This window comes from Jezberella montanilacus (assembly GCF_003003055.1).
GTDB lineage: Bacteria > Pseudomonadota > Gammaproteobacteria > Burkholderiales > Burkholderiaceae_B > Zwartia > Zwartia montanilacus.
The window spans coordinates 1-57,671 of sequence record NZ_PVTV01000014.1; the positions used below are offsets into that span (position 1 = coordinate 1).

57 protein-coding genes (1 of these 57 running past the window's edge) are annotated in these 57,671 nt (G+C 52.0%); 24 read left to right on the forward strand and 33 right to left on the reverse strand.

Features of this window, described 5'->3' with window-relative positions; all coding sequences use genetic code 11:
* Window positions 1-183: 183 nt before the first annotated feature.
* From BCM14_RS09335 to ribA, 11 genes are all read right to left on the reverse strand, one after another.
* Window positions 184-1,266: a TauD/TfdA family dioxygenase gene (locus BCM14_RS09335; protein WP_106227764.1), complete on the reverse strand. Its 1,083-nt coding sequence runs from the start codon at window positions 1,264-1,266 to the stop codon at window positions 184-186.
* Between the two features lie 34 nt (window positions 1,267-1,300).
* Complete coding sequence (locus tag BCM14_RS09340) at window positions 1,301-2,218, reverse strand: isocitrate lyase/PEP mutase family protein (RefSeq protein ID WP_106227765.1); 918 nt, start codon at window positions 2,216-2,218, stop codon at window positions 1,301-1,303.
* 30 nt (window positions 2,219-2,248) lie between these two features.
* Window positions 2,249-3,238 (reverse strand): tripartite tricarboxylate transporter substrate binding protein, encoded by a 990-nt coding sequence (locus BCM14_RS09345; RefSeq protein ID WP_106227766.1) that lies wholly within the window; start codon window positions 3,236-3,238, stop codon window positions 2,249-2,251.
* A gap of 10 nt (window positions 3,239-3,248) precedes the next feature.
* Window positions 3,249-4,226, reverse strand: a complete 978-nt coding sequence (locus tag BCM14_RS09350) for a branched-chain amino acid ABC transporter permease (protein WP_106227767.1) — start codon at window positions 4,224-4,226, stop codon at window positions 3,249-3,251.
* A gap of 6 nt (window positions 4,227-4,232) precedes the next feature.
* Window positions 4,233-5,114 carry a branched-chain amino acid ABC transporter permease gene (locus tag BCM14_RS09355; protein WP_106227768.1) on the reverse strand — a complete coding sequence of 294 codons (882 nt, stop codon included), beginning with the start codon at window positions 5,112-5,114 and terminating at the stop codon, window positions 4,233-4,235.
* Window positions 5,114-5,827 (reverse strand): ABC transporter ATP-binding protein, encoded by a 714-nt coding sequence (locus tag BCM14_RS09360; protein WP_106227769.1) that lies wholly within the window; start codon window positions 5,825-5,827, stop codon window positions 5,114-5,116. The genes BCM14_RS09355 and BCM14_RS09360 overlap by 1 nt, the downstream gene beginning before the upstream one ends.
* Entirely contained in the window at window positions 5,824-6,573 is a 750-nt protein-coding gene (locus BCM14_RS09365) for an ABC transporter ATP-binding protein (RefSeq protein ID WP_311042728.1), read from the reverse strand. The genes BCM14_RS09360 and BCM14_RS09365 overlap by 4 nt, the downstream gene beginning before the upstream one ends.
* 8 nt (window positions 6,574-6,581) lie before the next feature.
* Window positions 6,582-7,487 carry an NAD(P)-dependent oxidoreductase gene (locus BCM14_RS09370; protein WP_106227771.1) on the reverse strand — a complete coding sequence of 302 codons (906 nt, stop codon included), beginning with the start codon at window positions 7,485-7,487 and terminating at the stop codon, window positions 6,582-6,584.
* 36 nt (window positions 7,488-7,523) lie between these two features.
* On the reverse strand, window positions 7,524-8,777 hold the full coding sequence (locus BCM14_RS09375; RefSeq protein WP_106227772.1) for an ABC transporter substrate-binding protein: 1,254 nt from the start codon (window positions 8,775-8,777) through the stop codon (window positions 7,524-7,526).
* A 112-nt stretch (window positions 8,778-8,889) separates the two neighbouring features.
* Complete coding sequence (locus BCM14_RS09380; protein ID WP_106227773.1) at window positions 8,890-10,071, reverse strand: alpha/beta hydrolase; 1,182 nt, start codon at window positions 10,069-10,071, stop codon at window positions 8,890-8,892.
* A gap of 20 nt (window positions 10,072-10,091) precedes the next feature.
* Window positions 10,092-11,189 carry a GTP cyclohydrolase II gene (ribA, locus tag BCM14_RS09385; RefSeq protein WP_259673529.1) on the reverse strand — a complete coding sequence of 366 codons (1,098 nt, stop codon included), beginning with the start codon at window positions 11,187-11,189 and terminating at the stop codon, window positions 10,092-10,094.
* A 46-nt stretch (window positions 11,190-11,235) separates the two neighbouring features.
* On the opposite strand from ribA, the gene BCM14_RS09390 reads away from it, so the two are divergent.
* The gene (locus BCM14_RS09390) at window positions 11,236-11,994 is read left to right on the forward strand and encodes a RibD family protein (protein ID WP_106227774.1); all 759 of its coding nucleotides are present in this window, start codon (window positions 11,236-11,238) and stop codon (window positions 11,992-11,994) included.
* Between the two features lie 3 nt (window positions 11,995-11,997).
* Here the strand turns inward: BCM14_RS09390 and BCM14_RS09395 are convergent, their stop codons facing one another.
* From BCM14_RS09395 to BCM14_RS15310, 4 genes are read right to left on the reverse strand one after another with little or no spacing between them, the layout of a single operon-like run.
* Window positions 11,998-13,053 carry a glycosyltransferase family 4 protein gene (locus BCM14_RS09395; protein ID WP_259673530.1) on the reverse strand — a complete coding sequence of 352 codons (1,056 nt, stop codon included), beginning with the start codon at window positions 13,051-13,053 and terminating at the stop codon, window positions 11,998-12,000.
* Entirely contained in the window at window positions 13,050-13,448 is a 399-nt protein-coding gene (locus BCM14_RS09400) for a 6-pyruvoyl trahydropterin synthase family protein (protein WP_106227776.1), read from the reverse strand. Before BCM14_RS09400 ends, BCM14_RS09395 begins: the two co-directional genes overlap by 4 nt.
* Window positions 13,449-13,467: 19 nt before the next feature.
* Window positions 13,468-14,433: a zinc-dependent alcohol dehydrogenase gene (locus BCM14_RS09405; protein ID WP_106227777.1), complete on the reverse strand. Its 966-nt coding sequence runs from the start codon at window positions 14,431-14,433 to the stop codon at window positions 13,468-13,470.
* A 56-nt stretch (window positions 14,434-14,489) separates the two neighbouring features.
* On the reverse strand, window positions 14,490-14,645 hold the full coding sequence (locus BCM14_RS15310; RefSeq protein WP_259673556.1) for a hypothetical protein: 156 nt from the start codon (window positions 14,643-14,645) through the stop codon (window positions 14,490-14,492).
* On the opposite strand from BCM14_RS15310, the gene mdoH reads away from it, so the two are divergent.
* From mdoH to BCM14_RS09425, 4 genes are read left to right on the forward strand one after another with little or no spacing between them, the layout of a single operon-like run.
* The gene (mdoH, locus tag BCM14_RS09410) at window positions 14,623-16,320 is read left to right on the forward strand and encodes a glucans biosynthesis glucosyltransferase MdoH (protein ID WP_106227778.1); all 1,698 of its coding nucleotides are present in this window, start codon (window positions 14,623-14,625) and stop codon (window positions 16,318-16,320) included. The two genes, BCM14_RS15310 and mdoH, sit on opposite strands and share 23 nt — an antisense overlap.
* A gap of 8 nt (window positions 16,321-16,328) precedes the next feature.
* Window positions 16,329-18,110: a glucan ABC transporter ATP-binding protein/ permease gene (locus tag BCM14_RS09415; RefSeq protein WP_106227779.1), complete on the forward strand. Its 1,782-nt coding sequence runs from the start codon at window positions 16,329-16,331 to the stop codon at window positions 18,108-18,110.
* A complete protein-coding gene (locus BCM14_RS09420; RefSeq protein ID WP_106227780.1) occupies window positions 18,107-18,976 on the forward strand; it encodes a methyltransferase domain-containing protein in 870 nt (289 codons plus the stop codon). The genes BCM14_RS09415 and BCM14_RS09420 overlap by 4 nt, the downstream gene beginning before the upstream one ends.
* Window positions 18,969-19,898, forward strand: a complete 930-nt coding sequence (locus BCM14_RS09425) for a sugar kinase (RefSeq protein ID WP_311042729.1) — start codon at window positions 18,969-18,971, stop codon at window positions 19,896-19,898. The genes BCM14_RS09420 and BCM14_RS09425 overlap by 8 nt, the downstream gene beginning before the upstream one ends.
* On the opposite strand, the gene eda is transcribed toward BCM14_RS09425, so the two are convergent.
* The 3 genes from eda to BCM14_RS09440 are packed head-to-tail and all read right to left on the reverse strand — an operon-like array spanning window position 19,851 to window position 21,953.
* A complete protein-coding gene (gene eda, locus BCM14_RS09430) occupies window positions 19,851-20,498 on the reverse strand; it encodes a bifunctional 4-hydroxy-2-oxoglutarate aldolase/2-dehydro-3-deoxy-phosphogluconate aldolase (RefSeq protein ID WP_106227782.1) in 648 nt (215 codons plus the stop codon). The genes BCM14_RS09425 and eda overlap by 48 nt on opposite strands.
* A 4-nt stretch (window positions 20,499-20,502) precedes the next feature.
* Window positions 20,503-21,477, reverse strand: coding sequence for a 4-hydroxy-3-methylbut-2-enyl diphosphate reductase (gene ispH, locus BCM14_RS09435; RefSeq protein ID WP_106227783.1), 975 nt, complete (start codon window positions 21,475-21,477; stop codon window positions 20,503-20,505).
* Window positions 21,477-21,953: an FKBP-type peptidyl-prolyl cis-trans isomerase gene (locus tag BCM14_RS09440; protein WP_106227784.1), complete on the reverse strand. Its 477-nt coding sequence runs from the start codon at window positions 21,951-21,953 to the stop codon at window positions 21,477-21,479. The genes ispH and BCM14_RS09440 overlap by 1 nt, the downstream gene beginning before the upstream one ends.
* On the opposite strand from BCM14_RS09440, the gene radC reads away from it, so the two are divergent.
* Window positions 21,944-22,681, forward strand: coding sequence for a RadC family protein (radC, locus tag BCM14_RS09445; protein ID WP_311042730.1), 738 nt, complete (start codon window positions 21,944-21,946; stop codon window positions 22,679-22,681). The two genes, BCM14_RS09440 and radC, sit on opposite strands and share 10 nt — an antisense overlap.
* A gap of 9 nt (window positions 22,682-22,690) precedes the next feature.
* Here radC and BCM14_RS09450 read toward each other — a convergent pair whose 3' ends face one another.
* Window positions 22,691-23,872 (reverse strand): acetyl-CoA C-acyltransferase family protein, encoded by a 1,182-nt coding sequence (locus BCM14_RS09450; RefSeq protein WP_106227786.1) that lies wholly within the window; start codon window positions 23,870-23,872, stop codon window positions 22,691-22,693.
* A gap of 101 nt (window positions 23,873-23,973) precedes the next feature.
* Here BCM14_RS09450 and BCM14_RS09455 point away from each other — a divergent pair, with 101 nt between their 5' ends.
* Window positions 23,974-24,999: an LLM class flavin-dependent oxidoreductase gene (locus BCM14_RS09455; RefSeq protein WP_106227787.1), complete on the forward strand. Its 1,026-nt coding sequence runs from the start codon at window positions 23,974-23,976 to the stop codon at window positions 24,997-24,999.
* A 21-nt stretch (window positions 25,000-25,020) separates the two neighbouring features.
* On the opposite strand, the gene BCM14_RS09460 is transcribed toward BCM14_RS09455, so the two are convergent.
* Window positions 25,021-26,274 carry a class I SAM-dependent methyltransferase gene (locus tag BCM14_RS09460; RefSeq protein WP_106228008.1) on the reverse strand — a complete coding sequence of 418 codons (1,254 nt, stop codon included), beginning with the start codon at window positions 26,272-26,274 and terminating at the stop codon, window positions 25,021-25,023.
* A 173-nt stretch (window positions 26,275-26,447) separates the two neighbouring features.
* Between BCM14_RS09460 and BCM14_RS09465 the strand changes: the two genes are divergently transcribed.
* The 15 genes from BCM14_RS09465 (at window position 26,448) to BCM14_RS09535 (ending at window position 41,088) form a co-directional block, all read left to right on the forward strand.
* Window positions 26,448-27,638 (forward strand): multidrug effflux MFS transporter, encoded by a 1,191-nt coding sequence (locus BCM14_RS09465; protein ID WP_445972073.1) that lies wholly within the window; start codon window positions 26,448-26,450, stop codon window positions 27,636-27,638.
* A 56-nt stretch (window positions 27,639-27,694) separates the two neighbouring features.
* The gene (gene rpmB, locus BCM14_RS09470; protein ID WP_106227788.1) at window positions 27,695-27,931 is read left to right on the forward strand and encodes a 50S ribosomal protein L28; all 237 of its coding nucleotides are present in this window, start codon (window positions 27,695-27,697) and stop codon (window positions 27,929-27,931) included.
* Window positions 27,932-27,942: 11 nt separating this feature from the next.
* Window positions 27,943-28,110, forward strand: coding sequence for a 50S ribosomal protein L33 (rpmG, locus tag BCM14_RS09475; protein WP_003810296.1), 168 nt, complete (start codon window positions 27,943-27,945; stop codon window positions 28,108-28,110).
* 98 nt (window positions 28,111-28,208) lie between these two features.
* Complete coding sequence (leuS, locus tag BCM14_RS09480; protein WP_106227789.1) at window positions 28,209-30,869, forward strand: leucine--tRNA ligase; 2,661 nt, start codon at window positions 28,209-28,211, stop codon at window positions 30,867-30,869.
* 32 nt (window positions 30,870-30,901) lie between these two features.
* Window positions 30,902-31,576 carry an LPS-assembly lipoprotein LptE gene (locus BCM14_RS09485; RefSeq protein ID WP_106227790.1) on the forward strand — a complete coding sequence of 225 codons (675 nt, stop codon included), beginning with the start codon at window positions 30,902-30,904 and terminating at the stop codon, window positions 31,574-31,576.
* Between the two features lie 7 nt (window positions 31,577-31,583).
* Window positions 31,584-32,627, forward strand: a complete 1,044-nt coding sequence (gene holA / locus BCM14_RS09490; RefSeq protein ID WP_106227791.1) for a DNA polymerase III subunit delta — start codon at window positions 31,584-31,586, stop codon at window positions 32,625-32,627.
* A gap of 3 nt (window positions 32,628-32,630) precedes the next feature.
* A complete protein-coding gene (locus BCM14_RS09495) occupies window positions 32,631-33,890 on the forward strand; it encodes a glutamate-5-semialdehyde dehydrogenase (RefSeq protein ID WP_106227792.1) in 1,260 nt (419 codons plus the stop codon).
* Between the two features lie 30 nt (window positions 33,891-33,920).
* On the forward strand, window positions 33,921-34,346 hold the full coding sequence (locus tag BCM14_RS09500; RefSeq protein ID WP_106227793.1) for a CopD family protein: 426 nt from the start codon (window positions 33,921-33,923) through the stop codon (window positions 34,344-34,346).
* 16 nt (window positions 34,347-34,362) lie between these two features.
* Window positions 34,363-35,856 carry a THUMP domain-containing class I SAM-dependent RNA methyltransferase gene (locus BCM14_RS09505; RefSeq protein ID WP_106227794.1) on the forward strand — a complete coding sequence of 498 codons (1,494 nt, stop codon included), beginning with the start codon at window positions 34,363-34,365 and terminating at the stop codon, window positions 35,854-35,856.
* 104 nt (window positions 35,857-35,960) lie between these two features.
* A complete protein-coding gene (locus BCM14_RS09510) occupies window positions 35,961-36,146 on the forward strand; it encodes a hypothetical protein (protein ID WP_106227795.1) in 186 nt (61 codons plus the stop codon).
* A gap of 61 nt (window positions 36,147-36,207) precedes the next feature.
* Window positions 36,208-36,726, forward strand: a complete 519-nt coding sequence (locus tag BCM14_RS09515; RefSeq protein WP_106227796.1) for an RDD family protein — start codon at window positions 36,208-36,210, stop codon at window positions 36,724-36,726.
* A 107-nt stretch (window positions 36,727-36,833) separates the two neighbouring features.
* Window positions 36,834-38,522, forward strand: coding sequence for an acetate--CoA ligase (locus BCM14_RS09520; protein ID WP_106227797.1), 1,689 nt, complete (start codon window positions 36,834-36,836; stop codon window positions 38,520-38,522).
* 87 nt (window positions 38,523-38,609) lie between these two features.
* Window positions 38,610-39,131, forward strand: a complete 522-nt coding sequence (locus tag BCM14_RS09525; protein ID WP_106227798.1) for a gamma carbonic anhydrase family protein — start codon at window positions 38,610-38,612, stop codon at window positions 39,129-39,131.
* Window positions 39,132-39,139: 8 nt separating this feature from the next.
* Window positions 39,140-40,051: an Hsp33 family molecular chaperone HslO gene (gene hslO / locus BCM14_RS09530; protein ID WP_106227799.1), complete on the forward strand. Its 912-nt coding sequence runs from the start codon at window positions 39,140-39,142 to the stop codon at window positions 40,049-40,051.
* A gap of 65 nt (window positions 40,052-40,116) precedes the next feature.
* Window positions 40,117-41,088 carry a Bug family tripartite tricarboxylate transporter substrate binding protein gene (locus BCM14_RS09535; protein WP_106227800.1) on the forward strand — a complete coding sequence of 324 codons (972 nt, stop codon included), beginning with the start codon at window positions 40,117-40,119 and terminating at the stop codon, window positions 41,086-41,088.
* Here BCM14_RS09535 and BCM14_RS09540 read toward each other — a convergent pair whose 3' ends face one another.
* Window positions 41,089-42,540, reverse strand: a complete 1,452-nt coding sequence (locus tag BCM14_RS09540) for an N-acyl-D-amino-acid deacylase family protein (RefSeq protein WP_106227801.1) — start codon at window positions 42,538-42,540, stop codon at window positions 41,089-41,091.
* A gap of 127 nt (window positions 42,541-42,667) precedes the next feature.
* Between BCM14_RS09540 and BCM14_RS09545 the strand changes: the two genes are divergently transcribed.
* Window positions 42,668-43,384: a TadE/TadG family type IV pilus assembly protein gene (locus BCM14_RS09545; protein ID WP_106227802.1), complete on the forward strand. Its 717-nt coding sequence runs from the start codon at window positions 42,668-42,670 to the stop codon at window positions 43,382-43,384.
* A 23-nt stretch (window positions 43,385-43,407) separates the two neighbouring features.
* On the opposite strand, the gene ftsB is transcribed toward BCM14_RS09545, so the two are convergent.
* The 10 genes from ftsB to BCM14_RS09595 all read right to left on the reverse strand — a co-directional run bounded on the left by ftsB (window position 43,408) and on the right by BCM14_RS09595 (window position 54,102).
* Window positions 43,408-43,752, reverse strand: coding sequence for a cell division protein FtsB (gene ftsB, locus BCM14_RS09550; protein ID WP_106227803.1), 345 nt, complete (start codon window positions 43,750-43,752; stop codon window positions 43,408-43,410).
* Window positions 43,753-43,772: 20 nt separating this feature from the next.
* Window positions 43,773-45,059, reverse strand: a complete 1,287-nt coding sequence (eno, locus tag BCM14_RS09555; RefSeq protein ID WP_106227804.1) for a phosphopyruvate hydratase — start codon at window positions 45,057-45,059, stop codon at window positions 43,773-43,775.
* A gap of 29 nt (window positions 45,060-45,088) precedes the next feature.
* Window positions 45,089-45,949, reverse strand: a complete 861-nt coding sequence (kdsA, locus tag BCM14_RS09560) for a 3-deoxy-8-phosphooctulonate synthase (protein WP_259673531.1) — start codon at window positions 45,947-45,949, stop codon at window positions 45,089-45,091.
* Complete coding sequence (pyrG, locus tag BCM14_RS09565; RefSeq protein WP_106227806.1) at window positions 45,946-47,598, reverse strand: CTP synthase; 1,653 nt, start codon at window positions 47,596-47,598, stop codon at window positions 45,946-45,948. Before pyrG ends, kdsA begins: the two co-directional genes overlap by 4 nt.
* A 99-nt stretch (window positions 47,599-47,697) precedes the next feature.
* Complete coding sequence (locus tag BCM14_RS09570; protein ID WP_106227807.1) at window positions 47,698-49,494, reverse strand: aminopeptidase P family protein; 1,797 nt, start codon at window positions 49,492-49,494, stop codon at window positions 47,698-47,700.
* Between the two features lie 13 nt (window positions 49,495-49,507).
* A complete protein-coding gene (locus tag BCM14_RS09575; RefSeq protein WP_106227808.1) occupies window positions 49,508-50,143 on the reverse strand; it encodes a DedA family protein in 636 nt (211 codons plus the stop codon).
* Window positions 50,144-50,228: 85 nt separating this feature from the next.
* Entirely contained in the window at window positions 50,229-52,145 is a 1,917-nt protein-coding gene (locus BCM14_RS09580; RefSeq protein ID WP_106227809.1) for a dipeptide ABC transporter ATP-binding protein, read from the reverse strand.
* Between the two features lie 41 nt (window positions 52,146-52,186).
* Window positions 52,187-52,837 carry a CoA transferase subunit B gene (locus BCM14_RS09585; protein WP_106227810.1) on the reverse strand — a complete coding sequence of 217 codons (651 nt, stop codon included), beginning with the start codon at window positions 52,835-52,837 and terminating at the stop codon, window positions 52,187-52,189.
* A gap of 13 nt (window positions 52,838-52,850) precedes the next feature.
* Window positions 52,851-53,552, reverse strand: a complete 702-nt coding sequence (locus BCM14_RS09590) for a CoA transferase subunit A (protein WP_106227811.1) — start codon at window positions 53,550-53,552, stop codon at window positions 52,851-52,853.
* A gap of 91 nt (window positions 53,553-53,643) precedes the next feature.
* On the reverse strand, window positions 53,644-54,102 hold the full coding sequence (locus BCM14_RS09595) for an acyl-CoA thioesterase (protein ID WP_146129755.1): 459 nt from the start codon (window positions 54,100-54,102) through the stop codon (window positions 53,644-53,646).
* Window positions 54,103-54,242: 140 nt separating this feature from the next.
* On the opposite strand from BCM14_RS09595, the gene BCM14_RS09600 reads away from it, so the two are divergent.
* On the forward strand, window positions 54,243-55,889 hold the full coding sequence (locus tag BCM14_RS09600) for an electron transfer flavoprotein-ubiquinone oxidoreductase (RefSeq protein ID WP_259673532.1): 1,647 nt from the start codon (window positions 54,243-54,245) through the stop codon (window positions 55,887-55,889).
* A 32-nt stretch (window positions 55,890-55,921) separates the two neighbouring features.
* On the opposite strand, the gene BCM14_RS09605 is transcribed toward BCM14_RS09600, so the two are convergent.
* Together BCM14_RS09605 and BCM14_RS09610 are read right to left on the reverse strand one after the other, a co-directional pair.
* Window positions 55,922-56,455, reverse strand: coding sequence for a flavodoxin family protein (locus BCM14_RS09605; protein WP_106227813.1), 534 nt, complete (start codon window positions 56,453-56,455; stop codon window positions 55,922-55,924).
* Window positions 56,456-56,504: 49 nt separating this feature from the next.
* Window positions 56,505-57,671 carry the 3' portion of an efflux transporter outer membrane subunit gene (locus tag BCM14_RS09610; protein ID WP_106227814.1) on the reverse strand. The gene runs 297 nt beyond the window's last position, so only the last 1,167 of its 1,464 coding nucleotides appear in the window; its start codon lies beyond the right edge, outside the window; its stop codon occupies window positions 56,505-56,507.

A 57,671-nucleotide genomic window follows, 5' to 3' on the forward strand; every position in this document is an offset into this window, starting at 1 on the left:
GAATAACTGAATGAATTCAATCAGTTAGTCAGATTCATTTGCTCAAACTGCAAGCTCATACTCATATAACGACGCTAAATCCAGGAACTTAAGGGTGCGGGAGAAAATAATAAAGTTTGTTGAATCGGGTGACCATGTTTGAATCTACATAAAAACTTACGGCCTAGTGAGGTGATGAATCGCTTAAATCCCAAGTTGCATTCCCATTGCACCGGCTTGACGCTGTTCATATGCAGCATGGACCGCAGCGTACTGGTGCCCGCGGATACCGCCGCGAACAGTATTCCCCTCACAAGAGCGATATAGATCACGCCAAAATTCCGGCATATCCTGATTATCAGGCGGTGCGATCCAAAGGCGATACAAGAGTCGACGCTTTGCTTCATCATCGTGATCCACAAATTCAGTTCGTGAGTGCAACGTCACGTGGCTACTGACAATTTGCAGGTCACCCGGCTCAAGCCACATCTCGTAGGCAATGTCCGGTCTACGCACGACTTGATCGAATTGCTCAAGGGCTGCGATATGCTCCGCTGACAAGAATGGAGCCCCCTCGATCTGCTGAGCTGAACGAACGCGGTTCCAGTTCCAACGACCAAACCAATTGCCATTTTTTTCTGAGAAAACGGGCATGACAACAAACGGACCTTCATCGGGTGCAGCTTCTCCCTGGCGACTAAAACCAATCGGCTGATATAGCCAGTCAAGTTGATCGGCATAATCGCTCGCCATAACCTGGTGCCCGCTCAAAGAGCTGCACAGTATTGTTTTACCGCCCGATAAGGCTTTGTTATAACAACTTAAAAACACTAAGTCAGACGAATCCGTATGAAAATCTAACTCTGCATTTGATGAATAACCTCGGCCGGTGCCGGTTCGATATGTCATCCCCGCATTCTTGACTGCAGAGATATATTGCGTGGCCTTGCCTTGCGGCCGGGCGACACCCGCGCGTAAACCGATAGCCCAACTCAGCAATTCAAACTGTTTGCTATCAAGTCCTGTGCGCGGCAAGCCTTTAATGAGCGCGACGCCTCGCCCATACTTGACTTCTTTTAATGCTGCTTCAATGTATGACCAACCATCCCCCAGATCAAACTCTTCGGCCCGATAATCGAGCAAGTCACGATCTGGTTCGTACCTGCTAAGCACCGTGTCGCGCATCTGGCGAGCGCACGCATCTCCAATCATGAAAATCCAGCTGTGATCCCGAGCAAGATCCTCTGAGCGCCAAGCCGCCGGATGATCTATCGACAACAAAGTCATGACGATTCCTTTTCTTACGTGTGACCAATGAACGTCACAAGCTATATTTTTTCTGTAATGTAGCGTTGACTAAAAACCGTTGCTCTAGCGCTTGCGATTCTGCGTAGCCGCACAGTTCATTAATCTCTTCAAACGATATGGCAAGATCCGGTCGATCCACAACTTGATCTGCACCTAGCGAATCCATCAAAGCCAGTAGTCCGTTCTTCATGCCTTGAACCGCAGAGGCCGTCAACAATCTGGGGTAAATGACAGCAGCAACACCGAGATCCTCAAGACGTTTGGCAGAAATCAGAGGCGTCGTAGATCGAGTCCGTATCCCAAAACCCATATTGACGGACACAGGTTTCACAAGCTCCTTGACTAAGGTTGCAATGTCATCCTCATGCAGGACCGCGTCCGCAAACAGCAAGTCTGCCCCAGCCTCGGCATACAAATTCAAGCGACGAATGCTCTCTGACAGCCCGTGCATGGCATAAGCGTCGGTGCGGGCCTTTATTACAAAATCTGGATTGCGCCGAGCCTGGGCAGCCGATCGGATTTTCTCAGCATTTTCCTCGGCGGAAATGACTTCTTTGCCTTTCATATGCCCGCAACGCTTAGGCCATAGTTGATCTTCGAGCATGACGCCACCCACACCGGCCTGCTCGAACGCCCGAACCGTGTGATGAACATTGACAGCATTGCCATAGCCGGTATCGCCGTCGGCAATCATGGGAAGATCGCAACAAGCGACCATTGCGCGGCAAGTTTGCAGGTTTTCTTCTAAGCCCATCAACCCGATGTCTAGCTGACCCAAACGTGATTCGCTGATGCCACCACCAGTTAAAAAGCCCGCCTGAAAGCCATTTTGCTGCACGAGTCTCGCGCTGTATCCATCAAAAATGCCTGGCATCACCAGTATCTCTGGTGCAGAGATGAGTTCACGCAAACGTTTACCTGGATTTGTCATGGCGTATCAGTCTCTCAGATAATGGTTGAGTCAAACCGGCTGGATACCGATTTCTTTGATCAGCTTGCTCCACTTTGCCATATCCGTTTGTAAGAGCTTCTGCAGGTCTTCTTGACTGCCACCACCTGTGACCAAACCTTCCTTTGCAAAATGTGATTGAATTTCAGGCATCTTTAAAACGGTGTTGATTGCAACATTGAGTTTTTCGGTTACCGATTTGGGTGTGCCTTTTGGTGCGAAGATCCCAAACCAACCAACGACTTCGAACCCTGATAATCCTGCCTCATCAGCCGTAGGGACATCAGGCAACATATCAACGCGCTGCTTTGAACTGACAGCAAGCGCCTTGAGACGACCTGCTTGAATGTTCGGAAAAGCAGCTGGCACCGTCGAGAAATACATCTGCACTCGTCCAGCAACTGTATCAACAATCGCCGCGCCACCGCCTTTGTAGTTGATGCTCATGATTTGAGCGTCGGCCATTTTCTTAAGCAATTCACCAGCAAGGTGCGAGCTGGTGCCGTTACCAGAGTTGGCGTAATTCAGCATCCCTGGATTCTTTTTCGCCAGAGCGATTAGCTCTTGCAGGTTATTGGCTTTGACGTCAGTGTTCACAACCAGCACCAAGGGTGCAGAGCAGACCTTCACGATAGGCACAAAGTCTTTTTCCGTATCAAAAGGCAGTTTTAAATACAAAGACGGATTCATGGGGAAGGAGGTAATCGGCATCACCAGCGTGTACCCGTCTGGCTCTGCACGCGCGCCTTGTTCGACCCCGATATTGCCCGCGGCACCTGGTCTATTATCGATAATGACAGATTGCCCAAGCAAATCAGATAATTTATTACTGACCGCACGACCCGCGTAATCAGTGCCGCCGCCAGCGTCAGAAGGCACAATTAAATGAATTGATCGGTTGGGATAGTCGCTTGCCTTTACCAGTGACTGTGCAAGGCTAAGCTTTGGCCTAGCAAGATAGGCAGTACCCAGGCCACTCAGGACAAATTCTCTTCTGTTCATCTGTGTCTCTCTATGTCTTGTTATGGCCAGCACTCGTGATGGTGCCAATAATGCCCTTGGGCATGAAAAACATACAAGCGATCAAAATCCCGCCGTAAACCGCCCCTGCTAACGCCTCACTGATGTCAGACGCGTAAGAAGGCACAAATTGCAAGAATAATCCGGCGATCAGCGCGCCCCAGATCGTACCCAACCCACCAACAACGATCGCAGCTAAAAAGCTAACGGACAAGAGAAGCGTAAACGAATCCGGCGCGATGAATCCGATTGAAAGGTTGAATAAGGCTCCCCCGACCCCGCCCAGCATCGACCCCAAACCAAAAATCAGCACCTTGTATTGATTGACGTCAACACCCATCGAAAGAGCAGCAAGAGGTGCTTGTCTGACTGCTGTCAACGCTCGTCCCGTGCTACCTGCAACGAAGTTACGAGCCAAATAAAAGCATAAGAAAGCGAATCCCAAGACAACGTAATAAACCCAGCCATCTTGCGTCAGCCCAGTCCACTTCGGCGCGATCGGCCGCTCGATGGGCAAGCCTGACATCCCGCCGGTGTACTCCTTAAAGTGTTTGATAAAGGGTGACACTGACACCGCTAAAACTAAGGTAATTAAAGCAAGATAAAGGCCTCGTAATCGCTGGGCAGGAAAACCCGCCAATAAGCCCACAGCGAAAGACACAAGCGCAGCGAGTAATATCGACAAGGCGTAATGCAAATGCCAATACCCCATGCTGAGGGCCGCCGTATAGGCACCCAGTGCAAAAAATGCATTGTGTCCCAGAGATATCTGGCCAGCATAGCCTGTAATCAAATTCAACCCAATCGCTGCGACCGCATAAGCGAGCACACCTGTTAATTGAAAAGTCAGATAACTCGGTGCAACAAAGGGAGCTGTCAACAGAAATGCGCACAAAGGGATAAGTAGAAACCTGAACGCACTGATTTTGTGCTTTCGCTCAATCACGGACGGTCTATTGCCATTGTTCATGATGGTTCAAACCCTTATGGCAACAACTTTGCCGAATAGTCCTTCGGGCTTAATCAACAAGACCCCAACGATCAGAGCGAGTGGGACAACCATCTGCAGATCAGACCCAAGAAAAAACAAAAACGACGTAGACAAGGATTGCGCAATCCCCACTATCAGCCCCCCCACTACAGAGCCCACATAACTATTCATTCCACCGACAACGGCGGCTGCAAATGCATAGATGACGACATCTCCCATCATATTGGGGTCAAGTGTGAGTCGCGACGCCACTAAGGCGCCAGATATCGCGCCCAGACCAGCCGCCATCGCCCACCCTAAAATCATCATCTTCGTATAAGGTATCCCGGACAGCTGGGCAGACTGCGCATTCGAGGCTGATGCTCTTAAGGCCGTACCTAGCCGAGTCTTTTGAAATAAAAGAAAGAGGCCAGCCGATACACCCATCAACACAGCAATAAAGCTTACTAGTTCAGCCGCGATGCGGATATTGCTGAACGTCCAGACCACCTTGGAAAAAGGAGTGGGTGACGACTTCTGCAAAAACCCCCAGACAGCACCGGTCGCACTGTTGAAAGCCAGAAACAAGCCGAGCGTCACAATAATGATCGTCATTTCATCCTTGTACTGGACCGGTCTCACAATTAAAGCGTAGACCACGGCGCCAATCATCATTGACAGCAACACAGTCAGCAGAAGCGCCGGGAAAATTGGAACGCCCCAATCAGTCAACTGCCAAGTTAGAAAAGCCGAAAAGGTAGCCATTTCACCCTGCGCGAAATTAGCAATATTGGTTGTTCGATAGATCAGCACCAGGGCAAGTCCGAGCGATGCATAAATAGCGCCCGAGCCGACGCCATTGAGTAGCTGCTGAATGAAGTAGTTCATCAGTAATCCCCTAAATACGCAGCTCTCACCCCATCGTGAGCAGCGACATCCTTTGCGAGGCCGTGCAAAGAAATCGCACCCGACTCGAGCACATAGGCATAGTCAGCAATTTCTAGGGCTACGTTCGCATTCTGCTCAACAACCAGCATGGAGATCTTGAGCTCTGCCTTGACGCGACCGAGTGCGTCGTACAAGTCGTTAATGATGACTGGTGCTAAGCCCAGCGACGGCTCATCGAGCAATAGCACTCGTGGGCGCAACATTAACGCGCGGCCGACCGCCAACATCTGCTGTTCTCCTCCGCTCAGGTTGCCCGCCTTTTGTTGATATCTTTCGCGTAAGCGCGGAAAAAACTCATACATTTTTTGGATGTCTGCGCTAATCTCATCTTTATCATGCCGACGGAAAGCGCCCACCCGCAGGTTTTCTTCGACGGTCAAATCGGTGAAGGTTCCTCGACCCTCGGCAGCGTGAGCGAGGCCTAACCTAGCGACACGGTCAGGTCGCAAACCGTTGATATTGACGCCATCGAGCGTCAATGAGCCTTCAGACTTAATCAAGCCACTGATGGCTCTCAACGTTGTTGTTTTGCCGGCGCCGTTGGCACCTAGCAGCACTGATACCGAGCCTTCCTCCACCGCCATTGATATCCCGTGCAGAACGCGAATACGCCCATAACCTGCAGATAGATTATTAATCTCAAGCACATTCATCGGGGTTTACCTAAATACGCTTCGATGACTCGTGGATTAGTTTTGATGTCCTCAGGCTTACCGTCCGCAATTTTGTGTCCAAAGTCTAGAACAATAATGCTGTCGGATATTTTCATCACCATGCCCATATGATGCTCGACTAATAACAAGGTCAAATTGAATTCTTCACGAATTTTCACGAGCGCGTCTGAGAGCTCATGAACTTCTGAATGAGCGAGCCCCCCCGCCGGCTCATCCAACAGCAAGAGAGATGGCCGAGCCGCCAGCGCTCTGGCTAGCTCAACCTTCTTGAGGGTTGGATAAGGGAGATCGTCTACACGGCGGTGCGCCTCTTTAGCCAGATCAAGCTTTGCCAGCAAAGAATGCGCAAATTCCTTGAGCGATGATTCTTCGCGTCGGTTCTGCAGAGGCACAAAGGATGCCTTCAACAAGCTGGTTCGTCCGTAATGGTGACCGCCCAGCATCACATTCTCGAGCACACTCAAAGATGGTAACAACGCAAGGTTCTGAAACGTGCGAGCGATACCTCGCTGCACGACATCATTTGCTTTGAGTCGAGTGATATCCCGTCCATCAAACGAAATTTTGCCGGCAGACGGGTTGTACAGACGACTGATACAGTTAAACAGACTGGTCTTGCCAGCCCCATTCGGGCCAATCAATCCACAAATGACGCCGGCTTGCAATTCAAACGACAAGTCATTCAGTGCGACGATACCGCCAAACCGCAACGACACGTTAGACACCGCTAATTTCAAAGCCCTGCCTTGTGCTGAATTTGCTGTGCCAGAATAGTCATGTCAGACCCCGGTTTGGCAGCTTTTAAAGCCTCATCCCAAATCTTGGCACTGTCTTGGCATAAGACGGTATCAATCCCTGTCGCTTTAATAAGAGACATAGCAACACCAACGTCCTTATGCATCAGTTGCATGGCAAAACCGAAATTCCATGTTTTATCTAACACTGGGCCGGGCCACATGTGGTTTGACATAAAGCTACCACCGCTGGATGCGTTAACAATTTTGTGCATCACACGGGGATCAAGACCGAATTTCTCACCAACCGAAAATACCTCTGCAGTCGCGGCAAAGATAGTGGCACCAAGCAGGTTGTTTAAAGCTTTCACTGCATGCCCGGCACCCACAGCACCTGCCAACACAACATTCGAACCCATCTTGCTGAGCAAAGGCAAGGCTTGATCAAACTGTGCCTGAGTTCCACCGGCCATAATTGCGAGTTTGCCCGAAGCGGCCCCATTAATGCCACCTGAAACGGGGGCATCGATAAACGTTAGTCCTTTATCCTGTGCCAGTTTCGCGTTAGCTACCGTATGTGTTGGATCAGACGAACTCATATCGATGATCATCGAACCAGCCGACAGAATATCGATCAAGCCTTTTTTGTCTTCAGACCCTTTAAACACTTCATCGACAATCTTGCTGTTTGGCAACATCAAGATCACGACGTGGGCTGTTGCTAACTCATGCAAGCTACGGGCGGCAATGGCCTCGGACGTGACCACTGCCTCAGCAGCTCGTGCAGGGTCAGCATCTAATGCAATCAGTTTACCCACCCCTTTCAGATGAGTAATCATTCTGCTACCCATTGCGCCCAGCCCGATAAAGCCTATCAATTGCTGATGATCAACTGATTGCACCATGGCGGTCTCTCTTGATTAGTTAGGAAGTTGACTGGATCAGGGAGCTGGTGTTTTGCCTTCGAAATTAATAATGGCCCCGACTGGAACGAACTTCTCACCGTCGAATTGAGCCATCTGAACCGATTCAATGGGGTAGCCATCCATCGATCCATCAGTATTTAAAGTAATGCCATCTAGCAGCAACGCTACTTTTTGACCCTTCATGCTACGCGCAGCTTGCATAAAGGATTCGCGGGTAGGCTTCTGAGTTCGTTCAAGCACCGACTTGACAGCCTGACACACAAACCAACCCGTAGCTGCGTTTTGATCCGCTGGATTCAAACCACTTTCATATTTTTTTAATTGTTCTACATAAAGCTTCATATCAGCATCATTTGCAAATGCAGGGTTTGCCTGGTCTTTTAACCAAATACCGCTGTAGATCCCTTTGGATACATCTGTACCAGCAGGTTGCAGAGCACCACCGATGCTAGAGCCGACACCCCAAATAATATGGTTTGGCTTCCAATTGATCGCCGCCATTCGCTTTAACGCCTGAACGACAAATTTAGGAGTCGTCGCATCGACAAACACGTCGGCTCCAGACGCGGCAATGCGATCGATTTTGGCGTCAATCGTCGGTTCGCTGTAGGTGTGCTCTTCGTGAATCACGATATTCAGACCCATATCCTTCGCCGCTTTGACAAAGCCTTTAGCAAAGAAGGGACCACCGCTATCGTCATTAAACAAGGCGACTTTAGCGTTGGGGAATTTTTCTTTGATGAAGGCGGCGTATAACGCAGCCTCTGTGTTGTACGCCAATAGCGCTGGCATCGTCCAAGGGAATTTCTCGACGTTTTCTTTGTCGCCCAACATCGGCCCCCCCGAAAACACAAACACTTGAGGCACTTTTTCTTGATTGTAGTAAGGTCTCGCGCCTAGGTTGGCACCCGTTCCCGCATTCCCCGAGATTGCAAACACGTGATCTTGACTGATTAACCGGCGTGCATTCTGCAACGCTCGTGCGGGCTCCATTGCATCGTCGTACATCAAGTTCTTGATCTTACGGGTTTTACCATCCCCCATCTTGACCCCGCCAAGATCATTATTGATGTATTCAAAACACGCCCTTTGCGCCCGCCCGATCGGGCCATAGCCAGCGTTAGGGCCAGATAAAGGCACTGAGCTGCCCCAAACAATTTCAGTATCGGTGATGCCGTCTTCCGCCTGACTGCTTGCGCCAAGAAGCAGCGATGCGCTAGCGAATATTGTTTGTAAAAGACGAGCGAGGGTACGATTGCAAGGCAACATTGTTTTGTCTCCGTTGATTATCTTTTCCTGCTAGGATAGGCCGTTGACGCGATTTTGCCACTCGGGTTTTCCATTACAGGAAATGACTTGCCAACAGCCTGCCTTAACAAAATCAGCCGCCAGGCCCATCCATCTTGGCAGGCAGGATGACCGGTTGAGCTTTGACCGGTTGCGCGGGCTTATATTCGCACCGAGCCGAGACTGTGTTGGCGGCTACCTCGGCCCCAAAAAGTACTTTCACACCGCAAGTTGATTGAAACATCCCGCTCTGATTGTGCCCGACACCAACCACCTCATACGCATCGTGATTGATAAAGGTAAAGGGGGTTGCGACGAATCTTTCATAAGCAACATAGCGACGGGCACGTTGAATCCGGGTTGCGCCTTGCGCTTTGGCTGCACACGTCTTGTCGAGATCACTTTGCGCTGGATTGTTATCTGACGTCCCCATCATATAGGTGACTGGGCGACTCAAATAGCGCTCAAGTAGGACTGAGGCCGACAGCCCTGCGCCAAAATGAATGATGTCCCGAGTGCCATAACGATACTGATCATAGTTCGGGCAGGATGCTTGCTCATTGAAAGGCCCAAAGGTCGTATCTGATGTTGGACGATCCTTAGTGAAATACATATAGGCTGAGGGGTTCGCGACCACGTACTGCAAGTCAATACCGGATTTACGAATGCGAGAATCAATCTGGTTCAACACCGCATAACGATGTACCAGCTGCCCACCTGCGGAATGACCGGCAAATACCACTTTGCGCAGCGACGGGTACTTACTTTTGTCAGTAAGCGCCAACAGCAATTCATCTATCGCATCATAAGAACTCAGACCGCTTGGGCCATTTGCTGCGTCTAAACCGCTTGCCCAGGCATTGGGCGCCCATGTTGGCAAATCGGTAAATCCCAAGATCCGATCTTGAGGTGCCACAAACTGAGGGGCAACTAACAAAATATTGGTCTGATCTGGACGCACCTGATTGAGTGATGACTGTGCTGACGCAAAATAGCCATCACCGTTACGGCTTAAACCGTGCAACACGATGACGATTTCATTGATATTGAAATCTGTTTCAGATAAATCGTGATTGGCATAGACGGCAAAGTCAAACGATTGCGCGTTGTGCTGCAGTTTGACTCGTTGCCAGGGCGGCGCCGCAAGCTTGGACGCGAGCAATTCAATTGCTTGAGATTGCGCCTGACCAGACAGTCCGATCCAAGCAATGGTCAGAATAAAAAACTTGATAATCGTTTTAAGCCTGTATTGCCTACTCACCAGCTCTGCTGTCATGCCTCGCCTCGTTGTTTTTTTTAAATTAAGTGTCCCGCCTTTACCGCTTTTGTTTGAAGGTAACCGACGTTATGCTCATTCATCGCGAAAACGTGACGCACCCGCTCGGTCACTTCAATCCCATGGTGGGCCAGCGCGCTCACTTTAATTGGGTTATTGGTCATCAGTTTAACTTGTTTGACGCCCAGCAATTTCAACATTTGTGCTGCCGGTAAATACACTCGTTCGTCTTCGTCGTAGCCTAGCTGCAAATTCGCATCGATCGTGTCATAACCAGCATCCTGCAATTGGTAGGCTCTCAGCTTATTGACTAAGCCAATCCCTCTACCCTCTTGCCCTAGATAAAGCATGATCCCGCTTCCCGCCTCTGACATAGCCTCAATTGCACCTCGCAACTGACTGCCACAATCGCACCGCAGCGATCCAAGCAAATCTCCAGTAAAACACTCTGAGTGCAATCTGACTAATACTGGTTGAGTTAAATCAGGCTCACCGATGAGGATTGCAAAGTGTTCAGATCCACCATCTCCTGGCCTGAACGCAACCATCCGAGCCTGTTCGGCACCTTCAAGCGGTACCCTTGCCTGACTAACAATCCTTAGCTGCTGCGCACCAAAAGTCTTATAAGATTCAATGTCTTTCACATCAACCACCAGCGCACCCGCGGGCTCATGATCAATTGGCATCGTCAACGCAGCCGGCAATAATCTTGCTAGCTTAGTCAGCAGCAAGCCAGCGCCTTCAATAGAAGCACCTTGAGATACCTTGAGTTGCGTCATGTCGGCAGGCTGTGAGACCGAAGTGGGGTCAGACAGATATTCGACATCGTCAGCTTGTAACGATCTGCTTCCTCGGATCAGATAGAAATCGTGACCGGCATCAGCTAATCCAAGTGCGCGAGCTCGTTTACCTGTAATCGCGACCGAGACATCCCCCTCGCCGGCTAGGCGAAACTGCTCAAGGCTCTCTGGGCCCACCCCTTCACTGGCAAGCATCAGTATCAGATGATGACCACCTCGAACCACAACTGCTGCGCCGCGGCGTAAGTCTGCTATTGCTCGGTCAACAGACGTCAATGCGTGATCAATCTCGTTTCTTGTATGCTGAGTAGGCGACACGTAACACAACCTTAGTTTCGGGATTACCCTGTATTATGCCAGTGTGATGAACTTTTTCGCTAAAACCCTACTCGACGCCGAACAATGGCAATCCTTTGTTCACGGGGTCAAGTGTTCGAAGCTAGACACACAAAATGTCTGGTACCCACTATTCGGCTCTTTCGGCACAGGTGCGCAATCTTTCATGATTGGTCAATTAGGCCAGTCTTTAGACGGCCGAATTGCTACCCCGACTGGCGACTCTAAATATATTAACGGCGAGGCCGGGCTGACCCATCTACACAGGTTACGTGCCCTGGTCGATGCGGTGATTGTGGGTGTCGGGACGGCAGTAGCCGATGATCCTATGCTGACGGTTAGAAAGGTTCCAGGGACACATCCAGCCAGAGTAGTAATCGACCCGACAGGCAAACTTTCTCGCGACGCAAAAGTCTGGTGCGCTGATGGGACGAGGCGACTTGTCGTCACCAATGAGGGAGCGAAACCTGACATCCCTGCCGGGGTTGAACATGTTGCACTAACCTCAAAACAGGGTCAAATAACACCCGTTGACATCATCTCCGCTTTGGCTAACAGAGGATTGCACCGCATCCTTATCGAGGGGGGCGCTGACACCATTGCCCGCTTTATTCATGCTGGCTGCCTGCATCGACTGCACTTAATCGTAGCCCCAGTCATCCTGGGATCGGGCAGAACAGGCTTATGCCTTGCCGAAATTCAAAAGCTAAGCGAAGCGATCAGACCGGTGGTAAGCGTTCATCCATTGGATGGCGAGGTGCTTTTTGATTGCGATTTTTCAGGCTAAGCGTCAACGGTCGATGTTAGCGAGAATATCGGCAAACTGAATCCCTGAAGTTTTCCAGGTTGGCAGTAACTGCGCGCTTTGCCAGGCCCCTTGCGCGAATTTTTCTCGCGCAAGGGGCTCGCGGACCATCAGTGCAATTGCTTGAGCCAACGCATTGACGTCACCTGGGGGGACCAAAACCCCAGCTTGTTCAGGCACCGTATCTGAGATTGCACCACCGGTAGTACCAATAACCGGCAGGCCTCGCGCCATGGCCTCGGCATAAGCCATGCCATAGCCTTCAAAGCGAGACGCCAGTACGAAAACATCTGACCGATCGTAATAACTAGCAAGCTCGTCTGCAGTCAAAGTCCCCGTCTGGGTGATTCGGTCACCCAGTTGGCAAGCGCTGATTTGTTGTGTCAGCGCTGCCGCACAGACTGCATCACGTTGATTGTCACCAATGATCGTGAGATGCCAATCCAGATCGGTCAGTTTGGCCAATGCGGACACCAACACGTCAAAGCCTTTACGAGGGATGAGACTACCAACAGACAATAACTCGACACGTTGTGTACCGCCACCACGCGCCCTGCTCGCCGTCTGAGTACCCGGATAAACGACGCTTACTCGATCAGGTTGAACACCGAATTCGGGCATCAAGCTGGCGGTTGCCTGACTGGTCACGATGACATGCTTAGCCGAAACGAGCGCCTGTGTCTCGCTTGCTCGCAAGGTGAATTGAGCTGAGTCTGACAAACCGTTTTCAAGCGCCAGTGGGTGGTGAACCAAGGCAATCAATTGCCGTGTGCGAGAAAGTCCCGAAACGATCTCGGGCATGACACCAAAGGCCAGCCCATCAATAACGATCAGTGTGCTTGCGTCGATCGCTTCGAGCCGTAGCTCAGCCTCAGCGAGCGTTGCCTTATCTGGCCATGGAAACGCATCACCCAGCAATATGATGTCAACCACCCACCCCAACGCCCGAAGCTCTGCGATGATTCGACGGTCGTAGCCATAACCCCCACTTGCAGTCTGCAAGTCGCCTGGGACAGCAAACGCAACGCGTGGCTCACTCACAAAACAGCTTCGTACCACGCGCGGGCCACGTGAGATTCGGATATCGTCACACAGATTGCATGCAACTCACTACCGTCCCGCCCTAATTTCCCTGACTTAGCGGCGAGTGAAAGTTCGTCGAAAATATGCTTCGTCAAAAACTCAGTCGTTGTATTCAGACCTTTAAAAGCAGGCACATCGTCAAGATTCGTGTAGTTGAGCGGTTTAAGCGTCGCTTTCAAAACATCCAGCGCGCAACCAATATCCACAACGATCCCATTCGGATCAAGCTCTTTTGATACGAAGGCGGCATCGACGACGAAAGTCGCGCCGTGTAATGCCTGTGCCGGGCCAAAAACTGCCCCACGAAACGAATGAGCGATCATGATGTGGTCACGGACTTCAACTGTAAACATTTTGGCTTCCTGAAAAACGTCAGTATGAAACAGGCTGGCAAAGCACACCAGCTTGTGGATCGAAAATTCTGAGTAGATAGCGACAGATATTTTGAAAGGCGATTGGCCGTTCAAGCAAGATATCGAGCGCTGGGTCATCCAACAACTGCATCGCTGCGTTTAAGCGTCTCGCATAATCCCAGCGCGGCCGATGCGAAGCTGCAACATGCCCAACTTGACTAGCCACCAGCTTCAACTGTTTGCTATGAAAGGCCCCTCCGAGCGCCACGGGCGTTGTGCCTGCACCAAACCAGCTCAGCTCAAGAATTGTTGCTTCTTCACCCGCCAGATTGATTGAGGTGTTTAGACCCGCAGCGCTTGCGGAGGCGTGTATGACCAGATCGCAATCTTGGGGAGCCTGTTGAGGCGCGGCAAAAGCCATACCGAGCTTGTTGGCCTCGTATTCGCGCAGAGGGTTGATGTCGACGAGTGTGACCTCAGCACCGGGCAGCTTGGCACACAAATAGCCAGCCAGTAATCCAACGACACCACCGCCGACAATTGCGATACGGTCCGCGGGCCCCGGGGATGCGTTCCAGATAGCATTGAGCGCGGTTTCCATATTGGCTGCCAATAAGGCTCTGACTGGCGGGATGTTGCCAACGCCCACCAGCGCCGTCGCGGGCACTTGCAACACGCTTTGATGCGGATTCAAACTAAAAAAAGTTTTACCAACGAGCTCTGCCGGACCCTCTTCGACGACACCCACATTGGCATAGCCGTATTTAACCGGAAACGGAAATTCGCCTTCCATGAAAGGCGCGCGCATCCGCTCGTAATCCTCGACGGACACACGACCGGTCGCGACCAATGATTCAGTGCCTCGGCTGAACGCGCTATACAGCGTTCTAACCAGACAATACCCGTGCGGAAGGGGTTGCATCTGCTCATGTCGAATTTCGGCTTGATTGGGCGCCGTGTACCAAAGTGCTTGAACGCTAGTCATACAAGGTTACGGTCGAATCGCTTCATAAAATCACAGATATTGGATAGCCGCATGACCTATACTGCCATCGTGCTATCGCCCCAGTATAAATGACCCCAAGGCAATACCTTGCAACTTAGTCGATCCGCAGTCCAGCCATTGCCTCCCGTGCGCAGAAGATTGATATTCAGTGTTCTGGTCGGGACGACAATGCTGGCGCTTTGGTTGCTCATGTATCGAGCCGTCACGCCGATGGCTCTGACACCAATGGGGCTGATCGTGTTAAGTCTTTACACTGTCCTGCTCCCTTGGCTCAGTATCGGCACCTGGAACGCCATAATCGGATTCGTCCTCCTGCGGTTCCGTGTCGACCCTCTCGCCAGCTTATTGCCCCAAGCAGTGGCTCACGCAGCACACGCTGACCAAGACCAACCCATAACCGCATCCACAGCCCTGTTGGTATGTGTGCGCAATGAGAACCCAACTCAAGTTATCCGAAATTTATCCCTGACGGTAGACGGGCTCGTGCAGGCTGGTGCGGCAAGTTTCTTCCATTTGTACATCCTGAGCGACACCAATGACCCGCAGCTCGCCGCCACTGAAGCGCTCAAGTTTGAAGCTTTCAAAGCGACCGCAGCACAAGAAATCGATTTGACCTATCGCCGTCGCGACATCAACGAAGGCTACAAAGCAGGTAACGTGCACGACTTTTGCGAGCGCTGGGGCGATCAACATGACTTTGCGCTAACCCTTGATGCAGACAGTTTCATGTCCGGTAGCGCCATTTTGCGACTGGTTAGGATGATGCAAGCGGATCCTCAACTGGGGATATTGCAGGGCTTGGTAGTTGCCATGCCATCACAAAGCGGCTTCACCCGCTTATTTCAGTTCGGGATGCGCCTGGGAATGAGGTCATGGACGATGGGCAGCGCGTGGTGGCAAGGAGATTGCGGACCTTACTGGGGCCACAATGCCTTGTTCCGGATAAAGCCTTTCACTGAATTCTGCAAACTGCCATTACTCAAGCCTGACAGGTTCGGGCCCAGACACATTCTGAGTCATGACCAGGTTGAGGCGGTGCTGATGCGTCGAGCCGGTTATCACGTGCGCGTTATGCCCCTGGAGGACGCCAGTTGGGAGCAAAACCCACCAACCTTGCCAGAGTTCGTTCAGAGAGATTTACGCTGGTGCGAGGGCAACATGCAATACGGTGAATTAATTCGCCTGCCGAAACTAGCCTTTGTCAGCCGCATCCAATTGGTGCTTGCCATGCTGATGTTTGCAGGCGCTCCCGCTTGGATTGGTCTTATGCTTTGTGCCGGCGTCAGCGCCACCATGACCAGTCAACTGTCTTCGGCATTTAATATTGATCTCCTCAAGTTGCTGTTTGTTGCCACCTTGGTCTTGTTTTACTTACCCAAGATTGCCAGTGCGGTCGATGTCATGTGTAGCAAAAAGCAGCGAATGGCATTTGGCGGGCCGGGTAAATTTTTACTAGGCGTTTTCATCGAGACACTTTTCTCGTTGATGATCTGCCCCATCATGTGGTTTAACCAAACCGTGTATCTCGGCCGTTTATTTACAGGTCGTAGCAAAGGCTGGGTGGGGCAAACGCGCGACGATCACTCGGTCGCGTGGCTCTCTGCGGTTCGGCTGTACTGGCTACATACCGTTTTTGGCTGCGCTTGCCTTATCGCAATTGCTGTCAATCTACCGCATGCTTTTGTGTATTCCCTCTTCTTTTTGCTTGGGCTAGCTGTGCCAATCCCACTTGCTGTGATTCTGTCTTGGCCCTCGGTAGGCAGATGGATGACGCTAAAAGGGGTTGGTCAGTTACCTGAAGAGACCATGCCACCCAAGGATCTGCTTTTACTTGAACTGCCGGCGCTGCTGACCAGGCAGGTTTAACCCACACCATGAATTTCATCCAGATCTACAAGAGAGTCCTGCAACAACTCGGTGAAGATACTCGACTGGCGTGGTGGTTATCGATCGCAAACGTCGCTTTGGTCCTTGCACTTTTTGCAGAGCCGGTTTTGTTCGGACGTATCATCGACTCGCTCTCGCAATTGACCAGTCAGCAACTGGCGACTGCTTGGGCAACGACTGCCCCCTACCTCACTGCCTGGGTTTGTTTCGGCCTCTTTGAAATCCTGTGCGCAAGCTTTCTTGCGTTGCAAACCGATCGACTAGCCCATCGCCGGCGCCATCTTGTTTTGCGACATTTCTTTGAACATGTGCTGCAGCTTCCAGCGTCTCACTACAACCAGATGCATTCTGGCCGACTGATGAAGATCATGCTGCAGGGCGTTGACTCGCTGTGGGCCTTATGGCTGGGGTTCTTCAGAGATCATTTCAGCTCGTTCATTGCCCTGATTGTGCTCATCCCGCTGACCTTCTATATCAACTGGCGGATGGCTTGGTTACTGGTCCTGTTGTGTGCCATATTCGCCTACTTGTCGGTCTATATCGTGCGTAAAACGCAACGATTACAACGAGAGGTAGAGCAACATCACTCTGATCTCGCTGAACGGGCTAATGACACCCTGGGTAATATTGCTTTGGTACAGAGCTTTGCGCGAGTCAAAGACGAGGTCAACGCAATCAAAGGCATCAGTGGTCGGGTGCTGAGTGCGCAGTTTCCGGTGCTGTCCTGGTGGGCGATTGTCAGAGTGCTGACTCGGGTCAGCACCACACTGACCGTACTCAGCATCATTACGCTTGGCATCTGGTTGTTTGCCCAGGGCTTGACCACCGTTGGTGAAATTGTCACCTTCATCTCAATCGCCACGCTGGTCATTGGACGACTTGAACAAACCGCACAATTTATCAACCGACTGGCGGGCGATGCACCTCGTTTGCAAGAGTTTTTTGATGTGCTGGATACAACACCTCATATTCAAGATTCACCCACCGCCAGAGACGTTAAAAGGTTTCAGGGACGGATTGAATTCGACGCAGTTACGTTTTCTTACGGCAATCAGCGCAATGCCTTGGTCAACCTTAGTTTTGTCATCGAACCTGGGCAAACCGTTGCCCTGGTTGGTGAATCAGGCGCAGGCAAGTCAACGGCGTTGGCATTGCTTTACCGGACCTTCGACCCAGACTCGGGAACCATAAAAATAGATGGCATCGACATCCGAGAGATTAAGCTGGATTCGTTGCGTGGCAATATTGGAGTGGTTTTTCAAGAAGCCATGCTGTTCAATCGCAGCATTGCAGAAAATCTGGCCATTGGCGCACCAGACGCAACTAAAGAACAGATGGTGCAAGCGACTCAAGCGGCAGAGGCCTATGACTTCATTACCCGAAGTGCGAATGGTTTTGACTCAGTGATCGGTGAGCGCGGCAGGTCACTTTCAGGCGGCGAGCGTCAGCGCCTGTCTATCGCCCGGGCGATGCTCAAAGACCCACCCATTTTGATCCTGGACGAGGCTACCAGTGCGCTGGATAGTGGCACTGAATCAAAGTTACTGCGCGCCTTGGACGTCGTGATCAAGAACCGCACTACCCTTGTCATTGCGCATCGCCTTTCAACGATCCGGGGGGCAGACAAAATCTTGGTCCTCGATCATGGCAAATTAATAGAAAGCGGCACGTTCGACGAACTGATGGCGCTCAATGGTAACTTCGCTCAACGCGCTAGAGAACAATTTGATTTATCTTCAGAACACACCATAAGGGATGCAACGCGATGACAGGATTTTCTGCGTACTGGCTATCGCTGCGAGAACCGGTCGATCACCGCTCCAGAGATATCGCGCTACAAAATAAGCTCCGTTCTCATTTCGAGCATTTGTTTTTTTCAACAGACCGACCGATGCGAATTCTGGATCTGGGTTGCGGTACTGGATCGAATCTCAGAGCAATCGCAGACTCTCTACCGGCTCATCAGCAATGGACTTTGATCGATTACGATCTCGAATTATTAAAAGCAGCAAAAGCTGAACTGACCAGCTGGTCTGGTGCCGAATCCACCGCTGAGCTATCGCCACTGACCATTACTCGTCAGGCCAAACAAATTGAAGTCGCATTTTTACAAGAAGATCTTGCGATCAACATCGAACAGGTACTCGCCAAAGATTGCGATCTTGTCACGGCGGCTGCTTTTTTTGATTTGGTTTCAAACAGTTGGTTAACACGTTTTTGCGGAAGTCTGCGTTGCCCCTTCTACACGGTCCTGACCTATAACGGAGATGAGCAATGGTCACCCGTTCATGATGCCGACGCAGAGATGCTTCAGGCTTTTCATCGTCATCAACAACACGATAAGGGGTTTGGTGTGGCCGCCGGTCCCAACGCCACCGAGATACTGATTGAACAGTTGCGCTTAAGAGCGTACGAGACTGAGACAGCCTCAAGCCCTTGGGTTTTAACGGCACCTGAGGATCAAATGCTTATTCAAGCGCTTGCACACGGCAGTGCAAAAGCTGTTCAAGAAACTGCGTTGGTCAGTAATGAAACTATTCAATCATGGTTGAACAGACGCTTAAAGGCCACTCAATGCGTTATCGGTCATTCAGATCTTTGGTCAGCGCCTTTTAAGGAGAAGAATCGTGTTTGATGTTGTGGCGATCGGTGAGGCAATGCTTGAGTTCAACCAGACGACGCCGGGTCAACCAAACTATTTACAAGGCTTTGGCGGGGACACGAGCAACGCAGTGATCGCAGCGGCGCGGGCGGGCGCAAAGACCGCCTACCTGACTCGTTTGGGTCAAGACACCTTCGGTAAGAGTTTGATGGATCTGTGGCGCAAAGAAGCGGTCAATGTCGACGGCATCGAGATAGATAACGAGCGCCCAACCGGTATTTATTTCGTCACACACGGCGCTCGCGGACACGAATTCACCTATCGCCGCGCCGGCTCAGCTGCTAGTAATTTGTCTCAGGACTGGCTGGAGGTTTTTGCGCAAAAACCAATAGAGTCTAGCAAATGGTTACATGTTTCAGGGATATCGCTGGCTATCTCGGTCAGCGCAGCAGACACCGTGCTTCGAGCCATGCGCTTAGCGCGTGCCGCGCAGGTCAAAGTGTCGTTTGATTCTAATCTGCGACTCAAGCTCTGGTCGCTTGATCAGGCCAAGCACACGATCAGCCAGGCGATCGGACTTTGCGATCTTTTTTTACCCAGCATGGACGATCTCACGACGCTGACAGGTTTGTCCGATGCGGATCAAATACTTGATTGGTGCCATGCGCAAGGCGCTGTCACCGTCGTCTTGAAGCAAGGTGACCAAGGCTGTATTGTCAGCACGTCTGACAACCGTCAGCACATCGCTGGTCGACGCGTGACGGCTGTCGACGCGACGGGCGCTGGTGACTGTTTTTGTGGCAACTTGTTAGCCCGACTGGCTTTGGGCGACAGCTTGGCCGATGCCGCTGACTATGCCAATACCGCAGCCTCGCTTGCTGTGCAAGGTTGGGGGGCTGTCGCTGCCTTACCGGATGCCCGAGCGGTCCAAGCCTGCCGCAGCGCGAGCAAGTAGACTGATACGATTAAAATCACGGTTGGCCAACGCCTCAGCGGGACACAGCCATGATCCCCCAACACAAACCACGTTCGGCAGGGCCAGAAACTCACTTGCATTTTGTGCGGTCACACCGCCGGTTGGGCAGAATTTGACGTGCGAAAACGGGCCATTCAAGGCACGAAGCATGGGTACACCACCCGACTGAATCGCCGGAAAAAACTTTAACGCCGTGAAGCCCGCATCGCCCGCCATCATGATTTCACTTGCAGTGGATACGCCGGGCAACAAAGCCACGTCAAGATCTCGTGCTGCTTTACCCAAAGTGGCCGTGAAACCGGGACTGACCAAAAACTGAGCGCCTGCGTCAACCGCTGCCTGCGCGCTCTGACTGTCGCAGACTGTACCCGCCCCCACCACTGCATCGGGTATCTCAGAGGCGATCTGTCGGATACATTGAAGTGCCGCTGTGGTTCTGAGTGTCACTTCGAGCATACGGATCCCGCCTGCGACCAGCGCTCGGGCGAGCGCGACAGCTTGCTCAGGTTCATTGACGACAATAACAGGGATAACGGGCGCATCCTGCATGACTTCCAGTGCGGTCAATTTAGCGGCCATGCGTTTAAACCTTTACTTCTGGCGCTAGGGCTGACACCGCCGCCTGTTTGCGCGACAATTCTTTAGGCAGTGGGAAGGATACATGCTCTTCTAGACCCGCCATGGTTCTCACCGAGACAGCACCGAGCGATTTCAGGCGGTTGATCACCTGCTGCACCAGCAACTCAGGAGCCGAGGCACCCGCTGTGATCCCGATATGTTTTTTGTCACTGAGCCAAACAGGATCGATAGAATCGGCGCCGTCGATCAGATAAGCTGGCAGGCCTTTGCGCTCGGCTACTTCTCTCAGGCGATTCGAATTCGAGCTATTCGCGCTACCGACGACCAGAACTAAGTCACACTCAGCCGCAAGAATTTTGACCGCATCTTGTCGATTTTGTGTGGCGTAACAAATGTCACTCTTTTTGGGCTCAACGATGGTGGGAAACTTCTTGCGGAGTGCCGCAGCAACGGCACTGGCGTCATCCACGGACAAGGTGGTCTGGGTAACGAAGGCCAACTGATCGGGCCGCTTCACCAGCAACCCCTCCACATCCTCGACCGTCTCCACCAAATACATACCGTCGGGTGACTGACCCAAGGTGCCTTCGACTTCAGGATGGCCTTTATGCCCGATCATGACAATCTCACGGCCTGCCTCGCGCATTTTGGCAACCTCGATATGTACTTTAGTCACCAGCGGGCAGGTTGCATCGAACACTTTCAGGCCGAGCTTATCGGCCTGTTTTCGGATCGCTTGGGATACCCCATGAGCAGAAAAAACAACAATTGCCCCTGACGGAGCCTGCTCAAGTTCGTCGATAAAAATAGCTCCTTTCGCGCGCAAGTCTTCAACCACATACAGGTTGTGAACAATTTCGTGACGGACATAAATGGGCGCCCCATGCAACTCAATTGCCCGCTCAACAATATCAATGGCACGGTCAACGCCGGCACAAAAGCCCCGTGGTTGAGCCAAAACGACTTCAACACTGGTCATCAAAGGACCCCTAACAAATCAATATCGACTCGCAAAGTTAAACCAGCGAGGGGATGATTGAAGTCGAACAAAGCCGAATCGTCACCCAGCTCTTTCAGAACCCCAGAGTAACGGCCGCCGTTTGGGGCGGTGAACTCTACCACATCGCCTGGTTCAAACCCTGCGTCGGCACCACCTTGCTCGATCATCATTTTGCGGCTGACGCGCTGAACCAAATCCGGATTACGCTCGCCATAGGCATCAGAAGCTGATAGCTCATAACTAAAACAATCCCCCTCGGGACGACCCAGCAGCGGAGTCTCCATGTGGGGCGACCATTGCCCGGTGCCCAGCTGCAAGGTGGCTGGCCTGCCGCTAAAGGTATCGATGAAATTAGAGCCTGCCGCAGGGCCGCTCGTCATCACGATACGGTAGTGCAAAGTCAGGTAAGAATCCGGACGGACAACCGGAGGCGTTGCAGAAGACGTTGAGTTCAAAATCTGTCACCGTGGCAAGCTTGTCAAAACCCTATTTTAGAGCCTTGTCCATGACCTTGCGCGATACCCTTAAAAATGACCAACGTCCCCGCGAACGCCTGCTTAAATTTGGGGCAAGCAACCTGACCGATGCTGAACTGCTGGCGATCGTGCTGGGATCCGGTACAAAAAGACTCAACGTGATTGAATTCTCGCATATGTTGCTTAGTCATCACCAAGGCCTTCGACAGCTGCTAGCAACTCCGACCATCGACTTGATGCGCCTAGAAGGGATGGGGCAGGCACGGGCGTGTCAGATCAGCGCAATCTCAACAATCGCCAGGCGCGCGATAGAAGAAACGCTTGTCAACAGCGATACCTTGTCGGACCCGGATCAAGTCAAATTCTTTTGCCAGACGCTTCTGGGACATTTGCAGATCGAACACTGTGTGGCGCTGTTTCTGGACAATCAGAACCGGCTGATCGCCACCGAAGAAATATCAAGAGGCACGTTAACCCAGACCTCGATTTACCCTCGTGAACTTGTCAAGGCGGGGCTCAAGCACCATGCCCGTTCTCTCATCATCGCGCACAACCACCCCTCTGGACTTGCCCAGGCTAGCGTGGCTGACGTCGAATTGACCCGAGAACTTAAGAAAACCTTATCGATGGTCGATATTCAGCTTCTCGACCATCTGATCGTCGCTGGCCATCGCGTGATCTCGATGGCCGAGCGATCATTGATGTAGCAAGACCGTTTATACCCGTTCGAACACCGCGGCAATGCCCTGGCCCCCACCAATACACATCGTGACCAGGGCATAGCGCCCCTTGATCCGATGCAGTTCATAGATAGCTTTGGTTGTAATAATTGCGCCTGTGGCACCAACGGGGTGGCCCAGCGAAATACCGCTTCCATTTGGGTTCAGCCGCGCCATGTCGAATTTCAGCTCTTTTGCTACCGCACAAGCTTGTGCAGCAAAAGCCTCATTGGCCTCGATCACGTCCAACTGATCAACGGTCAAGCCCGCGCGCTTGAGCACAGCCTGCGTGGCAGGTACGGGGCCAATACCCATGATTTTAGGATCCACACCCGCATGGGCATAGGCCACTAGGCGCGCCATGGGTTGTTTGCCACTTGCCTTAGCCGCTTCACCGCTCATCATCAAGACCGCAGCAGCTCCGTCATTAATGCCAGAGGCATTACCGGCCGTGACAGTACCATTCTCTTTAATGAACACCGCACGCAAACCAGCCATGGTTTCAGCAGAGACATCACGACGAGGATGTTCATCAACTTTAAATTCAACTTCACCTTTGCGAGTTTTGATAACGACAGGCACGATTTGATCGTTGAACCGGCCTTCATCCTGAGCGACCACAGCACGCCGGTGCGATTCGAGCGCCAGCGCATCTTGGTCAGCGCGAGTGACATTGAATTGAGCTGCGACGTTTTCTGCAGTCACCCCCATGTGCATACGGCCAAAAGGATCTGACAACGCGCCTGTCATCATATCAACCAGTGTGGCATCACCCATGCGCGAACCAAAACGCTGCGTTTGCGACAGATAACCACCCCGACTCATGGACTCGGCACCGCCCCCAATTGCAGCTTCGGTGTCACCCAACAGAATTGATTGTGCGGCTGAAACGATGGCCTGCAAACCGGAGCCACAGAGACGGTTAACATTGAATGCAGCACTGCTTTGTGGCAAACCACCATTAATGGCGACCACGCGCGACAGGTACATGTCGCGGGGTTCCGTATGGATCACATGACCAAAGGCAAGATGCCCGATCGCTTGAGTGTCGGCACCTGAGCGGTCCAACACGGCCTTAACTACCGTTGCCCCTAAATCACAGGGGGCCACATCTTTCAGACCACCACCAAAATCACCGATAGCGGTTCTAGCCGCGGCCATGACGAAAACTTCACGCATTTTGAGCTCCTTATTGGTTTTGAGACGTTTTTGCCGTATTCTTTCTTAAACAGATGGTGCAATAGCGCTAGCATAACCCGCAGGGGTGGACGGTAAACAATATGAGTATCCCTTATTCCATTTTGGACATTTCCCCTATCCCTCAAGGGGGTAGCGCAGCCGATGCGTTAAATAATTCGCGCGATCTGGCGCAACATGCCGAAAAATGGGGCTACACCCGCTACTGGCTTGCAGAGCACCATAACATGATAGGCAACGCCAGTTCAGCGACGGCAGTCGTGATCGGGCATGTGGCGGCTGGCACTAAAACCATTCGAGTGGGTTCGGGCGGGATCATGCTGCCTAATCACGCGCCACTGGTCATCGCTGAGCAGTTTGGTACCCTTGCCTCGCTATTTCCCGGCCGGATAGAACTGGGACTTGGACGTGCCCCAGGGACGGATTATCAGACAGCTCAGGCACTCAGACGCGATATGCAGGGCAGCTCAGATCAGTTTCCTCAAGATGTGCAGGAGCTCAAGCACTACTTTGGTGACATCCAACCGGGCCAGCATGTCAAAGCAATACCCGGTGCTGGCACACATGTGCCCCTCTGGATTCTCGGCTCGAGCACCTATGGCGCACAAGTCGCGGCTCATTTTGGCTTGCCCTATGCTTTTGCGTCACACTTCGCACCCGAGCAGTTAATGGATGCGCTGTACGCATACCGTGCCTTGTTCAAACCATCAGATCAGCTGGCAAAACCTCACGCCACTGTGCTGACCAATGTTGTCGCAGCCGACACGGACGAAGAAGCCTGGCACTTATTCACAACGGTTCAACAACAATTCACCCGCATGCGGCGCAACACGCGGGGTCAATTGCCTCCGCCGATTGATGACATCGAAAGTTTCTGGACACCTCAGGAAAAAATCTCAGTCATGCAAACCTTGTCTTGCGCAGTCGTCGGCTCTCGTGCAAGCGTCGAACAAGGTCTGCAGGCGCTGGTAGACAAAACCGGGGCGAACGAGCTCATGCTTGCCGGGCAGATCTTCGATCACCAGGCGCGACTTCGCTCCTTTGAAATCGCATCGCAGGCGATGCTGAACGTAAAAGCCAACCCAGAGCAAGTATTAGAAACCGTTTAAATCCTGATAATTTTCAAAGACTTAGCTGTAGATGTAATCACGTCGCCAGGGATAAGCCTGGTCACGTGGCATATCCAGCTCATCAGAACGTCCTGTCGCTAAATGCTGACCGACGATCTGATGAAGTGAGACCCAACCTTGTTCAAAGGCTAGCGCGCAACCCGCCAAATAAATACGATATGCCTTAATCGCACGTTGCCCTCGCTCACCGGGCAGCACGATTGCTGCGGCGTCAAGCTGTTGCTCAAGAGAATCGCTCCAGGCCCAAAGTGTTCGAGCATAGTGAGGCCGCAAATTTTCAACGTCCAGCGGCTCTATCCCTCCATCAGTCATATGGGCCAGTACATGACCGATGTGACACAGTTCGCCACCGGGAAATATGTAGCGCTCGATAAAGTCGCCCATGCCGTGCCCAATCATTGGATTATCTGGCGTGGCTGCAGTGATCCCGTGATTCAAAATCAGGCCACCCGGCCTAAGCAAGGCTTTCAGCTGAGCGAAGTAGCGGGTCATGTTCGCGCGACCAACGTGTTCAAACATGCCAACTGATGAAATCTTGTCAAAAGGCTGGGCCGGATTAAGCTCGCGGTAATCCAACAAGTGAACCCTGACCCGACCGCTCAGACCCTTTCGTTCGATCAATTTATTCACGTAGGCGTATTGATTTTTGGAGAGAGTGATGCCCGTCGCATCCACCCCATAATTTTCTGCTGCCCAAAGTAGCAACGCACCCCATCCGGAACCTACATCCAGATACCGCTCGCCTGGTCTCAACTTTAATTTGCGACAAATCAGATCAAGCTTAGCCTCTTGGGCTTGAGCCAAGGTCAGATGAGGTGCCCGGTAATAAGCACATGAATAGACGCGCCGCGGATCAAGCCAGAGCTGATAAAACTCGTCAGACAAATCGTAGTGAAACTGGATCTGCTTGGCATCACGTTCTATCGAATGACGCGCAGCCGAGATAAAACGATCGATGATATGCCCAAACCAAGACGCCTTCGCATCAAGTGCGGGATTATTTGGTAACAGGGCAATAGCAGCTGCCATCACTTCGCGCATTGAGCCCTCGATATCGCAGCGGCCTTCGACAAAATCAGCCGCGATGAAGCCCACATCGCCAGCGGCCAAATCCATCAAGACTTTTTTTTCTTTAGCGTGCAACTTAAGGGGAGCACTGAGATCACCAAGTTGCATCCCGTCGGGCATCACCAGACAGAGTTTGACTGGTAACGATGCGAGTTTTTCAGCAATAGCGTGAACGAACGGATTCAAACCAATGTCTCCCAGAACAGTTCCAGAGTACGTCAGAAGCAGCTGCAAAACGACATCTCACTAAATTTATAAGATTTTTCATCAAAAAGAAATATTTACCTTGCAATTCAATGAAATTCGGTGAGACGGTTCTGAGCGATAATGCCCACCACCTTACTGATCCCGGACTCGATATGACTTCAAAGCTGGCGCCTGCATACATGCCAGGCTGGCTGATTTTGATGGGTGCACTTACTGCCATTGCACCTGTCTCGATTGATATGTATCTGCCGACTTTTCATTTAATCGCGCAGGATTTTCAGGTGTCTTCCGGAGATGTTGAACGCACGCTGGCGATCTACCTGTTCGGTATGGCGATCTCGCAATTGTTGTATGGCCCTCTGGCAGACCGTTTCGGACGCAAGCCACCACTGTTGGGGGGGCTCACGCTCTACATTCTCGCTTCAATCGGCTGCGCCTTAGCGCCAAACATCCAGGTATTAACGCTTTGTCGGCTGTTTCAGGCAATGGGTGGGGCCGCTGGATTGGTAATCCCGCGTGCCGTGATCCGGGATCATTACGACACTCAACAGGCTGCACGAGCGCTATCGCTGCTCATGCTCATCATGGGAGTCGCCCCGATTCTGGCGCCCATCATGGGCGGTCAATTGCTCGACCTCGTGGGATGGCGCGGTATTTTTGGTGCCATGGTGTTGGGTTCTGTGGCTTTGATTTTGACTGTCACCCGGGTGATGACTGAATCACTTAACCCGAAAAATATTACATCGCTTCACCTTGCTACGATTTTCAGAACTTACATCAACTTGCTGTCATCACCTCGTTTTGTGGCCTTCGCCGTGTCTGGCGGGATGATTTCGGCCGCTATGTTTAGCTATATCGCCAGTTCACCCAGAATATTTATCCAGCATTTTAATGTGGCACCCCAGCACTACGGGATGTTGTTCGGTTTGAACGCAGTTTGTCTCATCATTGGCTCACAGATCAGCGCCAGGTTACTGAAAACTCGCTCGCCCATCAGTATTTTGCCGCTGGCCTTGACCGGTGCGGCCGTGGCGGGTGTGACAGCACTCATATTGACGCTCACTGGCTTAATCACTCTGCCGTTGCTGATGGTTTGTTTGATGACCTTTATGTTTTCGATGGGATTCGTTGGCCCTAACTCTGCAGCCATGGCCTTAGCCGATCAAGGGAAACATCTGGGGTCAGCTTCCGCGATGCTCGGTACCTTACAGATGTTCTGTGGGGCAATCGCGGGCGCCACCGTGAGCTTATTGCCCTGGGAAGGTCCTCTGCCGCTCGTACTGATGTTGGCTACATGCACCAGTTTAGGGTGGTCAATTGGCCTAATTGCCAGAAGGACTTGATTATCAGATGGTTTCCGTAATAGAATACAAGGCTAACTGTATAAAGAGGTGCAATCATGGCACGCGTTTGCCAAGTAACCGGTAAAGCCCCAATGGTGGGCAACAATGTTTCTCACGCTAACAACAAAACAAAGCGTCGTTTTCTGCCTAACCTGCAGTCACGTCGTTTCTGGGTTGAGAGCGAAAACCGCTGGGTGCGCCTGCGCGTATCCACTAACGCCCTGCGTACGATTGATAAGCTCGGCATTGATGCCGTGTTGGTCGATCTGCGTGCCCGTGGCGAAATCGCCTAAAGGAGCAGATCATGGCAAAAGGTATCCGCGAAAAAATCAAGCTCGAGTCAACAGCTGGCACGGGTCATTTCTACACCACGACAAAAAACAAACGCAACATGCCCGAGAAGATGCTGATCAAGAAATTTGATCCGGTCGCTCGCAAGCACGTTGACTACAAAGAGACCAAACTGAAGTAATTCAGCGCTCTCCAGTTTACAGTTGCTGTATTGCACTGCCTGACAACCCCGCTTGATGCGGGGTTGTTCGTTTAATCGATTTTTATTGGCACATCTCCATGCAGGATCGCTACCAGCCTACCGTTGTTGAAATCGCCGCACACACTAACTGGGATGCCAGAGACGCCTACCGCGTCACTGAGTATGCCAAGGACGCCGCGGGGCAACTCAAGCCTAAATTCTACGCATGCTCAATGCTGCCCTACCCCAGCGGCAAGCTTCATATGGGTCATGTGCGCAACTACACCATTAACGACATGATGGCCAGGCAATTGCGCATGCGGGGCTACAACGTACTCATGCCTATGGGTTGGGATGCGTTTGGCATGCCTGCTGAAAACGCTGCGATCAAATCCAAGACGCCCCCTGCCAAATGGACCTACGAGAACATCGCTTACATGAAAAAGCAGATGAAAGCGATGGGCCTGGCTATTGATTGGTCACGCGAAATGGCTGCTTGCGATCCCAGCTATTACAAGTGGAATCAATGGCTCTTTTTAAAGATGCTCGAAAAGGGTATCGCCTATCGTAAAACACAGGTCGTCAACTGGGATCCCGTCGACAACACGGTTCTCGCTAATGAGCAAGTCATAGACGGTCGGGGCTGGCGCTCAGGTGCTCTGGTTGAGAAGCGGGAGATCCCTGGCTACTACCTGCGCATTACCGATTACGCCACCGATCTGCTCGATCAAGTCAAATCTGGCCTGGATGGCTGGCCAGAGCGGGTTCGTGCCATGCAAGAGAACTGGATTGGCAAAAGTGAAGGGGTTCGCTTTGCCTTTACACACGAGATTAAACAAGACGGCGGTGGCGAGATTCAGGATGGCAAACTGTTTGTCTTCACGACCCGCCCGGATACGATTATGGGTGTAACTTTTTGTGCGGTGGCCCCTGAGCACCCGATTGCGCAGCACGCCGCAAAAACACAACCTGCAGTCGCTGATTTCATCGAACTCTGTAAACAAGGCGGCACGACCGAAGCCGAGCTTGCTACGCGCGAAAAAGAAGGCCTCGATACTGGTTTGTTTGTTACCCACCCGATTACCGGCGCTGCGATTCCAGTATGGGTCGGTAATTACGTGCTGATGAGTTACGGTGATGGTGCTGTGATGGGCGTGCCTGCTCATGACGAACGCGACTTCGCCTTTGCCAATAAATATAATTTGCCAATAAAACAAGTCGTTCAAGTTGGCGATCACGCATTTAACGCGAAAGTCTGGTCAGACTGGTATGCCGATAAGCAAACCGGTAGATTGGTGAACTCTGTCCCCTACGATGGCTTGTCTTCTGCCCAAGCGTTCGATGCCATTGCTCAAAAACTAGCCGAACTGGGTGTCGGTACCCGCCAAACTACGTGGCGTTTGCGCGACTGGGGAATCTCTCGCCAACGTTATTGGGGCACCCCAATCCCGATTATTCACTGCGCAGACTGCGGCCCTGTTCCGGTCCCCGAGGCTGACCTGCCTGTGGTGTTGCCAGACGATCTCATTCCGGATGGCAGTGGCAATCCCTTGACCAAACACGAAGATTTTCTGTCGTGCCACTGCCCAAGTTGCGGCAAACCGGCCAGGCGTGAAACCGACACAATGGATACCTTTGTCGACTCGTCGTGGTACTTCATGCGTTACACATCCCCCGGCAACGACCAGGCCATGGTGGATGCTCGCAATGATTACTGGATGCCGATGGATCAGTACATCGGTGGCATCGAGCACGCTGTGTTGCACTTGCTCTACGCGCGATTCTGGACCAAGGTCATGAAGGATCTCGGTCTGGTCAAGTTTGACGAGCCTTTTACCAAGCTGCTCTGTCAGGGCATGGTGCTTAATCACATTTATTCAGCCAAAACAGAAAACGGCGGTCTTGAGTATTTCTGGCCTGAAGAAGTCGAAAACACTTACGATTCAAAAGGTGCAATTACCGGTGCCACACTTAAAACCAATGGGCGTACCATCACCTATGGCGGTGTGGGCACGATGTCCAAGTCGAAAAACAACGGCGTCGACCCGCAATCTCTTATTGATACCCAAGGTGCGGATACCGCGCGTCTGTTTGTGATGTTCACCAGCCCGCCTGAGCAAACGCTCGAGTGGTCGGATTCTGGGGTCGAGGGATCAAACAGATTTCTACGTCGTCTGTGGGCGCTTTGCTTTAAGCTCAAAGACACCGTGGCACGAGGCGCGTCGAGCAAGGCGCCTGAATGGGCTGATGCCCCAGCTGACATCAAAAAGCTGCGTGTCGAGATTTATTCTTTGCTCAAGCAGGCTGACTACGACTATCAGCGTATTCAGTACAACACTGTTGTTTCTGCCTGCATGAAAATGCTCAATGCACTGGATGACGCCAGCTTCACGACGTCAGCCTATGCCGATGCTGCGATGGCCGAGTCCCTGGGTATCCTGATAAGGGTTTTGTACCCAGTGGTTCCTCACGTCACGTGGACGCTCTGGGCAGAGCTCGGTTATGCAAACCAATACGGTGACCTGCTCGACGCGCCGTGGCCTCAAGTCGACGAGGCCGCGCTGGTCACTGACGAAATAGACATGGTTTTGCAAGTCAACGGTAAACTACGAGGTACGTTAAATATTGAGCGCAAAGCGACCAAAGAGCAAATCGAGCAAATCGCGCTGGGGCACGAGGCGGTGATTCGTCATCTTGAAGGTCGAGCGCCCAAACGCGTAATCGTAGTGCCCGGTAAACTTGTCAACGTGGTAGGTTAAGCTACCTCGGTGATACCCCAAAGGACCACCTGATGTTTGATTTGTCGAAATCAATACCCCTGACAAGACCACTAGGCCTGGCGGCATCGTTGTTGCTTTCGTTAACGTTAACTGCTTGCGGTTTTCGTCTGGCAGGCGAGAGCCCCCTTCCCTTTGCAAGCCTTTATATCGGCGTTCAAGAAAACAGCAAGTTCGGTTCAGATATGCGCCGGGCTTTCGCTGCAACATCGCCCAAAACACGGATAGAAGAAAATCCAACGCTTGCAGAGGCACAACTGCAACAAATCGCTTATAGCAAAACCATGAGAGAAGTGTCGCTTAACTCTCTTGGTCAGGTGCAGGAATACGAATTGACACTGGTCATCGTCATGCAATTGACCGATGGCAAAGGTCAGATCATCATGCCGGCCGAAGAATTTTTGAGTGTGCGCGACGTTCCTTACGATCCGAATGTGATTCAAGCCAAAGAAGGGGAGATTGCCACCATTTTCAAAGACATGGAAAGAGGGACGATTAGTCGCATCGTGCGTCGTGTGACCTCTGCCGAAGTCATTGAACGAGCTGAACGATTGGCGGCTACCGATTCGACTGACTTGTCAGGCGAGCCCGCCCAAGTTGCCCGTCCTATCAAAGGCCCTGCGCAACAGTTGCCCGAGGCTGTTCAGCGGTCGCAAATGATGCCTACCCCTACTGCGATTCAAAAGTAAGTAGGCTGTGGACGCCGAGCGGACTCTCAGAAATCTCGATAAACCTGATGCACGCCTGAGTGCACTGTTTGTAGTGACGGGCGACGATCCTTTGCTGACCATTGAGGCGAGTGACACGATTCGCCATGCTGCCCGCAAGGCTGGTTACACGGACAGAAAATCGCTTGTCATGGATGCCCGCAGTGATTGGGGGGAAGTTGCGTTAACGACTCAGAGCGGCTCACTGTTTGGTGATAAAACCTTGCTCGAGATATCGATCCCGACAGGCAAGCCAGGCAAGACGGGTGCAGAAACGCTGATGAGTTTGGCACAAACTTGCCGCGGGGTGACCGACTCGGATGTGCTGACCATCGTCGCCCTACCCCGCCTTGACAGAGCCACTCGCGAAACCAAGTGGGCACAGCAGTTATTTACTTCGTCTACCCTGCTCGATTTACCGAATGTCGAGCGAAATCACTTGCCGCAATGGATAGCTGAGCGCCTAAGCCGACAAAGACAAAGCGTAACGGCAGACGTACTGCAATGGCTAGCCGACAAAGTTGAAGGCAATTTGTTGGCGGCCCACCAAGAGATCTTGAAACTTGCTTTGCTGTTCCCTGAGGGTGAACTTGAGGCGAGCGATGTAGAACAAGCTGTCATGAATGTGGCACGCTACGATGTGTTCGGGCTTCGAGATGCGATGCTCGCCGGCGATGTCGAAAGAATGCTTCGCACGATGGCTGGTTTAAAAGCTGAAGGTGAGGCCTTGCCCCTAGTCTTATGGGCCATCGGAGAAGAAATCCGGTCGCTGGCCCGTGTTGCACAAGCTGGCGCGCTTGGGCAAGACACATCTGGCATACTGAGGTCATTAAGGATCTTTGGTGCCCATGAACGCTTAGCGCGTCAAGCTATCGCGAGAGTATCGCCGAACAGTTGGCCTGCGGCGGTTCAACATGCGCATGAAGTTGATCGCCTGATCAAAGGAATCCAGGTTGCTGGTCGTCTGCATGACCCGTGGGAAGAAATGACGCGGCTCGCCATGCGAGTGACAGTGGGCTCAAGTAATAGGTAAAACATGATATCCATCAAAGAACACATGCACACAATGGGGCGTCAGGCCAGAGAAGCCTCACGCACGCTACTGAAAACCAGCAGCCAGCAAAAAAATGATGCGCTGTTGGCTATGGCGGATGGCCTGGAAGACAGCCGACTCGCCCTGAAAGCCGCCAATGAGATCGATCTTGAAGCTGGCAAAGCCAAGTCATTGCCGGCGCCATTGCTTGACCGACTGACACTATCAGACAAGACGATAGACACCATGAGCGCGGGTCTGCGCCAGATCGCCGAGTTGCCCGATCCCGTGGGCAGTCTGACCGCAAGCACGATTCGTCCCAACGGCATGCGCGTCGGTCAGATGCGTGTACCGATTGGTGTCATCGGCATCATTTACGAATCTCGTCCCAACGTCACGATTGACGCTGCTGCACTCTGCTTAAAATCCGGCAACGCGTCTATTTTGCGTGGCGGTAGCGAGGCGCTGAACTCTAACCTGGCACTGAGTCTGATCGTTAGAAGAGGCCTGCAGAAGGCCGGTCTGCCCTCCCATACAGTACAAATCGTCGAAACGGCAGATCGAGATGCAGTGGGCGAACTGATCACGATGACTGAACACATCGATGTGATTATCCCAAGAGGGGGCAAAAGCCTGATCAGCCGACTCGCCGAACAGGCCCGAGTACCAATGATCAAGCATCTCGATGGCAACTGCCACGTTTATGTCGATCAGCACGCCGATCTGATCCAGGCCGGTGACATTGCCTTCAATGCCAAAACCTACCGCTACGGTGTATGCGGCTCGATGGAGACCCTACTGGTTCACGAAGCCGTCGCCGTCGCATTGCTGCCTGTGCTGGGTAAAAGGTTCACGGACCACGGCGTCACCATTCGTGGATGTGACCGGACCAGACAACTTATTACCCAGGCAGAAGTGGCAACAACCGAAGACTGGGGCACTGAGTACTTGGGCCCTATTCTGGCGGTTAAAGTCGTCGATAGCCTTGGGGCTGCTATCTCTCATATTGCAACGTATGGCTCTGGCCATACAGATTCAATCGTGACAAAGAATATTTCAGCGGCTGAACAGTTTCAACGCGAAGTTGACTCCAGTTCAGTCTATGTGAATTTGCCGACCTGTTTCGCCGATGGCTTTGAATATGGTCTTGGTGCCGAGATCGGCATCTCTACCAACCGCTTGCATGCTCGTGGGCCTGTCGGTCTGGAAGGACTCACCACCTTGAAATGGGTGCTTGAAGGTCATGGTCAACTGAGACTGTGATCCGTTATCTTATTGAGGATTGAACAAATCATGGCCTGGGTCAAAACGTTTCATATTGTCTTTGTTGCATCCTGGTTCGCCGGCTTGTTTTATCTGCCCAGGATATACGTCAACCTTGCGCAAGCGCAGGACGAGGCCTGCCTCCAAACGCTCGTCGGGATGGCTCGTAGGCTCTACCGCTTTATGACTATTCTAGCTATCCCCGCGCTAGTGCTGGGTCTATGGCTATTTCTGGAGCATTACGGTGTAGGCACGGGGCCAGGTAACTACTGGATGCACGCCAAACTGCTTTTTGTCTTGTTAGTGCTCGGCTATCACCACGCCTGCGGGATCCTGTTGCGTAAATTCGAAGCAGGGATGAACAAACGTTCGCATGTCTTCTACAGGTGGTTTAACGAAGTGCCAGTCATTCTTTTAATCGTGGTGACCGCGCTAGTCGTGGTCAAGCCATTTTGAAGACGACAAAACAACCATGACATCCCAGGGCAAAACGCTGACGCTTAAAGCAAAACCAAAAGCGAGCGATTCAAAGTCGGATTCAAAAGCTGATTCGCGCACAAAACCTAAAACCCGCCTTGGCGCTCGTGCCAGGCAGGTAGCGCAATTAACCCTCGAAAAAGAGAAGCAAAATCGTTTTAAGCAAGTCAACCAGCCGGTTGAAACCTTCGCACAAACGCCTATTGAGCGACCTGACGATCGTAACAAACGTGGCAACCCGAGACGTGATCAAGCTGATCGACCAACCGATCGAATCGCTCGGACAGATCGAATTCAACTAATCGAAAGAGCACCGATTTTGCAAACCGCAGAAACCTTTGCTGCCTTCGCGCCCTGCCCGGTGGGTTTAGAAACGGTGCTCGCTGACGAACTCGACGCGCTAGGTTTCAATCATGTGCAGCCCACTCGCGCAGGCTGTCATTTCGAATGTGATTGGCTGGGCGTACAGAGAGCCAATCTTTACTCTCGGCTCGCCACACGCATCTTAGTCAGGGTCGGACAAGCACCGGTTACTCATGAAGACGACATTCTCGAATTAGCGCAGTCAGTGCCTTGGGAACGCTGGCTCGGGGCCGAACACACGCTGCGTGTAGATACCTCTGCCGTCAGAAGCCCAATGCAAAGCCTGCAATACTGTAATTTACGCGCCAAAGACGGGATTTGCGACCGGCTGCGAGAGCTCGAAGGCGAGCGCCCGTCTATTGATACCGTCAGACCTGACGCACGGGTACATCTTTTCTTGTCTGAAGATACTGCAACGCTCTATCTTGATACCTCTGGTGAGTCCTTATTTAAGCGCGGGTGGCGCTTTGATAAAGGCGAAGCTCCCTTGCGCGAAAATTTAGCAGCTGGCATTCTGGCGTTGTCAGGCTGGGATCCTGCCGCAGCGCTACTGGATCCCTTCTGCGGGAGCGGCACGGTGCTGATTGAAGCAGCCTGGATTGCGCTGGGTGTGCCGCCAGGCATTTCGCGCCCTTTTGGCTTTGAACGACTTCGTGATCACGACACCCGTCAATGGGATGATCTGAAAGCAGACGCTCAAGCAAATATATTGCCAGAGCTTGATGCACCGCTCATCGGTATAGATGTTGATCCTGAAGCGATTGAAGCGGCAGAGCGCAACGCCGAACGCGCTTACCTGACACCTGACACCATTCGATTTGAAGTCGGTGACGCTCGGGATGCAGTGGCCCCGGCGCCATCCGGATGGCTCGTGACCAATCCCCCCTATGGCGATAGACTGGACGAACAGGACCTCGAATTTTGGCGCGAATGGTCTGCCAACCTCAAAAGCGAGTTCACTGATTGGCAGGTTAGCGTCATTACCTCTGATCACGAGCTTCCTAAACATATGCGTCTGAAACCGTTACGTCGCTATCCCCTCTTTAACGGAGCACTGGATTGTCGTTTATTCAGCTTTGAACTGGTCGCACACAGCTATAGAAAGGACCTTGAAGCGAGCGAATAAGTTGCTGCGTCGCAACACAAGATTAGTTACTGCTCGATAGGGCTTGTTATTGTCTAGGGTTTTCCCTATAATAGGGTTAACCCTAGACAACTAAGGAAGCCATCATGACTTTTAATTCAGATACCCGTTTAACCGACACCCTCGAGCGCGAAATCCTGGCTCAGGCTCTGGATAACCAATACAACTACAGCCCAATGCGCTCAATCCAAAAACTGGTCAGCAAAATGATCAAGTTAAGAGAGAAAGGCCTGATTGCACGTGGCAATGCGTCAATTAGCCAGATGTTGTAAAACATCGCTCTAAAGAGCGATGTAACAAACTTGGGGTTGAAAGTGCGGGATAATACCCGTGATGAACGCTACTTCTAAAGATTTTTCTGCGCTTGTGCCTCAGGCACCGCCTCGATCCAGACGCTTCGCGGCAATGATGTACGAAGGCGTTTTGCTTTTTGGTCCCGTATTCGTTGCTGATTACGCGTTTGACAGCCTGACGCAAAGTCGCAATGGTCTCACCTTATTGTCTGTGAGACAAATTTTTCTCTTTATTGTTATTGGGCTTTACTTCTTGACCTGTTGGAAACGCAGCGGTCAGACCTTGCCCATGAAAGCCTGGAATATCAGGCTGGTGACCAGCGCTAGCGGGCGACCGAGCACAGCACAAATGCTGCTGCGTTACGCTTTAATGTGGATTCTTCCCCTCATTACGTTTCTAACGATCAAAGGCTTGTTCTACCTCACAGGTTGGCCAGGAACGCTAATTTTATTTGTGTCGGCGCCTTTTACTAACCTGATCCCGACTTGGTTTACCCAAGGACAGCAATTTTTGCACGATAGGCTGGCAGGCACCGCCTTAATTGAAGTAAATCGCTGAAAACGAATAAGTAAAAACCCTATATTTGGGGATCCTCAGCTAGGCGGTGGTTGCATCAAAACCATCCCTGAGCCATGCTATGGGGATTATGTCTTTGCACCAGCAGAATGTCTGATCAATACGCCCATTTTTACGACTCCTTCCGTTGGCTAGTCCCGGCTAACCTGAATATTGCAGTCGAATGTTGCCATCGTTGGGCTCAAAGCACAGCGCATGCTCGGCAGATCGCCATTTTTTTCGAGGATGAGGCCAGCCAGAGAGAAATCTGGACTTACGAGCGTCTATCCCAGACTGCCAATCAGCTATCCAATGGTTTGACCCGAATGGGTGTTAAACGGGGAGATCGGGTTGCTGTCGTGTTAGGGCAGCGACCAGAGAATGTGGTTGCTCACATGGCGATCTATAGCCTGGGCGCTATTGCCTTGCCTCTGTCCAACCTGTTCGGCCCAGAAGCCCTCGAACAAAGGATCAAGGATGCTGAGGCACGGGTTGCAATTTTTGATGACACGTCCAGTGTGAACGTACTGGCAGCGCTACCTCGATGCACCGCGCTGAAGCAACTAATTGGTATAAACGTACAGGATGAGCGGGTGTTGCATTGGCGCAGTTTGCTGATTCGACAACCAACTGAGTTCAAACCGGTTCAAACGAAATCTAGCGATCCAGCGATTCTGCTCTACACCTCGGGTACAACAGGGGCTCCCAAGGGTGCGCTCTTGCCACATAGCGTTCTAATCGGCAATTTACCTGGCTTCGTTGCCTCGCAAAACTGGTTCCCACAACCAGGCGACGTTTTTTGGTCGCCCGCCGATTGGGCTTGGACAGGTGGCCTGATGGATGCGCTCTTGCCAACGCTCTATTTTGGTCAGTCTATCGTGGGAACGCGAGGTCGCTTCAGCGCAGAGCGTGCTTTTGAAATCATGGAACGCTACCGGGTCACCAACACCTTTCTGTTTCCTACCGCTCTAAAAATGATGATGAAAGCAGTACCAGAGCCTCACAATCGTTATCGTTTGGTCCTCAGAGCCATCATGAGCGCTGGCGAAAGTGTCGGCGAGACCGTGTTTTCATGGTGCCAGCAGGCGCTGAACATTACACCAAACGAGATGTTTGGTCAGACCGAGATGAATTATCTTGTTGGGAATAGCCACGAGAAATGGCCTGCAAAGCCAGGCAGTATGGGACGACCTTACCCTGGGCATCGAGTTGCGGTGATTGATGAATCTGGTCAAGTCTGTGCCGTCGGTGAAATAGGCGACGTCGCACTTAACCGTGCAGATATTCACGGCCACCCAGACCCTATCCTGTTTCTGGGTTATTGGCGCAATGAAGTCGCCACGACCGAGAAATTTACTGGCGACTGGTGTCGCACCGGGGATCTGGCAAAAATGGATGCGGAGGGCTACCTCTGGTACGCTGGACGGGCTGATGATGTATTTAAGTCCTCAGGCTATCGTATCGGACCTGGTGAAATTGAAAACTGCCTGCTAGAGCACCCTGCCGTCGCCAACGTTGCCGTGGTGCCCAAGCCCGACGAAGAACGTGGTGCGGTCGTGAAAGCATTTGTGGTTCTGACGGGTGAATATCAAAATCAAGCGAAACAAGCGATCACTGAAGCGCTGCAACAACATGTCAGCACTCGCTTGGCGCCCTACGAATATCCAAAAGAAATCGAATACATTGCTGAGCTTCCGATGACAACCACGGGCAAAATCCAGCGCCGTGTGTTGAGGCAACTCGAAGAAGGCCGTGTCAACCCCCAGAAAGCCGGCAGTCGAAAAGCCAAGTTCACTTGATCCTTTTAATGACTGTTGTTGCCTTGTCCGCAGAGCGCAGTCGAGCGAGTAAAATCGGTCAACTAGTTAACTGGCAGGTATGATTCGATGGCACTTTATCAATTGGGCGACCTCGCTCCACAAATTCATCCCACCGCTTTGGTGTTTGACTCGGCTGACCTGATCGGCGATGTGGTGATTGAAGAGGGTGCCAGTATCTGGCCCAATGTCAGTATCCGTGGTGACAATACGCGAATTCTGGTCGGAGCCCAAAGTAACGTACAAGAAGGTAGCGTCTTACATTCTGATGCAGGTGTGCCGCTGACCATTGCTCCGCGTGTCACGATTGGTCATCAAGCCATGTTGCATGGCTGCGTCATTGAAACTGGGACGCTGATCGGCATGCAAGCCATCATTCTGAATCATGCCAAAATTGGTAAAAATTGTTTGATCGGTGCTGGGGCGATTGTGCCCGAAGGTCGTGAAATCCCCGATGGCAGTTTGGTGATTGGTGTCGGCAAAATTGTCCGCACTATCTCTGCCGAAGAGATTGAAGGCATTCAGAAAAACATCATGAACTACGCTCAACGCGCGCAGATGTATCTCAAACAACTCAAGCGTATCGGTTGAGCCGTTTTATGACAGACGTAATCAAAAAATACTTGTTCGAAGACAGAAGTGTGCGTATCGAAAGTGTGCATCTCACCGATACATGGCTGGCAGCTCAAGCTCACCACGACTACCCGCGAGCGGTAGCCAGTTTGCTCGGTGAGTTAGTCGCTGCAGCGGTGTTACTGGCTACGAACCTAAAATTTGACGGATCGCTCTTGCTGCAAATACAAGGTGATGGTGCGATCGCGTTGATGGTAGCAGAGTGCCGTGCAGATCTGAGTGTGCGCGCGACGGTCAAACTGCGCGATCAACCGTTACCCGATTCAGGTGACCTGCAGACACTGCTCAATCCCCACGGAGGCGCTCGATTTATTGTGGTGCTCGACCCACCAAGAAACACGCCCGGCAGACAAGCTTATCAGGGTATTGTCCCGCTTGAAGGCGACCGCATCAGTGAGGCGCTCGAGCAATATATGATTCGCTCAGAACAATTGCACACCAAAATCTGGTTGTCGGCTGATCGGCAAAAATGTGCTGGGCTATTGTTACAAAAAATGCCGATTACCGGTGGTAACGCGCTAACCAGTGAAGCGGCCGCTGAGCAATCATGGGAACGCGCCACGGCACTTAGCAACACATTAACCAGCCAAGAGCTGCTTGAAACTCAGCAAGATACGATGATTCATCGCTTGTTCTGGGAAGAGACCTTGCTCGGTTTCGAGGCACAGCCCATTACCTGGAAGTGCTCATGCACCCGCGAGCGCGTCATTGATATGCTGAAAATGCTGGGACAAACAGAGGTTGACGACATCCTGACTGAGCAGGGCAAAATTGAAGTTGCCTGCGAGTTTTGTGGCAAACCTTATCTCTTCGATGCAATTGATGCGACGAGTCTGTTTCAAGCCGTAACCGTTGCGGATAATAAAACACTGCACTGAAATCGCTGGTCGTCTGAGCCTGAAAAGTAAGCTCATCCTATTGAATTCAAGCCTTGAGGGGTGCCATGCCTAGTAAATCCGGTTTCAAATCGACCCTTATCGGGTTTGCGATATTTCTGAGTTCGATCGTCCACGCAGCATATCCGGATAAACCCATTAAAGTCATTGTCCCATCCGCTGCGGGGGGTGCTGCAGATGTATTGGTTCGTACACTCACGAATCAAATGTCAGTCGACTTAGGCGTGCCTTTTATCGTTGAGAACAAACCGGGTGGGTCTTATGTCATTGGCACAATGGAGGCCGTGCGTGCTGCGCCCGACGGTTACACCTTACTTTACGCAAACGCTGTTTCGCTTGCGACCAATAGCTCGCTGATCAAAAACATCCCTTACCGCATCGATACCGATCTCACCATGATAGGTAATGCGCTGAGGGTGGTGAATTTATTGGTGGTCAATAACGATGTGCCTGTCAAAAATGTACAAGAGCTGATTGCTTATGCAAAGCAATACCCAGGTAAATTAGCTTATGGTTCAGAGGGTAATGGCACGACTTCTCATCTGGGCATGGAGCTCTTTAAATCCATGGCGGGTATCGACATGGTTCACGTGCCATACAAGGCCGCAACGAACGCAGTCACAGATTTGCTTGGTGGCAATATCCAAGTACTGATGATCAACGCTCCGAGCACAGCCAGTCATGTTGAAGCAGGCAGGATGCGAGCCTTGGGCGTATCAAGCAAAGTTAGATCAGCGAGTTTCGCGGATATTCCTACTATCGCGGAGCAAGGAGTCACAGGCTTCGAGTTCACGGCTTGGGGTGGTCTCGTGGGCCCAGCGAATTTGCCGAAAGATATTGTTGACAAGCTCAACACTGCCATGAGAAAAGCGCTCACCAACCCAGAACTCCTGGCGAAATTCAAAGCAACTGGATCCGAGGCGGAACCGAGCTCACCTGAAGCGTTTCGCCAGATGTCGATCAGTGAAACCGCAAAGTGGGCTGCGGTTGTCAAACAGTCAGGCGCTAAGGTCGATTAGTTAACGCTCGTAACGCAGTACTCGGCCTGGTCGCTTACCAGTTGGGGAGCCATCCTGCCAGACGATCGAGCCGTTAACCATCACGGTATCAATCCCGATAGCGGGCGCAATTGGTTTCGCAAAGGTTGCGCCCTCATCGATCGTCTCGGGATCAAGCAAGGTCAAATCCGCATACCCACCCTCGCGTATCAAGCCGCGGTCTTTTAAACCAAAATTCTTGGCCGTTAAGCCAGTCATCTTATGGATCGCTGTTTCGAGAGAAAACAAACCCAGCTTACGCCCATAATGCCCAAGCACACGAGGAAAACTGCCCCATAGCCTGGGATGCGGTGCCGCATCGTGCGGTAATCCGTCGGACCCGATCATGGTCTCATCAAACTTAAGAATGCGCTGTACATCATTGTCATCCATCATGTAATAGATTGCGCCGGCAGGAAGCAAGCGCGCCACGACTTCGTCAACTGTCCCCCCCATCTTTTCCACGATGTCGGCTAAATCCATACCCGCGTACTCAGGTAAGGTTTCAGACCACGTGACGGTGACACGAGTCGCGTTCTTAACGCGATGCGCCGACAGAATAGTGGACGAAGCCGGGTAGGGATAGCAATCCAGACAGATCTTCTGACTCTTCATGTGTTGTGAGATGAAATCAAGCGTCTCGGCTGAGCGTCCGTAGTTTTTGACACCAACAACCTTGTGGTGGGAAATCACAACCGGTACATCTAGCTCGCGCCCAATCCTGAAAGTCTCCGTCAACGACTGAATGATGTTGTCCGCCTCGTCACGCATGTGAGTACAGTAAACACCGCCCAGTTCACGCATGGGCTCACAAATCGCAATCACTTCCTCAGTCGGCGCAGCGATTGCAGGCTCGTAATAGAGCCCCGTCGACACACCAATTGCACCCGCCTCTAAAGCCTCTTGAACCAGATCACGCATCGCTTTGATCTCGGTCGCGCTCGCTGGTGCTTCTAAATCAGTCATCGTCGCGACCCGTAACGTGGTGTGACCAACCAACATCGCGCAATTAGTGGCGGCAGGTTGATCACTCAAGGCTTTGACGTAGCTGGCAAAATCTTTGAATCGAAACCATTCACCATCACCATCCAACAAATTCAACGGTGGGGTGACGGGGTCTGGTATGGTTCGAGGCATAGGCGCCAACGAGATGCCGCAATTGCCACCTACGATGGTTGTAATGCCCTGACTGACTTTGGGCGCCATGTCGCCACCAGAAAGCATCAAACGATCGTCATGGGTATGAGCGTCAATAAACCCCGGTGCAATCACTTTATTGTCTGCATCAATCTCGGTTTTGCCCGTTGCCTGTGACAAATCACCCACTTTGACAATGCGCTCACCGTTGACCCCCACATCAGCTCGAAACCTGGGGGCACCGCTACCATCCACCACCCAACCATTGCGGATTAATAAGTCAAATTGTTCAGCCATGTTGGTGTCCCCCGGTTAATTGTTTAAGCGTCGATTATTGCGTATTTTTGCTAATCGATCACGACATTCAAAACAAGCACACTGGCAAACCTATCGACTTATGCAGCATTGCTCAGCAGGTTAAAACATGACTTCAGGATCGCAACGACAAAGATATTGGCTCGGGCTCAACCGTCGCGCTTTTCGGCAACGCGGGGCAAGTTTTGTAGAGTTCACGATTGTTGCCATCCCGCTATTCTTTTTGGGTGCTCTGGGGATAGAGCTAATTCGTTTTAACCAGACTCGGCTGATGATCATGGTTGCGTTAAGCGAGGCGATGCGTACTTGCATCACTCGCCATAACAATCCAGCGCTGACACTCGCCACGTTCGAGCAAGCTCTGCTGCCACTTTTTGCTCCCGCAGGCAGGCATGCCACGATTAAAGACAGGCAACGTGACGTGATGCGGTCGCTTCAGCTCCAAACAGGTTTAGCGCCTTGGCGTATGGTTCATCTTTCGCCCAACCCAAAGGACTTTGCTGATTTTGCGCACCCGATTTTGACTCGGCGCAACGGTCGCGCCACGATCCGAAATAGCTATCTTCTCGAACAGCATCAAGACAAGATTCGAGCGGGATGGCAAAACGGCCAAGGGCCGCACTCAGGTCACGACGCCTTTGAGGCGAATACAGTCTGGTTGCAAGTCACGTATCTGCATAAACCTCTGACGCCGGGCGTCGGCTTAGTCATGAAAACGCTCATGAAGTCAAACGACACGTACATCGCAAACGGCTACAAAAACGGGTTAGTTGCTATTCAGGTCGAGCAACGCGGCATGATGCAAAGTGACCCAATGCTTTGGTGACCTCAGCTTGTAAGCGTGGGATATTAACGATTGGGCTTTGCCGTACCGACATTGCTTGTCGCCGTATCAACAGGCTTGGTCATCGGTGGTTTGACGTTGGGTGGCAGTACTTGCACGAAAATTTCATCGCGTTTCATCATGCCAAGCTCACCTCGAGCCCTCTCTTCGGCAGCTTCCGTACCAGATTCCAAATCGCTAATCTCAGCTCTGAGAGCCTGATTTCGCAGCAATAAACCTTCATTGATGCTTTTTTGGCCTGCCAACTGCGCCTGCAGTTCTCTGACTTCGAACCAGCCGCCTCGACCCTTCCAGAGAGGATATTGAATCAAGGCGACCAGTGCCAGCAGAATAATGAAAAGCAAACGCATGTCGCTTAACCTGTCAGCAATTAACGCAGGTTATAGAAAGCTTCACGACCTGGATAGCTAGCGACTTCGGCGAGTTCTTCTTCAATGCGCAAGAGCTGGTTGTACTTAGCCATACGATCCGAGCGTGATAAAGACCCCGTTTTAATCTGCATCGCGTTCGTGGCGACTGCAATATCTGCAATAGTTGAGTCTTCGGTTTCACCCGAACGGTGTGAAACCACTGCGGTATAACCTGCACGCTTTGCCATTTCGATCGCGGCAAAGGTTTCGGTCAAGGTACCAATCTGGTTGATCTTGATCAGGATCGAGTTGGCGATGCCTTGCTGGATACCTTGCTTGAGAATCTTGGTGTTGGTGACAAACAGATCATCACCGACCAATTGAACCTTTTTACCCAGCTGATCGCTCAGCAGTTTCCAACCGTCCCAGTCATTCTCTGCCATGCCATCTTCAATCGAGATGATGGGGTATTTATCACACCACGTAGCCAGCAAATTCGTAAACTCTTGCGACGAGAGCTTAATACCACCCTCGCCTTCCAGGACATACTTGCCGTCACGATAGAACTCAGAGGCGGCGCAATCAAGACCTAAGGCGATCTGTCGGCCTGGCTCGTATCCTGCCATTTCGATTGCACGCAGAATCATTTGAATGGCGGCCTCGTGATTAGGCACATTCGGCGCAAAACCGCCTTCGTCGCCGACGGCTGTCGACATACCTTGGTCATTGATGATTTTTTTCAGTGCATGGAAAGTCTCTGCACCCATCTGCATGGCATGACGAAAGCTTGACGCACCAATAGGCAGAATCATCAGTTCTTGCATATCAAGCGTGTTGTTCGCATGCGCGCCACCGTTGATGACATTCATCATGGGAACCGGCATGCTCATCGGACCACTGCCACCAAAGTACCGATATAAAGACAGGCCAGATTCGTCAGCGGCAGCACGAGCGACCGCCATACTTGCCGCCAGAATTGCATTCGCGCCCAAACGGCCCTTAGCCTCGGTACCGTCGAGTTCAATCAAGGTACGATCCACAAAGGTTTGCTCTTGTGCATCCAAACCCATCAGCGCTTCAGAAATTTCAGTGTTGAGGTTTTCAACCGCACGCAAAACGCCCTTGCCAAGGTAGCGCTTCTTATCCCCATCGCGCAGCTCAATCGCTTCGCGCGAACCGGTCGAAGCGCCTGAGGGGACCGAGGCACGGCCCATTGCGCCCGACTCAAGCAAAACGTCGCACTCAACGGTGGGATTACCGCGCGAATCAAGAATTTCGCGTCCAATAATGTCAACAATCGAACTCATGGGATGATTTCCTGTAAGTAAAAGTGAATCTATGTCGCGTCGTTGATGGTGTTTTCAAGAAAACCCGCTTTCTTGACTACCTCGTCGATGCTGATCAACGTCGTCAGTAAATCTTTCATCGTGTGCAGCGGGACTGCATTGGGGCCGTCTGACAGGGCTTTAGACGGATTCGGATGAGTCTCCATGAAGAGCCCTGACACGCCGGCCGCCACGGCGGCTCTCGCCAAAACTGGCACAAACTCTCTTTGGCCACCGGACGACGTGCCCTGACCGCCCGGCAGTTGAACAGAATGCGTAGCATCAAACACGACTGGACAATCCGTTTCACGCATAATGGCGAGCGATCTCATATCAGAGACGAGATTGTTGTAACCAAATGATGCACCACGTTCACATACCATTAAGGTTTCAACAACCCCGGCGGCTTTGGCCGCCGCGCGCGCTTTCGTTACAACTTGCAACATATCGTGAGGCGCCAGGAACTGACCTTTTTTTATATTTACGGGCTTCCCACTTGCCGCGCATGCCTGAATGAAATCGGTCTGTCGGCACAAGAAAGCGGGCGTTTGCAGCACATCGACAGCGTTTGCTACTGCTTGAATCTGCTCCATGCTGTGGACATCCGTCAACACCGGCACACCAAGCTCTGAACGAATATCCGCCAGTATTTGCAGGCCTTCATCCATACCTGGACCGCGATAAGACGAGCCAGAACTACGATTAGCCTTATCGAACGAGCTTTTATAGATGAAAGGAATGCCCAGCGCCGAGGTGATCTCTTTGAGCAAGCCTGCCGTATCGAACGCCATTTGCCTCGACTCAATCACGCAAGGCCCGGCGATCAAAAAGAAAGGCTGATCGAGACCGATCTCGAATCCGCAGAGCTTCATGATTTGACTTGACCGGCTTGCTGTTTAGCCAAGGCAGCACGAACATAACTGGTAAACAGGGGATGACCGTCTCGCGGTGTAGAGGTGAACTCGGGATGGAACTGCACACCCACAAACCAGGGATGGTCGGGAAGCTCCATCATCTCAGGCAGATTTTCGGTTGGTGTACGCGCACTGATGACCAAACCGGCCGCTTCCAGCCTTGGCACATATACGTTATTGACCTCGTAACGATGGCGGTGACGCTCATTGACCTCATCACCGTAAATTTCATGCGCACGAGTATTGGGTTTGACAGGGCAACGCTGTGAGCCCTTTCGCATCGTACCGCCAAGGTCAGATTGCTCGTCACGCTTTTCAACTTTGCCTTCGCGATCCATCCATTCGTTGATCAGGGCCACAACAGGATGGGGTGATTCAGCGTTGAACTCTGTGCTGTTGGCGTCGACCAGACCCGCGACGTCGCGGGCAAACTCGATCACTGCCAGTTGCATACCCAGACAAATACCCAGGTAAGGGACTTGATGCTCTCGGGCAAAACGAATCGCGGCTATCTTGCCCTCAGTGCCTCGCTTACCAAAGCCACCAGGAACCAGAATCGCGTCAAAACGCTCAAGGACAGTCGTCCCATTTTGTTCAAGCTCTTCTGAATCAATGTATTCGACAATCACATTGGAGCGGGTGTGAATGCCAGCGTGGATCAATGCTTCGGTGAGTGATTTGTAGGATTCAGTCAAGTCAACGTACTTGCCCACCATCGCAATGTGAACTTCATGCGCAGGGTGCTCGAGGGCATCGACCAAACCGTCCCACATCGTCAAATCCGCTGGGGGTGCTTGTATGTGCAATGTCTCAAGAATCAAGTCATCCAAACCCTGTTTTTGCAACATAGCAGGGATTTTGTAGATAGAGTCTGCATCCCAGACAGAAATCACTGCATCAAGCGGAACGTTCGAAAACAGGGAAATCTTGGCCCGCTCTTCGTCAGGAACTGGCCTGTCGGCTCTGCAGAGCAAGGCGTGCGGGATGATGCCGATTTCACGCAGCTTCTGCACCGAATGTTGAGTTGGTTTGGTCTTTAACTCACCTGCTGATGCAATAAAAGGCAACAACGTCAAATGAATGAAGGCCGCGTTATTGCGCCCAAGGCGCAAACTCATCTGGCGGGCCGCCTCAAGAAATGGCAGAGATTCAATGTCACCTACCGTACCGCCGATTTCAACGATGGCGACATCGGTTTGCCCATCCCACGCCTGCTCGGCACCCCGCGCAATGAAATCCTGGATTTCGTTGGTGATATGAGGGATGACTTGAACCGTTTTACCCAGATAATCGCCACGGCGCTCTTTGCGTAAAACTGATTCGTAGATTTGACCTGTGGTGAAGTTGTTGGCCTTGCGCATCTTCGACGAAATGAATCGTTCGTAGTGGCCTAGATCGAGATCAGTTTCAGCACCGTCCTCGGTCACGAAGACCTCGCCGTGTTGAAAAGGGCTCATGGTGCCCGGATCAACGTTAATGTAAGGATCTAGTTTGAGCATCGTGACTTTCAGCCCACGAGACTCGAGAATCGCTGCAAGCGATGCGGCGGCTATCCCTTTACCCAAGGATGAAACCACGCCACCGGTGACAAATACGTATTTGGTCATGTCATATACGCGCCCGAGAAGAAGCGCATGCTGGAAATTTGGATTATAGCCTCGCTACAAAACTATGCGCGGCTGTCAAATGCCCAAATACCAAAAAATTTATACGACAAGTGGTGTTGTTCGTAACAGCAACCAATCCAAAGCTGCGTCGGTTAGTCGAGGCGCGAGGCGATCCCGGACGGTTGCATGGTAACTGTTGAGCCAATCCACCTCTGCGACATCCAACTGATCCACCAAAATCGGCCGGGTATCAATCGGGCAGAGGGTTAACGTCTCAAAACGCAAAAACTCGCCAAACTCGGATTCGCCAGCAGATTGATTGCAGACCAGATTCTCGATCCGGATCCCCCACCGCCCTGGTTTGTATAAACCGGGCTCATTAGATGTAATCATGCCAACGCGCATAGCCGTGTGGGGCGCTGGGGCCGCGCGGTAAGAAATGACCTGCGGCCCTTCGTGCACATTCAGAAAGTAACCTACACCGTGTCCAGTGCCATGTCCATATTCGGCCATCTTTGCCCATAAGGGAGCCCGGGCGATCACATCCAGCATGGGGGCAGCCACACCTTCGGGGAAGGTAAGTCTTGATAGCGCAATCATCGCCTTCAAGACTGCCGTGTAATCCTCTTTTTGCTCTTGACTAGGTTGCCCGACTGGCACCACACGAGTGATGTCTGTCGTACCGCCTAAGTACTGTCCGCCAGAATCAATGAGAAGCAGACCATCGCCTTCAATGATCGCAAAGGATTCTGGTGTCGCGCGATAATGAGGCATGGCACCATTTGCATTGAAGGCCGCAATGGTCGAAAAGCTAGGCGAGACAAACCCAAATTTCGCGGCACGAAACTCAATCAGCTTTTCATCGACCTGCAATTCATCAATTGCTGGTTGTCCTGCTTGATTCACGTTTGCCTCAAACCAGGCAAAAAACTCGCATAACGCAGCGCCGTCGAGCTCCATGACACGCCGGACGTGTTTCAGCTCATGGCGAGTTTTTTGCGATTTCATGAAGGTGCTTGGATTGATCTGACGCACCGTTTTGATCTTGATCTGATCGATCAAACCGCAGGTGGTTCGCGCAGGATCAAACAACAAGGTGTCAGGCGCGGGCAAACCAGTCAGGGTGTTTGCTGCGTCTTCGTATGGCAGCACCGCAACCCTTTCTTCTTTGAGCTCGTCAACAAGCGATGGCGGGATTTTGCCCTTGCCGACGAATAATCTGGTCAAGCCTTCGCTGATCAATAAATGTGACATAAATATCGGGTTGTAATCAACGTCGCTACCACGCAAGTTCAAAATCCAGGCGATATCGTCCGAAGTCGAAATCAAGTGCCACTGCGCGCCTGCCTCTCGCATTTTCTCGCGCACTCGGGCAATCTTCTCAACACGACTGAGGCCCGCGTACTCTAGCGAAAAATCCAGAATGGGCGCTTTAGGTAAGGTCGGTCGATCAAGCCAGACCTGGCCAGGGATATCAAGATCCAGCCTGAGCGTGATGTCACGCTTTTGGGTCGCCGTGACCAGTGCGTCACGGGCGCTGAGACTTAACGCCCGACCATCAATCGCGATTGCTTGACCTGCGTTTACGTGCTCTGCCAACCACTCAACATGACCTGGATCAGCAGCTGTCCCAATTTTCATCATGACGAAGCCGGTGTCTGCCAGTTCAGTCTCAGCTTGCACCCAATAACGGCTATCCACCCAGACCCCAGCAAAATCCTGAGTGACAACGACCGTGCCAACCGAGCCAGTAAAGCCTGTCAGCCATAAACGAATCTGCCAGTATTCGGGTAAGTATTCTGATAAGTGCGGATCCGCAGAGGGGATCAAGCAAGCCTGGACATCAGCGCGCGACATCGCGTCGCGCATGGCCGCAAGTTTGGCAGTTTGGTTCATGTTGATTCGCTGTTTAGTGTGAACGACTGCGTTCGCGCAAGTAAGCGACGATGCCGGGAATGAAGGACACGATAATGATGCCGATAATCACCAGCGTCAGGTTGTTGCTGATAAAGGGCATATTACCGAACAGGTAGCCAGCAAGGGTAAGTGAGATCACCCACAACAAACCGCCACTGACGTTGAACATAAAAAACTTACCGGATTCCATTCGGCCAAACCCTGCCGCAAAGGGCGCCATCGTCCGCACAATGGGTAAAAACCGGGCAATAACAATTGTCTTGCCGCCGTGCTGATCGAAGAAACCTTGCGTGTAAGTTAATCTTTCTTGGCTAATCAACTTGGTTTTTGTAATCAAGGTCTGACCAAACCAGCGACCTACCGCGTAATTCAATGCGTCTCCCAAGATCGCCGCCACGCTGAGCAAAGCCATCAGCACGAGTGGATCCATCTTGCCAATCGCGCAAATTGCGCCGGCAACAAACAGCAGCGAATCACCGGGTAAGAACGGGGCAAAAACAAGTCCTGTTTCAGCAAAAATAATGATGAATAACAAGGCGTATATCCAATTGCCGTGTTGCGCGATAAAGTCGAGCATCGTTTTATCGATGTGCAACAGAAGATTGAGTAGGCCTGTGACGATTTCCATTTAATTACCGTATGTATGATGCTCGACGCACTTCAACTTGTGCAAGAAGTCGCATTGTAGCCATCCTTGAAGAACGGCCTTTGGCTTAGAACACGCCACCGATCTGATGACGGGCAACGTAATGATCGGGGCCGACTTGAACCAATGGAGCAACAAGTGGGTCATCATTCAAACCGCGAATGGGGCTAGGTAACTCATCGACATCCAGCACTCTTTTTTGATGACGGCGGGTTGGATCAGCAATCGGCACAGCAGACATCAGTTTGCGGGTGTAGGGATGTTGCGGGTTCTGAAAAATCTCTCTTCTCGGACCAATCTCAACGATCTGTCCGAGGTACATGACAGCGACACGGTGGCTGATCCGCTCAACTACAGCCATATCATGAGAGATAAAGAGAAACGCGACGCCTAGCTCTTTTTGCAGGTCAATCAGCAAATTGATGATCTGAGCTTGAATGGATACGTCGAGCGCGGAGACTGACTCATCCGCAATCACCACTTTTGGATTCAATGCCAGGGCTCTGGCAATACACACACGCTGGCGCTGACCCCCTGAAAATTCGTGCGGATAACGACGTGCCATCTCGCGTGATAAACCCACCCGGTCAAGTAATTGACCGACACGCTCACGGGCTTCGGCCGGACTGCAAACCTTGTGGATTAATAGTGGCTCCATGATTGAGTAGCCAACGGTGAGGCGTGGATCCAGCGAGGCAAAGGGATCTTGAAATACAAACTGAATGTCGCGGCGAAGCGACTGCAATTGCTGATGTTTTAGCGCTAATACGTCTTGCCCATCAAACGTGATCTGTCCGCCCTGAATATCAACTAATCTCAGCAACGACCGCCCGGTTGTAGACTTACCGCAGCCAGACTCGCCCACCAGCGCCAAGGTCTCCCCGGGGAACAAATCAAAGCTGACTTTTTCAACCGCGTGCACGCGTCGTTGCACACGGTTAAGAATCCCTCCGCGCAAATCGAAACGTGTAATGAGGTTACGAACGCTCAGAATGGGTGCTTGATCCCGGTAGGGCAGGATCAGGGATCCCCCATCTGTGCTTGGATGATTCTCGATTTTCACACCAGCTTTTTCGCTGGTTTGTGCAGCGTTTTGCTCTGGTGACACCAGCGCAAAACGGGCAGGCAGGTCTGTGTCATGCATCGACCCCAGACGCGGTACGGCAGCCAGCAAAGCTTGCGTATAAGGATGCTGGGGAGTTGCAAATATCTTGGTTGATTCGCCTTCTTCTACCTTTTCACCCTTGTACATCACCAACACGCGATCAGCGACCTCGGCCACCACCCCCATGTCGTGGGTAATGAAGATCACGCCCATCTGCATCTCTTGTTGCAGTTGACTGATCAATTGCAGGATTTGAGCCTGCACGGTGACATCCAGTGCAGTTGTAGGCTCATCGGCGATCAATAGAGCTGGCTTGCAAGCGAGGGCCATCGCGATCATCACGCGTTGGCGCATCCCCCCAGACAACTGGTGTGGATAGCGATCCATAACAGACTTCGCCTCGGGGATACGCACTTGCTCAAGCAATCTTAACGTCTCAGCGCGGGCTTGCGCTGCACTGGCCTGTTGATGCAACCGTATAGACTCTGCAATCTGGTCACCTGCAGTAAAAACAGGATTGAGTGAGGTCATTGGCTCTTGAAAAATCATGGCCATGTCTGCGCCACGTACCGAGCGCATGATTTTGGAATCTGCTTTGGATAAATCCACCAGAGAACTATCCCGTCTTCGTAACGTCATCGATCCATTGATAATGCGCCCACCCCCGTATTCAACCAAGCGCATCAAAGCAAGTGAGGTCACAGATTTACCCGAGCCAGACTCACCCACAATGGCCAGGGTCTCGCCTCGCCCAACGTGAAATGACAGGTTTTTAACCGCATCGACGGTGCGCTCGGCACCTGCAAAGCGCACACTCAGATTATCAACGTGAATCACGTCGTTATCGGCTAGCTGGGTAGGGATGGCAGACTCGGTCATGGCTTAGTAAATCCCGGTGGAGGACGAAGGTCAAGCGGCGATCAGACGCCAGATACATCCAGCTTGGCCGCAGTTTTGGATTTGATTTCTTCAACGGACACGCCAGGGGCAAGTTCAAGCAGTTTTAGCCCAGCCGGGGTGACTTCCATCACACCCAGATCAGTAATGATCATGTCAATAACCCCTACGCCAGTTAGTGGCAAGGTGCACTTAGGCAACAGTTTTAAATCGGTCGTGCCATCTTTTTTGGTTGCGACGTGTTCCATCAACACCAACACACGACCCACACCTGCGACTAAATCCATGGCGCCGCCCATACCCTTGACCATCTTGCCCGGGATCATCCAGTTTGCCAAATCACCCGTCTCGGAGACTTGCATCGCGCCCAGAATCGCCAGATTGATCTTGCCTCCGCGAATCATCGCAAACGAATCCGCCGATGAAAAAATTGACGAACCGGGGATCGTGGTGACCGTCTGCTTACCCGCGTTGATCATATCGGGATCGACTTCATCTTCAGTTGGAAACTGACCAATCCCCAGCAAGCCATTTTCAGATTGCAGCCAAACCTCAATCCCCTCAGGGACATGATTGGCAACCAGCGTGGGTAAACCAATACCAAGATTGACATAAAAACCATCTTGCAATTCGCGCGCCGCGCGGGCGGCCATTTCGTCACGAGTCCATGCCATTTTCGTTTGCTCCTTAATTTGCCGCACGAACGGTGCGCTGCTCAATACGTTTTTCCGGGTTGGCGTTGATCACGATGCGGTGCACATAAATGCCAGGCAAATGAATCTGATCGGGATCAAGCTCGCCGTTTTCAACAATTTTTTCGACTTCAACGACGGTTACTTTGCCAGCCATGGCAACGGGAGGATTAAAGTTGCGCGCCGTTTTGTGGAACACCAGATTGCCACTGCGATCGGCAATATAGGCTTTAACCAAGGACACGTCAGATACGAGACCGCGCTCCATGACGTAGTGATCGCCGTCGAATTCGCGTACTTCTTTTCCGTCAGCAACGATGGTGCCTACACCCGTGCGAGTAAAAAATGCGGGGATCCCTGCGCCCCCAGCACGCAAACGTTCAGCCAGGGTACCTTGAGGGGTGAATTCGAGCTCAAGTTCACCAGCCAAATATTGCCGCTCAAACTCTTTGTTTTCGCCAACATATGAGGCAATCATTTTCTTGACTTGACGCGTATGCAACAAAATACCAAGTCCAAACCCGTCAACGCCTGCGTTGTTGCTGATACAAGTCAGATTTTGAACCCCCAGTTCTTTCACTGCGTCGATTAAAGCCTCGGGGATGCCGCAGAGCCCAAAACCGCCCACGGCGAGTGTCTGCCCATCTTGCACCAGACCAGTCAACGCTTCGAGTGCGCTTCCGTATAACTTATTCATGCTTCGTGCTCCTTTCTAGGTTTCTGCGTATATTGTGCATCGTATTCTCGATCCAGTTCGCTGCACTTGGGTTATCTGAGCTTAGATTAACTCACTCTGCTGTGACGCGGTAAGGGGCGATGGCGGTCGCCATGAACCGCAGCATATCCTCAGACCACGGCACTGCCTTGTTCGTGTGGTTGCTTGTGTAGACCAGTACCCACTTACCCTTTGCATAGGGACCAGCAGCGATATCAGCCAGCACGTAAAGATCAGCCTCAGCTTCAAGGCTGCTGCGTCCCAATCGAATGATTTTATTTCTCACGCTAATGCGAGCGGGATACATCACGGGTTTTATGAAATCGCAGCTGGTTGATACCACCACAGAAGAATAATGCTCAGAAAACTTCTGCCCATCAACGTATAGCATCTGCATCCGCGCCTCTTCAAAATAACGAAAATACATGGCGTTATTAAGATGGTTCTGGCTGTCAGCGTCGGCCCAGCGCATCGGGATTTCAAAGTCGTATTGATGACCTACACTCAATAAGTTGGTCGAAATTGTGGTCAAGCGTCTCCCCTCATGTCTGCAAAAGTGTCAGTTTGTTGATTCGCAAGGCAAAAGCTATCGCGACTGCCTTTCACTGCAATACAATCCTAGGCGAAATCATACCTATTTACCTAGCTGTAGATAAAAACTTGGAGTCAGGCATGTCAGAACGCGAATCGATGGAATATGACGTTGTCGTCGTCGGCGGAGGCCCCGCCGGCTTGGCCACTGCCATCAGGCTCAAACAATTGGCAGCGACTGAAGGCCAAGAGATATCAGTTTGCGTACTGGAAAAAGGCAGCGAGATTGGCGCCCATATCCTGTCTGGCGCAGTGATGGATCCGCAGGCCTTGACTGAATTATTACCCGACTGGAAGAACATGGGTGCCCCGCTCGACACCCCCGTCGCTGAGGATGAGTTTCTGTTTTTGACGGAAACCGGCGCACGCAAGACCCCGAACTGGCTGCTGCCTGAGTGCTTTCAAAATCACGGTAATTATGTAATCAGTCTGGGTAAAGTTGCCCGCTGGCTAGGTGAGCAGGCTGAAACCCTTGGCGTCGAGATCTTCCCTGGCTTCTCCGCTGCAGAAGTTTTGTACAACGATCAAGGCGCTGTGCGCGGCGTTGCAACGGGTGATATGGGTGTTGGTCGCGATGGTCAGCCTACCGATCACTACCAGCAGGGGATGGAATTACACGCCAAGTACACCATCTTCGCTGAGGGTGCACGAGGCCAGCTGGGTCGTCAATTGATCGACAAATTTAAACTGGGAGACGGACGCGATCCCCAGGCTTATGGCATCGGTATTAAAGAGTTATGGGAGATCGATCCCGCTAAATCACGCCCAGGTCTTGTTGTACATACCGCCGGTTGGCCCTTGGATTCGGACACTTATGGCGGATCATTTCTATACCACTTGAACGACAATCAGGTCGCGGTCGGTATGGTCGTTGGATTGGATTATGCCAATCCCTGGCTCTCGCCGTTTGAAGAGTTTCAGCGTTACAAGACTCACCCCGCTATTCGCAAGCACTTTGAGGGTGGCAAGCGGATTGCCTATGGTGCTCGCGCAATCACTGCTGGCGGTTTGTTGTCTTTACCTAAGCTAGTGTTCCCGGGCGGTGCCCTGGTTGGTTGTGAAGCGGGCTTTTTGAATGCGTCGCGCATCAAAGGGAGCCACGCTGCAATCAAGTCGGGCATGATGGCTGCTGAAGCTGCTTTTGCTGCCCTGGCAACTGAGCGTAGCCATGACGAGTTGTCAGCTTACCCTGCTGCGTTTGAAACTTCATGGTTGCATGTTGAGCTCAACAAAGCTCGCAACTTCAAGCAATGGTTTAAAAAAGGCCGGGGCGTCGGCACGCTGATGACAGGAATCGAGCAATGGCTGCTGAAAGGCAACATGCCCTGGACCATCCATCGCACCAAGCCCGATTACGCGTGCCTGCAACCTGCCGATCAGTGTCCCAAAATCGAATATCCCAAGCCCGATGGTGTCCTGACATTTGATCGCTTGAGTTCAGTGTTTATTTCGAACACCAATCACGAAGAGAACCAGCCTATCCACCTCACACTGAAAGACGCCTCGGTGCCTGTTTCGATCAACTTGGCGAAATTTGCGGGTCCTGAAGCACGGTACTGCCCCGCAGGCGTGTATGAGTATGTGAAAAACGATGACAATACCGATCGCTTGCAGATCAATGCTCAGAACTGTGTTCACTGTAAAACCTGTGACATCAAGGATCCGACACAGAATATTGTGTGGGTGACGCCACAGGGTGGTGAAGGGCCTGTTTACAGCGGGATGTGATACACCTCTAGAAATTGCCGAACCGACAGCGTTTAGCCGCGCAAGGTTTCGGCGACTTTCGCAATCCGTTCACCATAGGTTTTTGCCGTGTCCAGATCCCCTTGCGGAATATCCGCTGCAGGGCTGGTGGGGCCGACTTGCGCCATCAGCCCTGAATTTGAACCAAGCCGGTTAAGCGTGCCATCGTTCAGCAGAGGCTGACCAACCCAGATCATGCCTTGCTGCATCGCTAAGGTGATGAAATACTGAACCGTGGACAACTTATCGCCACTTGGGCTGGCAGAGATGGTGAAACCGCCCGCGACTTTATCTTTCCAGGCACTAGTGAACCAGCGCTTAGAGGTTGCATCTGCAAACTTCTTAAACTGCCAGCTAACCGATCCCATATAGGTTGGCGAACCAAAGATGATTGCGTCTGCGGCATCGAGAGTAGCCCAGTCTGCTTCGCTAATGTCGCCCTCGGGACTGATGACGATCGTTTGTGCCTTGGCGCCTTGCGCAACGAATTCAGCAACGCGTGCGGTGTGGCCGTACCCTGAGTGATAGATGACAACTGTTTTAGCCATGGTGTTCTCCTGACGTGATTGAAAGATAGTGCTGATCGAGCTACTTTGCTCAGTTTTTACCGGTGACGGGGGGGATCAGCTGAGGTCCTGCCCAACCGCCCCCCAAGCTTCGGTAAACGGCAACCAGAGCAGTCGCAGTCAAAACCTGTGCTTGTATAAGTTGATCTTGTTGCGCAAGCAACTGACGCTCTGCATCCAGCACAGAGAGGAAATCAATAACCCCAGTTTCGTAGCGCAGACGTGCAAGCTGGGCAGTCTTAGACGCACTACGAGCCGCCAGATCCAGTTTTTGAGTCCTTTCGGCATTGCGAGTAAAACTGCTGAACGCACCTTCAGTCTCTTCCAGTGCCGCAGTGATCGTATTTTCATAAACGACCACACTTTGTAGCGTCCGGGCTTCATTGCCGCGGATTCGAGCTCGAACAGCACCCAAATCAAAAGGTGTCCAGGCCAGCGTCACACCCAGGGAGAACAGCCTTGAATCAGCGCTACTCAAGTCGCTCACGTTCGCTGAGTTGAGACCCAGCAATCCCGCCACAGAGAGTTTGGGAAACAGCTCACTCGTTGCAATACCAATCCCTGCGTTGGCCGCCACGATTTGCTGCTCTGCCGCCATAATGTCCGGTCGGCGTTGTAACCACTGCTCAGTGGTACCTGCCGGTAACGCTGACAAATCGGTCACAGGCAAAGCCGGAAGCGGTGCCGCTGCAGACAGCTCAGCCAGAAGCAGACGAGGTTGCTGGGCAGTTAAGGTAGCAAGCCGGAAAATCGTACGCTCGATGGCTGTCTGTAAAGCAGGTACATTTGCTTCAGTCGAGGCTACCAATCCCTGCGCGCGAGACACATCAAGCTGATTGCCGCGACCATTGTCGAAGCGTACCTCGGTGAGTTTGAGCGTGTCGCGCTGAAAGGTCAGACTGGATTGAGTGAATTCGAGCCGTTGCTGTAAGCCACGGAGTTCAAGATAATTGCGAGCAACCTCCCCCGCAACGGAAGTCCTTGCCGCTTCGAGCGTCGCCAACCCTGCCTCTGCTCGAGCTGTGGCGGCTTCACTATTTCTTCGCAACCGACCAAAGAGATCGATTTCCCAGGCCGCGAAAAAATTGGCATCGTAGACGTTACTGGTACGATCTGAAACTGAAGTGCCGGGTAGTGAAGTGATAGGGGTCACTTCGCGATTCCCATCGGTTTGCGCGCCAAATCTCGGCCTGAAGGC

Excerpts from the sequence above, each read along its gene's own strand:
- BCM14_RS09335 (WP_106227764.1), bottom strand. The coding sequence starts at position 1,266 with ATGACTTTGTTGTCGATAGATCATCCGGCGGCTTGGCGCTCAGAGGAT.
- BCM14_RS09340 (WP_106227765.1), bottom strand. The coding sequence starts at position 2,218 with ATGACAAATCCAGGTAAACGTTTGCGTGAACTCATCTCTGCACCAGAG.
- BCM14_RS09345 (WP_106227766.1), bottom strand. The coding sequence starts at position 3,238 with ATGAACAGAAGAGAATTTGTCCTGAGTGGCCTGGGTACTGCCTATCTT.
- BCM14_RS09350 (WP_106227767.1), bottom strand. The coding sequence starts at position 4,226 with ATGAACAATGGCAATAGACCGTCCGTGATTGAGCGAAAGCACAAAATC.
- BCM14_RS09355 (WP_106227768.1), bottom strand. The coding sequence starts at position 5,114 with ATGAACTACTTCATTCAGCAGCTACTCAATGGCGTCGGCTCGGGCGCT.
- BCM14_RS09360 (WP_106227769.1), bottom strand. The coding sequence starts at position 5,827 with ATGAATGTGCTTGAGATTAATAATCTATCTGCAGGTTATGGGCGTATT.
- BCM14_RS09370 (WP_106227771.1), bottom strand. The coding sequence starts at position 7,487 with ATGGTGCAATCAGTTGATCATCAGCAATTGATAGGCTTTATCGGGCTG.
- BCM14_RS09375 (WP_106227772.1), bottom strand. The coding sequence starts at position 8,777 with ATGTTGCCTTGCAATCGTACCCTCGCTCGTCTTTTACAAACAATATTC.
- BCM14_RS09380 (WP_106227773.1), bottom strand. The coding sequence starts at position 10,071 with ATGACAGCAGAGCTGGTGAGTAGGCAATACAGGCTTAAAACGATTATC.
- BCM14_RS09390 (WP_106227774.1), top strand. The coding sequence starts at position 11,236 with ATGAACTTTTTCGCTAAAACCCTACTCGACGCCGAACAATGGCAATCC.
- BCM14_RS09400 (WP_106227776.1), bottom strand. The coding sequence starts at position 13,448 with ATGTTTACAGTTGAAGTCCGTGACCACATCATGATCGCTCATTCGTTT.
- BCM14_RS09405 (WP_106227777.1), bottom strand. The coding sequence starts at position 14,433 with ATGACTAGCGTTCAAGCACTTTGGTACACGGCGCCCAATCAAGCCGAA.
- mdoH (WP_106227778.1), top strand. The coding sequence starts at position 14,623 with ATGCTGGCGCTTTGGTTGCTCATGTATCGAGCCGTCACGCCGATGGCT.
- BCM14_RS15310 (WP_259673556.1), bottom strand. The coding sequence starts at position 14,645 with ATGAGCAACCAAAGCGCCAGCATTGTCGTCCCGACCAGAACACTGAAT.
- BCM14_RS09415 (WP_106227779.1), top strand. The coding sequence starts at position 16,329 with ATGAATTTCATCCAGATCTACAAGAGAGTCCTGCAACAACTCGGTGAA.
- BCM14_RS09420 (WP_106227780.1), top strand. The coding sequence starts at position 18,107 with ATGACAGGATTTTCTGCGTACTGGCTATCGCTGCGAGAACCGGTCGAT.
- eda (WP_106227782.1), bottom strand. The coding sequence starts at position 20,498 with ATGGCCGCTAAATTGACCGCACTGGAAGTCATGCAGGATGCGCCCGTT.
- ispH (WP_106227783.1), bottom strand. The coding sequence starts at position 21,477 with ATGACCAGTGTTGAAGTCGTTTTGGCTCAACCACGGGGCTTTTGTGCC.
- BCM14_RS09450 (WP_106227786.1), bottom strand. The coding sequence starts at position 23,872 with ATGCGTGAAGTTTTCGTCATGGCCGCGGCTAGAACCGCTATCGGTGAT.
- BCM14_RS09455 (WP_106227787.1), top strand. The coding sequence starts at position 23,974 with ATGAGTATCCCTTATTCCATTTTGGACATTTCCCCTATCCCTCAAGGG.
- BCM14_RS09465 (WP_445972073.1), top strand. The coding sequence starts at position 26,448 with ATGACTTCAAAGCTGGCGCCTGCATACATGCCAGGCTGGCTGATTTTG.
- rpmB (WP_106227788.1), top strand. The coding sequence starts at position 27,695 with ATGGCACGCGTTTGCCAAGTAACCGGTAAAGCCCCAATGGTGGGCAAC.
- rpmG (WP_003810296.1), top strand. The coding sequence starts at position 27,943 with ATGGCAAAAGGTATCCGCGAAAAAATCAAGCTCGAGTCAACAGCTGGC.
- leuS (WP_106227789.1), top strand. The coding sequence starts at position 28,209 with ATGCAGGATCGCTACCAGCCTACCGTTGTTGAAATCGCCGCACACACT.
- BCM14_RS09485 (WP_106227790.1), top strand. The coding sequence starts at position 30,902 with ATGTTTGATTTGTCGAAATCAATACCCCTGACAAGACCACTAGGCCTG.
- BCM14_RS09495 (WP_106227792.1), top strand. The coding sequence starts at position 32,631 with ATGATATCCATCAAAGAACACATGCACACAATGGGGCGTCAGGCCAGA.
- BCM14_RS09500 (WP_106227793.1), top strand. The coding sequence starts at position 33,921 with ATGGCCTGGGTCAAAACGTTTCATATTGTCTTTGTTGCATCCTGGTTC.
- BCM14_RS09505 (WP_106227794.1), top strand. The coding sequence starts at position 34,363 with ATGACATCCCAGGGCAAAACGCTGACGCTTAAAGCAAAACCAAAAGCG.
- BCM14_RS09510 (WP_106227795.1), top strand. The coding sequence starts at position 35,961 with ATGACTTTTAATTCAGATACCCGTTTAACCGACACCCTCGAGCGCGAA.
- BCM14_RS09515 (WP_106227796.1), top strand. The coding sequence starts at position 36,208 with ATGAACGCTACTTCTAAAGATTTTTCTGCGCTTGTGCCTCAGGCACCG.
- BCM14_RS09520 (WP_106227797.1), top strand. The coding sequence starts at position 36,834 with ATGTCTGATCAATACGCCCATTTTTACGACTCCTTCCGTTGGCTAGTC.
- BCM14_RS09525 (WP_106227798.1), top strand. The coding sequence starts at position 38,610 with ATGGCACTTTATCAATTGGGCGACCTCGCTCCACAAATTCATCCCACC.
- hslO (WP_106227799.1), top strand. The coding sequence starts at position 39,140 with ATGACAGACGTAATCAAAAAATACTTGTTCGAAGACAGAAGTGTGCGT.
- BCM14_RS09535 (WP_106227800.1), top strand. The coding sequence starts at position 40,117 with ATGCCTAGTAAATCCGGTTTCAAATCGACCCTTATCGGGTTTGCGATA.
- BCM14_RS09540 (WP_106227801.1), bottom strand. The coding sequence starts at position 42,540 with ATGGCTGAACAATTTGACTTATTAATCCGCAATGGTTGGGTGGTGGAT.
- BCM14_RS09545 (WP_106227802.1), top strand. The coding sequence starts at position 42,668 with ATGACTTCAGGATCGCAACGACAAAGATATTGGCTCGGGCTCAACCGT.
- ftsB (WP_106227803.1), bottom strand. The coding sequence starts at position 43,752 with ATGCGTTTGCTTTTCATTATTCTGCTGGCACTGGTCGCCTTGATTCAA.
- eno (WP_106227804.1), bottom strand. The coding sequence starts at position 45,059 with ATGAGTTCGATTGTTGACATTATTGGACGCGAAATTCTTGATTCGCGC.
- kdsA (WP_259673531.1), bottom strand. The coding sequence starts at position 45,949 with ATGAAGCTCTGCGGATTCGAGATCGGTCTCGATCAGCCTTTCTTTTTG.
- pyrG (WP_106227806.1), bottom strand. The coding sequence starts at position 47,598 with ATGACCAAATACGTATTTGTCACCGGTGGCGTGGTTTCATCCTTGGGT.
- BCM14_RS09570 (WP_106227807.1), bottom strand. The coding sequence starts at position 49,494 with ATGAACCAAACTGCCAAACTTGCGGCCATGCGCGACGCGATGTCGCGC.
- BCM14_RS09575 (WP_106227808.1), bottom strand. The coding sequence starts at position 50,143 with ATGGAAATCGTCACAGGCCTACTCAATCTTCTGTTGCACATCGATAAA.
- BCM14_RS09580 (WP_106227809.1), bottom strand. The coding sequence starts at position 52,145 with ATGACCGAGTCTGCCATCCCTACCCAGCTAGCCGATAACGACGTGATT.
- BCM14_RS09585 (WP_106227810.1), bottom strand. The coding sequence starts at position 52,837 with ATGGCATGGACTCGTGACGAAATGGCCGCCCGCGCGGCGCGCGAATTG.
- BCM14_RS09590 (WP_106227811.1), bottom strand. The coding sequence starts at position 53,552 with ATGAATAAGTTATACGGAAGCGCACTCGAAGCGTTGACTGGTCTGGTG.
- BCM14_RS09600 (WP_259673532.1), top strand. The coding sequence starts at position 54,243 with ATGTCAGAACGCGAATCGATGGAATATGACGTTGTCGTCGTCGGCGGA.
- BCM14_RS09605 (WP_106227813.1), bottom strand. The coding sequence starts at position 56,455 with ATGGCTAAAACAGTTGTCATCTATCACTCAGGGTACGGCCACACCGCA.